Consider the following 55,210-nt stretch of genomic DNA (forward strand, 5'->3'; position numbering starts at 1 on the left):
AACGCGATCCTCGCGCTCAACCAGGGCGCCAAGATGGGCGGCTTCGCGCACGACACCGGCGAGGGCTCGATCTCGCAGCACCACCGGGTGCACGGCGGCGACCTGATCTGGGAAATCGGCTCGGGCTACTTCGGCTGCCGCAACGACGACGGCACCTTCAACGCCGAGCGCTTCACCGCCAACGCGCGCGACCCGCAGGTGAAGATGATCGAGATCAAGCTGAGCCAGGGCGCCAAGCCCGGCCACGGCGGCGTACTGCCCGCCCCCAAGGTCACGCCCGAAATCGCCGCCGCGCGCGGCGTGCCGGTGGGCGTGGACTGCATCTCGCCCTCCTCGCACAGCGCGTTCTCCACGCCAACCGAGATGATGCATTTCGTCGCGAAGCTGCGCGAGCTCTCGGGCGGCAAGCCGACGGGCTTCAAGTTTTGCCTCGGCCATCCGTGGGAATGGTTCGGCATCGTCAAGGCGATGCAGGCCACGGGCATCACGCCCGACTTCATCGTGGTGGACGGCGCCGAGGGCGGCACGGGCGCGGCGCCGGTGGAGTTCAGCGACCACGTGGGCGCGCCCTTGCAAGAGGGCCTCTTGCTCGTGCACAACACGCTCATCGGCGTGAACCTGCGCCACCGCATCAAGATCGGCTGCGCGGCCAAGGTGATCACCGCCTTCGACGTGGCCCGCATGATGGCGCTGGGCGCCGACTGGTGCAACGCGGCGCGCGGCTTCATGATGGCGCTGGGCTGCATTCAGGCGCAGAGCTGCCACACCGGCCATTGCCCCACGGGCGTGACCACGCAGGACCCGCTGCGCCAGCAGGCGCTGGTGGTGCCGACCAAGGCCGACCGGGTGCGCAACTTCCACCGCAGCACGCTGCATGCGCTGCAGGAGCTGGTGCAGGCCGCGGGGCTGGACCATCCGCAGCAGATCACCGCTCACCACATCGTGCGCCGCATCTCCGACACCGAGGTGCGCCTCCTGAGCAACCTGGTGATGCAGGTGCAGCCGGGTGCGCTGCTCGGGCCGCTGGACGCGCAGCACAATGTCTTCCGTACCTACTGGCCGCTGGCCAGTGCCGAGAGTTTCCAGCCTGTGACGCAGGGGCCTTATGGCCTCGTTCCGGGCTTTGCAATGGCCGCATGAATCCACTGAGACGAGGCGCTTCGACGCGCCTGCACAGCGCGAAAGGCGCGGCTTCGGCGCCGGCGCCGCTCGACGCGCTGCACACGCCCCCATCGCCCGGCGACTACGCCGAGTTCCTTCGCCTCACGCTTCCGAAGCAGGAGAAGAACGTGGCCAGCCACCGCCTGGGCAGCGAGCGCGTGTGGCTCAAGAAGGCCGGACCGCGCCACGGCAAGTGGGGCTACCGCGTGATGGCGGCGGTCGCGCGCATGGCGCGGCTGGACATCATCAAGCCGGTGCCCAACCCCGGCGGCGAAGCCGCCATCGCCACTGAAGCGCGGCGCCTGAAGCAGCTCGCGGCCGCGGGCCTGCGCGTGCCGACGGTGCTGGCGCAGCAGCCCGATGGCCTCCTGATTTCCGACCTCGGCGAAAGCGGCCGTGCCACCGTCGTGCTGCAAGAGCGCCTGGACCAGGCCGCTGCGGCAGGCCCCGCCGCGCTGCTCGCCGTGTGGCGCGAAGGTCTCGCCGCCATCGCGGCCGTGCACGTGCGCGGCCAGCACCTGAGCCAGGCCTTCGACCGCAACCTCGTGCAGTGCCCCGACGGCGTGATCGGCTACATCGATTTCGAGGACGACCCCGCCGAGGTCATGACGCTGGCCGAATGCCAGGCGCGCGACTGGCTCAGCTACCTGCACTCCACGGCCATGATGCTCGAGGCCGCCGCGCCGCAGGCCGCCGGCCAGCACTGGCACGCGGCGCTCGCCACGGTGAACGAAGAGGTGCGCGAGCGCATCGCGAATGCGGCGCGGCGCATGAAGTGGGCGCGCAAGCTGCCCGCCAGCCGCCGCTGGGGCCGCGACACGCAGCGCGTGCGCGCGGTGGCGCGGCTGCTCGGGCGCTGGCACGACGCGAGCGCCTGACCCTTCTTTCTCTTCTTCAGTTCAGGGCTTGACCGTCCAGCGCAGTGCGCCCAGCAGGTTGCTGTGGTCGTCGGTCCACGTCTTGACGCCCGCGTCATCGATGGCCTCGCCGCGCTCGCGCACGGCGGCATCCTGCAGGAAGCGCGCGTCGTTCGTCAGCAGCACGTACTCCGAGGAGTGTTCCAGCGTGGCATTGCCGGGCGCGGGCTCGAAGTGCACGCGCAGCGCCTGCATGCCCGCGTCCTCGGCCAGGCGCTTGACCACCGGCGCGAGCAGCAGGTGCCGGTTGCTGATGTGAAAGGCGATCACGCCCGTGGGCAGCAGGTGCTGGCGGTACAGCGCCAGCGCCTCGCGCGTCATCAGGTGCATCGGGATCGCATCGCCCGAGAAGGCATCGACCACGATCGCGTCGAAGCGCTGCGAGCCGTGCGCATCGAGCTCCTGCTGCATCAGGAGGCGCGCATCGCCCTGCGCCACCTCGACGGTCGCCGGCGAATCGGCGAGATAAGTGAAATGCGAGCGCGCGGCCTCTGTCACGCGCGGGTTGATTTCGTAGAAGCGGTAGGTGTCGCCGCTGCGCCCGAAGGCCGCGAGCGTGCCCACGCCCAGGCCGATCACGCCCACGCGCTGCGTCTGGCTGCGGTTCGTGAGCAGCGCCAATCCGGCGCCCGACTTCGGCCCGTAGTAGGTGCTCGGCAGGCGCCGCTGCACCGCGCCCTGCAGCTGTTCGCCGTGCGAGATCACGCCGTGCATCAGCCGGCGCGACGCGGTGAGGCCACCCGGAATGCCGAACTGCTCCACGCGCAGCGCGCCGTAGAAGTTGCGCACGCGCAGCACTGTGCGGTTGTCGGCCTCGAGCACGCTCGCGATCGAGAGCCAGGCCACCGCCCCCGCGGCCAGCGCACCCGCCAGGCCCGCGCCCGCGGCCCATGAACGCGCGCGCCATGCGCCGTAGCCCGCCGCGAAGCAGGTGAGCGCCGCGACCGATGCGTGAAAGACGTTGTTGGACACCGAGACCGCGTCCATCCGCAGGAACGCCGCGAACCCCACCACGACGGCGAGCGCGAAGGCGAACCACACCCACTGCTGGCGCCCGCGCACGAGCCACAGCATGATCAGCCCCGGCGCGGCCAGGCTCGCGGGCAGCTCCCAGTAGCCGTTGAAGAAATGCGGCGCGACCACGCCCGCGAAGATGCCGCCCACCGCGCCGCCCAATGCCAGCAGCAGGTAGAAGCGCGTGAGCCGCGCGGGTCCGGGCCGCGCGCGTGCGAGCTCGCCGTTGGCGAACATGCAGATCGCGAAGAGCCCCGCGCAGTACAGGCCGATGGCCGCGGCGATCGGGAGCGACCGCTGCGGCGTGTTCAGGTACCAGCCCATCACCGGCGTGAGCACCACCACCGCGGGCCAGAAGAGCCGGCGCCGGTACCAGAAGTCGCTGTCGAAACACAGCACGAAGCTCAAGAGGTACAGCGCGAGCGGCACGATCCACAGCATCGGCACCGAGGCGATGTCCTGCGTGATGAAGGCCGACACCGCCAGCAGCGCGACCGTGCCGAGCGCGGCCAGCACCAGCCACAGCAGTTGCTCGGACCACGACAGGGGCGCTGGCGACGCAGCGCTTGCGACCGCTTCCGCAGCAGTCTGCGTGGGTCGCGCCTTGCCGACGGCCACCACCGACACGATCGCCAGTACCGCGAACAGCCCGAAGCCCACCGACCACGCCACGGCCTGCGCGCGCAGCGCGAACACCGGCTCCAGCACGAAGGGATACACGACAAGCGCCGCCAACGCCGCGAGGTTCGACAGCGCGAACAGCCGGTAGACCTTCGCCTGCCGCGGCGCATCGCCCGCATGCAGCCGCGCGACCCAGCTCTGCACCAGCGGCCCGGTGGTGCACACCGCCAGGTAGGGCAGCCCGATGGTGGCTGCCAGCACCGCGAGCACACCGGCCGAGGGGTCGCCCTGCCCCGTCGGCTTCCACGCCGCATCGGGAATCACCGGCAGCATCGCGCAGGCCGCGAGCAAGAGGAGCGCATGCACGACGGCCTGCATGCGCAGCGGGCGGCGCGAGAGCCAGTCGGCGTAGAAATAGCCCAGGAGCAGCACCACCTGGAAGAACACCAGGCACAGCGTCCACACCGCGGCCGAGCCGCCGAACCACGGCAGGATCTGCCGCGCGATCAGCGGCTGGACCAGGAACAGCAGGAAAGCCGAGACGAAGATGGTCGAGGCGCAGAGCGCCAGCGCGCCGGCGCCGCGCGGCGCTTCCGATGCGCCCACATCGTGCGCAACATGCGCAACAGGCATTGCGTCCGCGGCCTCGCGCATCAGGGCGCTGTGCCCGGGTTCGGCACCTTGTCCAGCTGCCCCTTGACCGAGGCGTCCCAGATGGCCGGGCAGAAGGAGTTGCCGTCGCCCACCTTGTCGGCCAGCGCATCGACGCCGCGCGCCAAAAGCTGCGAGGCCCACTCGGTGCTGTTGTTGCGCACGAAAGCAAAGATGTTGGTCATGGCGTCCTGCGGCTTCTCCAGCACGTTGATGCCCGTATTGTTGCTCCACGCCGGGTCCCACTGCAGGTCGATGCTGCGGTCGCTCTTGGGTCCGAACGAATAGAACGGGTGCCAGTACATCGGCGACTCCATGCCCACCACGCCGTCGGCGGCGAGCGGAATCTTGCCGTTGGCGATGTAGTAGGCATCGAGCTGGTTGAGACGGAAATCGGTGCCCGGCGCGGTGGCGCCATCGACCGACATGAGCTTGAACCACGCCTCGCCCACGAACTGGTAGCCCTTGAGCGCGGTGAGGATGATCTTGTTGGCCACCGGAATCCCCAGGCGATAGCCGTAGTGCACGCGCAAGTGCAGCACGCTCGACTCGCCCAGCGTCTTGTTCGACACATTGCCGCGCAGTTCCGCGTCGGGCGGCAGCGGATCGCCGATGCCGACCGTGGTGCTCATGGCCTTGGCCTTGAAGTCGTAGGGCAGGGGCTTGCGGTAACGCATGGTGTCGTTGGGGATCTGCATGATCCAGCGGTTCTCGCCGAAGTTCTCGATGAACGCCCAGTCGATGAAGGTGGTCTGCGTGGGGTTCAGGTACTCGATGCAGGCCGACTCGATCAGGTCGGTGTTGGTGTCGATCCAGCCCTTGAACATGCCGCCCACGCTGGCGTCGCGCACGTTGAGCGGCATCATCCCCTTGACCAGCCCCTGCCACACGCTGCCGCGCGTGAGCGCATTGGTGGTGAGCTCCAGCGCCGCGCTGTTGAGCGTGGACAGGCCCGGCGTGGTCGAGTTGCCGATGCGAAAGATGAAGGGCAACGGCATGCCGTTGTTCAGCGACCCCGCGCGCGCCGCTTCGTGCGCGGCGTACTCCAGCGTGAGGCGCGCGCGGTAGATGAGCCCGAACTGCACCACGCACATCACGAACAGGATCAGCACCGGCAGCGCGATCATGGTCTCGGTCATGGAGACGCCGCGCTGGCCGCGCTGGCCGCGGTGGCTGCGACGGGGCCATGCGAGGCGGCGCTTCTGGTTTTGCTCAAGAGTGGAATGCATTGCTGTTCTCCTCTGTGTGTGGTTACCAGCCCGACAACTTCAACCCCGGACGCAGCGCGAGCCGCCTCGCTTGGCCCGCGGCCAGTTCGAGCACGTTGGCCGCGCCCAGGCACATGGCCATGCGCATCGGGCGCAGGCTCTCGACCACGCGCGCGATGCCGCCGTGCCGATCGAGAAAGACGACATCGATCGGGTAGCGCATGCCCACCGTGTGCACCGAGCTGCAGCGCATGATCAGGAGGCCCTCGCTCGCGGCCAGGCGCGGCCGGCCGAGCAGCCCGCGCGTGCGGTCCCAGCCGCGTTCGGCCACGCGCACGGGACCGAAGGGCTGGGCCTGGGGAGAGCGGAGGGAGACGATGCGCATCGGCGATTCAATGTGTCGAGTGGGTGGGGATCAGTGGTTCTGGGTTTCGAGGAACTGCATCACCAGCGGGAAGAAAATGATGATGAAGGTCACCGGGAAGATGAAGATCACCAGCGGCCCGATCATCTTCACGGGCGCCTCCATCGCGAGCTTCTCGGCCATCTGGAAGCGCTCGGTGCGGCGCTGGTCCGAAATGGCCGAGAGCGTGTCGGCCAGGCTCGCGCCCAGCGACTCGGCCTGCGTGAGGTTCGACACCAGGCTCTTGATGTGCTTGTTGTCCAGCCGGTCGGCCAGCGCATTGAGCGCGTCCATGCGGCTCGCGCCGGTGCGCATCTCGCGCATCATCCGGTCGAATTCCTGGCCGAGCGCGCCGCCGGGGCCCTTCTGCACCGCCTGCGCGATCGCGCCCGTCAGGCTCAGGCCCGCCTGGCAGCACAGCGTGATCATGTCCAGGTAGCCGGGCAGCGTGCGCAGGATGTCCTTCTCGCGGCGCTTGCGGCGGTCGCGCATCCACATCACCGGGTAGAGCCACCCCGTCACGCACGATGCCAGCGTGACCCAGATCTTGGTGCCCGCCATCGCATCGAGCAGGCCCGCGGTCCAGAGGCCGAGCGCGGCCACCACGAGCATCGAGACGCACTGCACCGCGATGAACTCCTCGGCCTTGAGCACGAACTCCAGGCCCGCGAGCTGCAGCTGGCGCTTTCGCTTGACCAGCATCGAGGTGGGCGCGATCTCCGAGACATGGAACTGCAGGATGTTCACCACCGGCCACACCAGCCGCAGCATGCGCGGCAGCGGGTCCATGTGGGTGCGCTCCGAAGGCCGGGCCTTGCGGATCAGCGAGATCATGTAGAGCAGCAGGATCACGCCCGTGGTCGCGCACAGGAAGATGATGGCCAGGAGGATCAGCGAGCGCATGGCAATCCCGGATCTTCAGATGTCGATCGCCACGATCTTGCGGATCATCGCGTAGCCCAGCATCAGCATGATGGCGATCACCGTCAGCACGACCCAGCCGATCGTCGTGGAGAAGAGGAGCCCCATCGTCGGTTGCATCAGGTACAGCACGCCCATCAGCAGCAGCGGAAAGAGCGTCATCACCAGCCCCTGGATGCGGCCTTGCGCGGTGAGCGCCTTGATGCGCCCTTCGAGAATGGCCTTCCGGCGCAGCGTCTCGGCCAGCACCTGCAGCGGCTCCGAGAGATTGCCGCCCACTTCCTTGGAGACGCGCAGCGCCACCACCACCAGCACGAAGTCGGGAATGCCCAGGCGCTGCGACATCTTCTGGATCGCATCGTCGAAGCTCACGCCCAGGCGCTGCTCCTTGAGCACCAGACCGAACTCCTGGCCGAGCGGCCCCACCTGGTCGCGCACCAGCACCTGGATGGCCACCGAAAGCGCGCTGCCCGCGCGCAGCGCACTGGCAATGAAGAGCAGCGCATCGGGCAGTTCCGATTCGATCTGCTGGCGGCGCTTCTTGCGCTGCCATGCGAACCAGCGCGCGGGCAAGAGGTAGAGCACCACCGCCGCCACCACGCCGCCGATCAGGTTGCCCGAGATGAGCCAGCCGATCGCACCGCACAGCGCCACCAGAAAGGCGTGCCCCGAGGCGAACGCGACCGCGTGCTGCGCCTGGAACTCCGACAGGTTCAGCGTGCGGCGGCCGCTCGCCTGCAGCTTGGACATCATCTTGCCCACCAGCTCCGGCGAGCGCTGCAGGAGCAGGTAGCCGCACAGCGTGATGAAGCCCATGCCGCAGAGCACGGAGGCCAGGAGGATCATTCCCTTCATGGCACGGTCTCCCCGAAGAGGTATTCCAGGTCCAGCTTCAGGCCGTGCTCCTGCAGGCGCGTGAAGAACTCGGGCACGGTGCCCGCCGCGGTGAAATGGCCGACGGTCTTGAACGTCTCGTCCACGCCGGTCTTGCGGAAGGCATACACGTCCTGCATCTGGATCGTGCCGTCGGCGAAGCCCGTGATCTCGGTGATCTGCGTGACCTTGCGGCTGCCGCACGGAAAGCGCGTGAGCTGCACGATCAGGTCCACGGCCGAGGCGATCTGCTCGCGGATCGCCGCCACCGGGATGTTCATGCCCGCCATGGTCACCAGCACCTCCAGCCGCGACATCGCATCGCGCGGCGAGTTGCTGTGCAGCGTGGTGAGCGAGCCGTCGTGGCCGGTGTTCATGGCCTGCAGCATGTCCAGCGCCTCGCCGCCGCGGCACTCGCCCACCACGATGCGGTCGGGCCGCATCCGCAGCGAGTTGCGCACCAGGTCGCGGATCGCGATGGCGCCCTTGCCTTCGATGTTGGCCGGCCGCGATTCGAGCGACACCAGGTTGGGCTGGCCGAGCGAAAGCTCGGCCGCGTCCTCGATGGTCACGATGCGCTCGTTGGACGGAATGAAGTTCGACACCATGTTCAGGAGCGTCGTCTTGCCGGTGCCCGTGCCGCCCGAGACGATGATGTTGAGCTTTTCCTCCACCGCGATGCGCATGAAGTCCACCATCTGCGCGGTGATGGAGCCGGTGCGGATCATCCCCTCGTGGCCCATGCGGTTCTTCGGAAATTTCCGGATCGTGACGCTGGGCCCGCGCAGCGCGAGCGGCGGAATGATCGCGTTCACGCGCGAGCCGTCTTTCAGGCGCGCATCCACCATCGGCGAGCTCTCGTCGATGCGCCGGCCCAGCGGCGTCACGATGCGCTCGATGGCGCCGAGCACCGCGATGTTGCTGGTGAAGGCGACGTTGGTGCGCTCCAGCCGCCCCGCGCGCTCGATCCAGATCTCGTCGAAGCGGTTGACCATCACTTCGGTCACGCTCTCGTCTTTCAGCAGCACCTCCAGCGGGCCCAGGCCGATGGCTTCGTCCAGCAGCTGCTGGCTCAGCAGCGCCCGGTCCAGCTCGGGCGGCATGTCGCGCGTGTCGCGGATGATCTCGGCGATCAGCGCGCGGATGTTCGAGCGCAGCTCCTCGTCCTTCATCTGCGCGGTGTCGATGCGGCGGTTGTCCAGTTGCTGGAGCAGCGTGCGGTGCAGCGAGCGGCGCCATTGCAGGAGCGGGTCCTCGATGGCGAGCGCCGCCTCGGCGTACTGCGCGGCTTCGGCCGCCTCCTGCGGATCGACGCCCGCGGGCTGGAGCGCCATATCGATCGACACCACCAGCGTGTGGCCGCCGATGATGATTTCCTCGCCGCCCTTCATCGGGCCGAAGCGCGTCACGCGGTTGCCGTCGACCCAGGTGCCGAAGAGGCTGCCCAGGTCCTGCACGAACACCTCCTCGTCGTGCAGAACGAACTGGGCGTGCAGCTTGGCGACGTTCCAGCCCGAGAGCACGATGTGGTTGCCGGCATCCTTGCCGACCTGGAGTTCCGCGACGTCGATCGGGATCTCGCGCACGACCTGCTGCGGGGAATTGACGAAGACCTTGTGCATGGTGGCGCTATCTCAAGGGGCGACAGGCTGGCCGGGCGTGCCGGCGGGAATGCCGCCGATGTCCGCGGCGGCGGGCGGCGGACGCGAACCGTACGGGTCCGACTTGTCCTCGGTCAGCGTGCCGAAGTTGCTTCCCACGTCCTGCTCGAGCTGGCGCGAGCGCTCGATGCGCGAGCGGCTGTCCGCCGGGACGACCACGCGCGGCGTGATGAACACCACCACTTCCTGTTCCTTGTCGGTGTCGTTGTCCGCACGGAAGGCGCGCCCGATGATCGGCGCCTTGCGCAGGCCCGGCACGCCGTCGCTGGAGCGCGTCGATTCGCGGCTCAAGAGACCCGACAGCACGATGGTCTCGCCGGCCTTCACGTTGAACTCGGTGTCGGTGCGCCGGATGAGAAGACCTGGAATGCCCTGCACCGCGACGCTGCGGTCGATGCTGCTCACCTCGGTGAGGATGCTGCCCGACACGTTGCCCTCGCCGTCGGCGATGGGCTTGATGTTCAGCCGCACGCCGTAGGGCTTGAACTCCACCGAGCCCGCGCCCTGCGTGCTGAGCGCGGGCAACGGGATCTCGCCGCCGGCCAGGAACTTGGCCTCGCCGCCGCTGCGGGTCGAGAGGTTGGGCGAAGCGAGCAAAAAGGCATTGCCGCGCTGCACCAGCAGGTTGATGCGCGAGGTGAGGCTCAGGCCGATGCCGAAGTACGCCTCGGGCATGCGCCGGTTCTGGCCCAGCAACGCCGTGCCCTGCGGCGTGGAGGTGTTGAAGGCCGAGCCATCGGGCAGGATGCGGTAGCTGCCGCTGGAGGCGATGTCCGAGAACAGGCCGAAGTTGAAGCCGTCGCCCGAGCTCTGCCAGCGCACGCCCAGGTCATCGAGCGCGGTCTTGCTGAATTCGACGATGCGCACCTGGATGTCCACCATGCGGTCCACGCGGATGCGGTCGGCCGTGGCCAGCGACACCACCGCGGGCGCATACAACTGGGCCACGGTGTTCAGGCGCTCCACCGCGGCCGGGTCCAGGCTGTTGCCGTCCATGATGATGCGCTCGCCGATGCGGCGGATGTTCACGCCCGAGATGCCGCGCGTGATCTCGCGCAGCTCGTCGGCGATGCGGTCCAGGTCCACCACGTTCACGCGCACCTTGAGCTTGCGCACGGTGCCGTTCTTGTCCCAGACATGCAGCGTGCTGTCGCCCGCGTCCTGCGCGGTGATGAGCATGTTCGCGCCGTCCAGCACGCGCGCCTCCAGCACCTTGCCGTTGCCTATGGCCACGCGCGAGACGCCCGGCATCTTGACCAGCACCATCTGCCCGACATAGAGCGTGAGCGCCTCCGGCAGGCGCTGCATCACGGTGGCGCGCGCGGCGATGCGCTGCAGTTCGGCCTCGGTGATGGCGGCCGGCGGCGGCGGCGCGGGCGGGCGGATGCCCGGCGAAGTTTCGGCGGGGCGAGATGTCGCCGGTCCGCCCGGCGACGCGAACGCCGGGGCAGGCGCGGGTGCCACGGTGCCCAGCGGCACGGGCGATGCCGCCGGCGCGCCGGGGTACGGACCCTGCGCCTCGGCCTGGAAAACAAGACACAGCGCCGTCGCTGCCAAGGTGCATCGCTTGAGGTTCATCGAACTTTTCTGGAGATCAGTAAAACGGGTGCGCCCCGCGGGGCAACGTTCGGGGCGGCAGGACTTCAGCGCGGCAACGCGCCGCCGGTGGGCAGCGCGGCACCCAGGCCGGGCGCAGGCGGCGCGCCGCGGCTGCCGGTGCCGCCGACGATGTATTCGACGCTCGGGCCCGAGGGTCCGCTGGCCACGGCCATCGCATGCGAGCGCTGCGGCCTGAAGCCAGCCACGATGGCGTCCAGGTCGACCGCGTCGACGCCGCTGGTCATGGTGGCGCGGTCCTCGGGGTTCCGCAGCGTGGCGATGATCTTGCCAAGGCGCTGCGCCAGGATGAGCTTCTGCGCGTCCTGCGGCTGGATCGCCACGGTCACCGTGGAGTAGCGCTGCTGCGCGTAGGGGTCGGTGTCGGCCGACACGTCGGAGCGCTTTCGCATCGCGGCGAACTGCTCCGAGGTGATCTGGCCGGTGGCGCGCACCTCCACGTCCTGCAGCAGCGGAATCACCACCGAGGGATCGTTGGCCGCGGATTTCTCGACCACGTACATGAAGTCGATGCGGTCGCCCGCGCGCAGCATGCCCGAGATGGAGCTGATCTCGTCCACCGGAATGGTGATGGCGCGCACGCCCTGCTCGATCTCCTGCGCGAACACCTTGCGCGGCGCCGAGAAGAACGACGCGAGCAGCGGCTTGCCGGCGGCCACCGGCACCGAGAGCTGGCGGCCCGAGAACTGCGCGAAGGTCTCGGGCGTGAGCGCGTCGTTGTGCACGTACTCGTTGGGCACCGAGCGCTTGGCCACCATGTTCGGCAGCACGGTGGTGCCGTCGGCCAGCGGCTGGCGCGCCACGACCACGTCGCGGCGCTGGCTGTCGGCGTCTTTCTCCAGGCTCGCGGCGATTTCGCGCTCGCTGGCCCGAAGGTAGTACCAGCCCAGGCCCGCGGCCAGGAGACCCAGCATCAGGGCACCGATCAGGGGGGACAGCCGTTTGACGCTTTGCTTGAACTTGAGGAGTCCCGGAGATGATTTCATGCCTGGCTACAAAGGATAGGAAAGGGTGTACGAGTAGGTCGACCAGGCGTCGCGGAAGGCCTTGATGAGCAGCCCGATCACCGAGCGGTCGGCGCCCGGGAAGGTGGCGAACAGCATCACGGCCAGGATGCCGGCGACGATCACGTATTCGGCGATGACCTGGCCGCGCTGGGCGCGGCGGGAAGAAGAACGGTGAGAACGATGGCGGCGTGCACGCATGTCGGTCGCGCTCATTCCGGCGTGGTCTGGCTGGCCACGATGAAGTAGCCGTCGTCGCGCTTGGAGATGGTCACCACCATCTCCTCGCTGTTGCGGCGGAACACCAGCGCCGAGCGCGTGCCGCCATCGACGGTGCGGTCCTGCTGCAGCGTCCAGCCCAGGCGGATCATCTGTTCGCGCAGGTAGAGCGCGTTGGTCTCCACGCTCACGTTGTTGGTGATGACGATGGTGCGGTTGCGCTGGCCCTCGTCGTAGGAGAGCGTGTCCGAGACCACCTGCGAGCCGGCCGGGCGCGGGAAGCCCTTGCCGATGCGCTCGGCGCGCTCGCGCAGCGCCTGCTCGCTCTGGACCTCGTCGTACATCACCGCCGCCACCAGCCGGCCCGCCGTGCCTTCGGGCCGCGCGCGCAGTTGCACGGTGACCTGGTACAGGCCGAAGCGCGCACCGAGCACGCGCATCGGGCCGACATTGCTCACGCCGTAGCCTGCCTTGTCGGCCAGCCACTTTTCGTAGAAGCGCGAGACGACCTCCAGTGGGTCCTTGGACTCGATGCCGCGGATCTGCATGGGGATGGTGTTCTGCTCGATGTACTCGGCGATCCAGAAGGTCTTGGCGCTCGCGGGGGACGGAATCGCGGGCCAGTCGCGCTGCGGCGGCGCCGCTGCGGCCGCACCGCACAGGCACAGCCACGCGGCGGCGAGCATCCATCGCAGAAACGGCGCGGGCAGGCTCATCAGGGCAGCGTGTTGACCACGGGGGTCGGCGGGAAGGCGCGGTAGTAGCGGAAGTGGTCCTTCACGCTGCCGCCGTTCGCCTCGCCGTCGCCGCCGGTCTCGCCGGTCGCCTCGGGCGGGATGCGCTCGAAGCGGTCCAGCGGCGTCTTCTCCAGCGCATCGCCCGGCGTGAAGCCCATGGTGAGGTTGTTCATGTCGAAGGCCGGAAAGATCTGCTTGATCTGGTAGGCCGTCTGGTGCATGCCGCCGCGCAGCTGCTGGTAGAAGGCGCCGTCCAGCAGCTTCATCGGCACCAGGCCCTGGATCTTGGATTCCTCGCGGTTCGTGCCGCCGGCGTTCCAGGCCTCGGTGAGCATGGTGACCTGCTCACTCATGTCCAGCGCGGGAACGTCCTTGAACTTGGTGTAGGTCTGGCTCACCTTCACCTCGTGGCGCAGGTACCCGCTGCTCACCATCTGGAACTTGCCCAGCGGCCCGGTGATGGCGTTGGCGCCGAGCGCAGCCTGCGCCACCCGGATGCCGTCGAACACCACGTCGCTCGCATTGAGCAGCGACGGCATGGGCGCGGCCGTGCTCGATGCGGTGACCGCCGTGGTGCGCTGGTCGATGGCCGGCAGCATCGGCTCGAACTCGGCGATGTCCGCGGCGTGGATGGAGATGCCGGGCGCCGAGCGGTCGCGAAAGATGTGGCGGCGCAGGTCGCGCGTGACCTCCGCATCGGTCTTCTTGATGGCACCCGAGGCGCCCTTGGCTTCCGCGGCGGTGATGCCTTGTTCTTCCGGCATCCACACGGTGCGCTGCCAGGCCACCAGCTTGGCGGCGGCCACGGTCTGCATGCGCTTGGTGCCGTATTCGGCGATGGCCGGAATCGCGGCCAGCGTGACGGCCGCGAAGGTCACGACGAGCAGGGTCTCGACCATCGCGTGGCCGGTGGAAGCGGCGGCAGCGCTCGCGCGCGCCAGGCCTCCGGACGGGCGTCGATGCGGGCGGGTCATGCGCGGGCTTTCTTCATCAGTTGCCGTTGTCTTCGTCGGCCGAGCCGCCGACGGCCGTGCCGCCCATGGCGATGGCGCGCGCCCACAGCGAGGGCTCCACGTTGTGCACGTGCCAGTAGGGGCTGAAGAGGCTGCGGTGCTCGATGTAGCCGCCGGCGAAGCCCACGTTGTACTTGCCGATCGTCGATGGGTCGGCCACCGCGTTGTCGCGGCGCGCCCAGCGGTCCTGCGGCCGGCGAAAGTACACCTGCGAGGTCGACAGCGCCTTGATCTCGCGGCCCTGGAAGTTGTCGCGCAGGCCCGCCTTGCCGTCGGCCGCGGAGTTGCCGAAGCCGGCGACCTCGCCCGTGCGCACCTTGTCGCCGCCCTTTTGCACCACGAGCGTGAAGGCCGGGCCCTTGTCGGTGTTCTTGCCCCACTTGAGCGGGTTGGCGCCCTTGAAGCCGTTCTCCGCGAGCCAGTTGTCCGACTCGTTGGCCACCATCGGTGGGTGGTCCTTGATCTCGGTGAAGCGGGGCATCGCCCAGCTCTTGGTGACCAGGCCGATGTCGGTGCGCGGGCTGTAGTGCAGCTTGGCGTTGAACACCAGCACCGCCAGCGGGGCCACCAGGATCTCGCCGTTGCTGTCGCGCGCGGCCCGCTCGAAGGATTCGCGCTCCATGTACGCGGTGTCGCCGATCTCGCCGTTCAGGCCGCCGTAGGTGCGCCCCTCGCGGGCGTAGCTGCGCAGCGTCAGGCGCTGGCCTTCCCAGCTCTTCATGTAGTTGGGCCCGCCCGCTGCAGCGGCGCCCGCGCCCAGGCCGAAGCGGCCGCGCAGGATGTCGTCCCAGCCGCCGATGAGATCGGTGTAGAGCACCCCGATGGGCAGCTTGATCTCGATCGAATCGGCCGACTGCCAGCGGATGCGCCCGGTCTCGTCGCCCACGGGAGCTTCGGTGGCGACCAGCTCGGTGCCGCCCTTCCATTCGAGCAGGCCGCCCATCATGTCGCCGGTGATGTCGCTGAAGCCCGGCGGCGAGGTCGGGCTGCTGGAGATCATGCCCTGCAGGGCGCCGGACATGCCCGAGGCGACCCAGCCCAGAACGTTGGGCAGGAAGCGGCGGTTCTTGGTCCAGTCGTCGCGCGTGGCCTGCGCAGCGTGCGCGAAGCGCAGCACCTCGTTGAACTCGTCGTCATCGAACGAGAGGCTGCCCGACTGGTGGTAGGTCCTGAGATACGTGCCCACGTCGGCCACGAACTTGATGACGAAGATCGCGGTCTCGGCCGCCGGCACCGAGGCGTCGGGGTCGTTCGAATTGACCACGTCCTTCACCAGCTGCGGCAACTGCGCCGTGGTGCCCACGAGCATCGCGACCTGGCTGGCCGAGATGCCCTGGTTGAACGCGCGAAGGATGTCGGCGCCGATCTGCAGCGGCTTGGCCGAGGGTTCCACGAAACCGGCGATGCGGTCGGCCGTGCGCTGCAGGCGGTTCGCCTTGGCGATGTTGCCCAGGTACTGGAAGAAGTAGATCCAGCCCACGACGGGAATGCGGCTTCTCTCCAGGTTGCGGATGCCCTTCATGGCCTCGGCCACGACCAGGCCCTCCTGGATGTTGGCCGCGCTCGTGATGAGCATGGCCATGGAGGTCTGCGCGCTCGCCAGCGTCGCGATGCTGGCCTCGTTGGCCGCCATCGCGCGGTTGGTGTAGGCCATGTAGTTGAGCGCGCGCGCCGTGAGCACGTTCGCGCTGTAGGTCGCCGCGTCGGCCGTGTTCTGCAGCTTCATCTTCTCGCGCGCTGCGGTGGCCGTGTTGTAGACCACCAGCACGCTCAGGAAGATGATCGGCAGCATCGCCACCAGGTACACGATCGCCTGGCCCGACTGGCGCCGGCGCGCGGACGCGCCGGCAGGGGCCAGGGGGAGCGAGGCGGCGGCTGGGGGCATCGCGCGATGTCGGTCAGGCCGTCAAAACATCAAGGCGTCAAGACGTCGGGAAGCGCCTTACTTCGTGGCGTCCGCGCCGCCCTTGGTGTACGTGCTCATGTTCATGTTGACCTGGGCGTTGGTCGATGCCTTGCCGGCCGCGGTCTGCGCGTTCGTGACTTCGGTGGCGCCCGACTGGCCGCCCACTTCCTTGGCCATGCCGGCCACCTGGTTGCGCATGGTCTGGCCGAAGAAGCTGAACACGGCGATCGCGGCGATGGCGATCAGGCCCAGGATCACGAGGTACTCGGTCATGCCTTGGCCGCGGATCTTGATCTTCGAGGCAATTTGGCTGCTCAACTGGGTCAGACGATGGATTTGCATGGGAGAAGTTCCTGAAAGGTGGCTGAAAGAACAGGCGGATCGTAGGGACGGTTGCGTCGCGTGTTCGATACAGTTTTTGCGAATCCCGATACAAATTAACATTCGTCAAACAGTCACAAATCAGCCGAATTCTTTAGTTCTCCAAACTGCCCGCGCCTTCGAAACGCAGTTGGCTCTGCCTGCGGAATTCGGTCGGCGTCACGCCCTTGATCTCGAGAAACCGGCGGTTGAAATTCGAGACGTTGTTGAAGCCGACCTCGTAACAAATCGAGGTGACGTAGCGCTCGCTCTGCATCAGCAGCAGGCACGCCTTGTTCACCCGCACCTCGTTCACGTAGCCGAGAAAACTGTGGCCCGTGGCGCGCCGGAAGAGCCGGCTGAAGCGCCCCGCGTTCATGCCGAGCTCGGCGGCAATGTCGGCCGCGCTGTGGTCCTTGGCGGGGTCGTTGGCGATGCGCGTGACCACGTCGTCGATGGCCTCGATGCCGTGGTCGCCGTCGGTCTGCATGCCTGAGAGGAGCCGGTAGTCGGTGCACACCGCCAGGTCGGCCAGGAAGTCGCAGAAGAGGCTGAAGCGCTTCAAGCCCCGCGCGCCTTTCACGCGGTGCCAGTGCGCCTCGGCGCTGGCGGCCATGCCGAAGAACTCGATGCCGTAGCGCGCGCGCTCCAGCATGCGCACCGCCTCCTGCAGTTCGGGAATGCGCTCGGCCGCCTCGAAGATCGGATCGTGCAGGAACTGGATCACCAGGTCGCGCTGCGGCACGCCTTCGGGCGGCAGGTCCAGCGAGATCCAGTTGTGCGGCAGCTTCGGGCCGCACAGCACGAGGTGCCCCGGCTCGAACGCGCCGATCCAGTCGCCCACGAAGGCCTGGCCCGAGGTGGCGACGATCAGGTGCAGCTCGTACTCCTCGTGGCAATGCCAGCGCGCCAGCGGCGTGGGAAAGCCGTGCTCCAGGCAGCGCACCAGTCCCACCTCGGTCGATGGCTCGTAGCCCAGGTCGGGCGAACGGGCGCGCTCGACCTCGAGTTCGGGGAGCAACTGGCGCGGCGATCGTTGGCTGGAGCTCGTCATGACTTTCTGTTGGACTGACAGGAAACAACACGCCCGCCATCTTGGGGCGCACGGGCGACACGGCAACGAATTGGCGATCTTCGGGGGCGAACATGTCCGCGGGCGCACTGGCAGGCAGCGGCAAGCGCAGGGATCGGGTTCGCGCCGCGGACGATATGGTTTGGCCCTTGCAATTGCCAGACCCTATGCGAACTACGAAGATTCGTATGCGCGCACGGCAAGCGCCAAATTAGCGCCGCCGGTGCTGTCTAGACAGCGGGTTTTTACGGTGGCGCGCCAGCGCGGCATGCGCTTGCAACAGGGGCAATGGGTCACCTGTCTAGACGACCTGCCCGACGCTGCATTTCATCGCTTCAAGCCGCGGCCAGCACCGTCATCACCGCCACGCCCTGCAATGCCAAACGTTTGCGCATGGTCAGCACCGCCTGGTCCTTGCTGATGAGCAGCGCGCGCTGCGCCACCGCCAGGTCGATGAAGACCTGGTCGTCCGGGTCCTTGCACACGCAGGGCGCGCGCGGCGGCATGTCGGCCACGAGATGCGCGCGGGCGTCGAAAGCCGCCAGCACGCTGGCTGCGTCCATCTGCCGCTGGGCCAGCCGGCGCACGATCAGCGGATAGCCGAGCACCCGCGCGAGCTCGGTGCGCATGGGCGCGGTGGCGATCCAGCGCAGCGTGCCGGCCGCGAGCGCCGCGGCCAGCGGCACGCAGTCGGGGTTGTCGAACACGAACAGGTCGAGCGCGATGTTGGTGTCGATGACGACGAGGCCGGATTCTGGAAGGGTCATGGCGGCGTGGAGATGACCGCCGATGTTGCACCATGTGCGACCCCGGTCAGCCGCAGGTCGGGCGCAACGCCCCACAATGCTGCGGCGCGCACCACGCCCTCCTCGCCCTCCTTCATGAAACGACTGCCGCTGCTCTGCCTCGCCCCGCTCGCCCTGCTTGCCTGCGTGGTCGCGCGCGCCGAATGGCTGACGCTGAGCGGCACGCCCGGCGATGCGGCCAGCAGCTACGTGCAGGTCGACCCGACCCGCATCGAAGTCGACGGCGCGCGCCGCGGCGTGACCCTGCGCATGAGCCTGGCGGAAGACGTCATCGGCAAGGACGGTTTCAAGCTGCGCTCGTTCGAGGCCCGGGCCAGCGTCGACTGCGAGGCGCGCACCGCGCGCTACGTGAGCGCCACCTACTTCAGCCTGCCGAACTTCGTCGGCGAGCCCGTGGCCGTGAAGCATTTCGAGGACGACGACGTCCGCCCCCTGACGCTGCCCGGCGCGCCGCCCGAGCTGGCCGCGCGCACGGTCAACGCCGCCTGCAGCGTCGGCAACGTCGGCAGCAGCAAATAGTCAGAACCCGCGCAGGTCGTCCACCGGCAGCGCGAGGGCCGCGCCGGTGATGCGCTCCAGCGTGCGCCCGATGACGCCGATGTCGTTGTCGAAGCCGCCGTGCCCCGCCGTCTCCAGCACCGGCTTGCCGTTGGCGTCGAGCGCGACCTGGATGCGGTCGTCCTTCACCCGCTGGGTGCGCCGGTCCAGCTTCGCGGCCTTGGCCGAGTTGCGCCAGACCGAGAGCGCCTCGCCGGTGTCGGACGAACCGTCCCACCCCGAATAAGCCTCGTCGTTCACCCGGTCCAGGCCCAGGATCGGCGTGTGCAGGTCGGCCTCCAGCGCGTTCGAGACGAGGTACAGCAGCGACTTGCGGTAGACCTTGCCGACGTTGTCGTCGGACTCGATCTTTTCGGAGAGCACGTCCAGGTGCAGCCGTTCCATCACCGCCGCGTTGCTCGCGTAGTGGCGGTTCGCGAAGGCGACGGTGCAGGCCGGCGCGTAGAGGTTCACCGAGGCGAGCCGCTCGCCGAGGCCGCCGTCGCGCCCGGCGCGCTTGCGTGCACTCAACGCGCTCAGCAGGTGGCCGATGGCGATGGAGCCGGCCGAATGGCCGACCAGGTGCAGCTCGAACTGGTCGCTCCAGTTGGAGGCCAGCGCCTGGAGCGCATCGAGCAGCAGGTCGCCGCCGCGGCGGTCGGCGAACGCGAGCTCGGCGTTCTCCTTCATCTCGCTCCAGATCGGGCGCGCGAGCGGGCGGCCGATGCCTTTCTCGATCAGGAGATCGGTCTTGTCGGTGATGCGCTCGCCCACGCCGCCGCCTGCGGGCAGCGACGGCAGCTTGCCCGCGATGATTCCGCCGATCGATTCGAAGAGCCCCGTCTTCCACACCAGGAACAGCGGATAGCAGCCGTTGCCCACGAAGTAGCGCCCCATGGCGCAGGCGCGCTCAATGGCTTTGTCTTCGTTGTTGAGGCCGCCGTGCACGTAGAGCACCAGGCGCTTGCGCGGCGAGGGCTGGCGGCGGAACCAGTCGTCGGGCAGCACGCAGGCCTGCTGCTGGAGCTTGCGCGGCTGCTCGTCCTCGGTGAGGTAGCGGCTCACGCGGCCGTCGTTGCCCAGCACCACGCTGTGCTGGTAGGCCAGGCCCGTGTCCCACCACTTGTTGCGGTCCGCGGCCGATGCGCTGCCGCGCGCCTCGGTGGCGGCGGCGCCGTTCACCGCGAGCCGGCCGGCCACCACGCCCGGCACACCGAGCGAGACCACCCAGGCGTCCATCGCATGCGCGAGCCAGTCGAGGTAGCCGATCACCGCGAAGCCGCCCGCGCCCCAGCGATTGCCCCACGAGTTCTGCAGGATGAAGCCCTGCGCGTTGAAGCCGATCAGCGCGAAGGCATGGCCGCCTTCTTCGGAGCGCCGGCCGTCGAACGGAATGAGCGGAAGGTCGGCATGCGTCTTCGGTGTCCTGGAGAGCTTCACCGCGTTCCAGCCCGCGTGCGTGAAAGACGAGACGAACACCGCGCGGTGCTGCGCGATCGCGGCCTGCATGTCGGTGATCGACGAGGTCTCGATGCGGTAGTACACGCCCAGGGTGACGTTCGCCGCGCGCGCGGCGAAGCCGTAGGTCGCGGCGCTCGACTTCTCGCTCGAATAGGGCCAGTCCGGCTCCAGGCACACGCCGTTGTTGAACCAGCCCTTGAGCGCGCCGCGGCAGCTCGAGCCTTCGTAGTTCTCGCCCTCGTACTCGTCATGCCGGCGCGCCAGCGTGTAGAGCATGCGCGGGCTCACCGACTCCATCTTCGCGGGCGTGTGCGCCTTCACCCAGCGCAGGTAGTTGACGACGCAGCTCAGGCCGAAGCCGGTGCACGCGCCCTCCTGGCCCTGGTCGAGGATGAGCCCGGCCTTGTCGTAGGCGGGCAGGTACTTGCGCATTTCCTCCACCGGCGGGTACTCGTCGGGCAGGCTGATCGCGGCGGGCTGGTAGAGGCGATCGCGCAGATCCGCGGCGTCCTTGCGGGTGCGCAGGTCGGTGGTGCGGCGCGCGGGGGCCTTCGGCTTGGCCGCCGCTGCGGCGCCTGCGTGCGCTACCGCGGGCACATCGCTCCACACCGTCTTCGCGCGCTCGAACACGTCGCGAAAACGATCCAGGCCGTGCGCGCCGCCGTTGACCAGCCGGCGCGCTTCGCGCAGGCCGTCGCGCCCGCCCACGCCGTCGTTGCGGATCGCGTCGCGAAACTTCACCGCCTTGTCGGCCAGGAACAGCGCGAGCAGCACCGCCGCGATCTCCGGCGCATTCGCGCGATCGGGCGTCGCCTCGAGCGGCAGGCCCACGCGCTGGCCGTAGCGCTGGTAGTTGTCCTTGCCCGTCAGCTGCACGAAGCCCCGGCCGCGGTAACGCTCGCCATCGCCGGACTGGCCGTTGCCCAGGTCCGTGCGCATGTCGTAGAGGCTGAAGGGCGCGCCGCCGGGTGGCGTGTTGAACTTGGAGATGCCTTCGGAAATGGGCACGAAGCCCTCGGTCTCGGCGCGGATGGTGCCCAGGGCGCCGAGGATCATCGGCCGGTCGGTGAGCTTCGCGACGCCGAGCGCGGCCTCGATGTAGGGCAGGTAGCGCGCGATGTTCGCGGCCTTGGTGGCGGGGAACAATTTGCTCACGTGCCCCACGTCGAGCACCAGTTCGAACGCGCGTTTGTCCAGCGCGATGAGCCCGAGCAGCACCTGGCAGCGCGGCCCGATGACGCCGTCGCCGATGAGCCCGACGCCCGCCTGCCATCGGCGGATGGCGGCGTCGAAGTCGTCGTCGATCGGTGTGCCGGATCGGGCGAGCGACGCGAACAGGTCCGCGTCGCTGCCGAGTGCTTTTGCGAGGGCCTTGCGCAGGCGTTCGACGTCTTCGCCGACGCTGCCTTTGCTCATCAGGATGTCCATGCCGCTTCCCCTTCATGCTGGCCGTGACGGGCCGCGGGACGCATGGTGAAACTCGCGAGGGGGCGCGTCTATTTGTCTAAATGACTAGGCCAAGTGTTGCGCTGGGCTGATTCATTCGGGGCGTGTGCACAGGCCACCGGGTACTCCCCTCCGCGAATGTCCCCCGGGCTTCGCCCTCCTCCTTGATTTCGCTGCGGGGAGCACCCGATGCCCTGCGCACTTGGGCACGCTGCTGGTGATCGGCGATCAACGACCGCTCTGAAAGCGCTCCCGCTGATGGTGGGCTCTGTTTCGCGAAATCAAGGAGGAGGCGAAGCCGGGGGACATTCGCGAAACAGAGCCCACCGTCGGCGGGAGTGCCGCCCTGAAGGGGCCTATTTCCGCGCAGACCCCGCGACCATGTCGAAGCGGAACAGCCGGCACTCAATAGGACCGTTCCACATCGGCACGCGGCGCGATTCCTTCAGCCGCATCTGCTTGGGCAGCTTCAGGTCCGGCGTCAGGACCCAGGCCGTCCACCCGGCATAGTTCTTCTTCCAGTGGGTGGCCAATTGAGGGAAGAAATCGCTGCCATCGCCCTCTTCGGTCTGCGCGGATTCGCGCGCGCCCGCACGCGCCACGCCACCGACTTCGATCCGTTCGCCATAGGGCGGATTGAGCATGATCACCCCGCCCTCGGCCGGCGGCATGCGCTGCAGCGCGTCACCGCCGCGGAACTCGATGGCCTCGGCCACGCCGGCGCGCTCCGCGTTGCGCTCGGCGAAGTCGACCATGCGGTGCGACACGTCCGAGCCGAAGATCGCGACGCTGCCCGGCTTCACGGCCGATTGCGCTTCCTTCTTGATCGCGTCCCACACGTGCGCCTGGAACGGCAAGAGCTTCTCGAAACCGAAGCGCCTGAGCGAACCGGCCGCGATGCCGCGCGCGATCTGCGCCGCCTCGATGGCGATGGTGCCGCTGCCGCAGCAGGGGTCGTACAGCGGCTCATCGGCCACCGCGCCCGTCTCGGGGTTCCACCAGCCGCTGGCCGCCAGCATGGCGGCGGCCAGGGTTTCCTTCAGCGGGGCGTCGCCCTTGTCCTGGCGCCAGCCGCGCTTGAAGAGCGGCTCGCCCGAGGTGTCGATGTAGAGCGTGCAGCTGTCGGTGGTCAGGTGGGCGAACACGCGGGTGTCGGGCCACTGGGTCTCGATGCTGGGGCGCACGCCGTTGGCCTTGGCGCGGAAGCGGTCGGCAATGGCGTCCTTGATGCGCAGGGTGGCGAAATTCAGGCTCTGCAGCGGGCTGTGCTGGGCGGTGGTCTCGATCTTGAAGGTCTGCTTGGGCGTGAACCAGATCTCCCAGGCCACGCCGCTCGCAATCGCGTACAGGTCGTTCTCGTTGCGGTAGGGCGCATGGGCCAGCTCGACCAGCACGCGCTGCGCGAGCCGGCTGTGCAGGTTCAGCTTCAGGGCGTCGCGCCAGTCGGCGCGCACTCTCACGCCGCCGCGCAGCGTGAGCAGGTCTTGCCCGACGCGGCCGGTGAGGGCGTGCACCTCCTGGGCGAGGAATTCCTCGACGCCGGCGGCGCAAGGCAGGAAAAAGGAAAGATCGTTCACGGAAAGTTGGCCATCGGGAAGCCCGACTAGGGGCCTGCATTGTCGCCGCGTCACAGAGCTTCTCTATATAGTCGATTTGCCGATGAATCCCACCCCCGCACCCATGGTCGCCCCGCCCGCCGATGCCAGCAGCGACCGCTTTGCGATCCAGTGCGAGGTGCTGCGGCTCTCGATCCGGCCCATCGGGCCGGTGCTGCTGGTGCAGTACCTGCTCAATTGCGGCGTGGCGGCGCTCTTTGCCTGGCAGTACTCGCTCACGCGCGCGCTGGTGTGGATCGCGCTCATCACCGGGGTGACGGTGATGCGCGGCTTCTTCCCCCAGCGCCTGCCCGACCCCTTCACGCCCCCGAGCCTGCGCCGCGCCCAGCGCGTGCACGCGCTGCGCACCGCCATCTGGGAGCTGGCGCACGGGCTGGCCGGCGTGCTGCTCTTCAACCCCGAGCGGCCCGACCAGCAACTGCTGCTCGGCCTGATGCTGATGGGCATGACGCTGTCGTCGGCGTTCTCGGTGTCGTTCTATACGCCGGCCACGCAGCTGGCGATCACGCTCTTGCTCGCGCCGGTGATCGTCACCGGCCTCACGCTGGGCGCGCCGACGATGATGGCCGTCTCGGTGATCGGCATCGGCCTCACGGCCATGATGTGGAAGCTGGTGGCCGAGCGCTCGCGCCAGCTGGAGGAAAACATCGGCCTGCGCCTGAACGAGCGCACGCTGCGCGAGCAGGCGCTCGCGGGCCTGCGCGCCTCCGAGCAGGCGCAGGCCGAGCGGCTGCGCTTTTTCTCGGCCGCCAACCACGACCTGCGCCAGCCGGTGATGGCCATCGGCCTGCAGGCCGAGGTGCTGCGCCAGCAGCTGGACACCGGCGCGGACGCCGGCGCCGTGCAACACACGGTGGTGTCGCTCGCGCGGGCGCAGCAGGCGCTCGAAGGGCTCACCAACCAGCTGCTCGAAATCGGCCGCATCGAGGCGGCCGTCGATCCGCTGCGGCCGGTGGCAGTGGCGCTGGCGCCGCTGCTGCAGGACCTGGCGCGCCAGGCCGGCGATGGCCGCGTGACGGTGCGCTGCCCGGCCGGGGCCGTCGCGTGGAGCGATGCGGTGTCGCTGCGCCGCGTGCTGGCCAACCTGGTCGACAACGCCGTCAAGTTCACGCCGCGCGGCCGCGTGCTGCTGGCGGTGCGGGCGCGGCACCGGGGCGCCGAGCGGGCCTGGCGCGTCGAGGTGCGCGACAGCGGCATCGGCATCGCGGCGGATTCGCAAGAGCGCGTGTTCAACGACTTCGAGCAGATCGGCAATGCCGAGCGCAACCTGCAGCACGGGCATGGCCTGGGCCTGGCGATCGTGCGGCGGCTGGCGGCGCAGCTGGGCATCGAGGTGTCGCTGCGCTCGGCGCCGGGCCGGGGGTCGGTGTTCGGCTTCGAGCTGCCCGCGGCGCTGGGCTTCGGGGCGGCGGCCACGCAGATCGCCCCCGCGCCGTTGACCGCCCCCGGCGCCGCGCTCGCGCTGCGCCCGGGCCTCGCGGTGCTGGTGGTGGAAGACAACGCGGTGGTGGCCGACAGCCTGTTCGCGCTGCTGCGGCAATGGGAGGCGCAGCCGCGCGTCTATGCGAGCGCCGCCGAGGCGCTGGCGCTGGCCGACCTGCAGGCGATCGACGTGGCGCTGTGCGACATCCGCCTGCCGGGGGCGCTCGACGGCGTCGCGCTCGCGGAGCGGCTGCAAAAGCAGAACCCGGCGCTCACCATCGCGCTGATCTCGGCCGACATCAACGAGGCCACGCAACGGCTTGCCGCCGAGCGCGGCTGGCATGCGCTGCGCAAGCCCGTGCAGCCGGACGAATTGCGCGGCGTGCTGCTGCGGGCCCAGCGGCCTGCCTGACCTCCGGGATATGCTCCGCGCACAGGCCCTCCCCTGCACCCGATGTCCGCCGACACCCCTCTTCACCCCCAAGCCGCCAGCCTGCGCTATGGCACCGTGGCCATCGTGCTGCACTGGCTGCTCGCGGCCATGATCGTCGGCTCGCTGGGCGTGGGGCTCTACATGACCGGCCTGCCCTTCTCGCCGCAGCGCATCAGGCTCTACAACTGGCACAAGTGGGCCGGGGTCACGATTCTTCTGCTGTCGGCGCTGCGGCTGCTGTGGCGGCTCTCGCACCGTCCGCCCGCGATGCCGTCGCAGGTGCTGGCCGCCATGCCGCGCTGGCAGCGCGCGGGCCGCCGCGCGAGCCATGCGCTGATGTACCTGCTGTTCTTCGCGGTGCCGCTCGCCGGCTGGGCCTACACCTCGGCGCTGGGCATTCCGGTCGTGTGGTTCGGCGTGCTGCCGCTGCCCGACTTCATGCCGCTCGACAAGGACCTCGCCGAGGCCCTGCTCAAGCCGCTGCACAAGGCGAGCGCCTTCACGCTGGCCGCGGTGGCGCTGCTGCACACCGCGGCGGCGCTCAAGCACCACTGGATCGACCGCGACGGTCTTTTGAAACGCATGTGGCCCGCATCCGACCGTCCACGCCACTGAAGGAAATCCGCCCGATGACGCGCCTCTTTTTCCCGAGCCTCGCGGCACTGGCCTTCGCGGCGGCCATGCCCGCCGCGGCCGATCCCTCCGCGAAGCTGGTCGCCGACAAGAGCCAGATCGCCTTCGTGAGCAAGCAGATGGGCGTGCCGATGGAAGGCGCCTTCAAGAAGTTCGACGCGCAGATCGCCTTCGACCCGAAGAAGCCCGAAGGCGGCAGCATCGCGCTGCAGATAGCCATCGCCGGCGCCGGTTTCGGCGTGGCGATGAGCGATGCCGAGTTGCCCAAGGCGCCGTGGTTCGACGCCGAGAAATTTCCCCAAGCCACGTTCCAGTCGAGCGCCATCAAGGCGCTGGGCGAGGGCAGGTTCGAGATGGCGGGCAAGCTCACCATCAAGGGCACGTCGAAATACGTGACGGTGCCCTTCGCCATCGCGCCGGCCGGCGGCAACTATTCGGTGGCCACCGGCAGCTTCACGCTCCAGCGCCTGGACTACAAGGTGGGCGACGGCGAGTGGACCGACACCTCGGTGGTCGGCAACGACGTGCAGGTGCGCTTCAAGCTCACGCTCGCGGGCCTCGGGCCGCTCTGAGATTTCACCCTTTCGATTGCACACCCCGCTCTCACATTCCATGTCCCTCATTCCATGTCCCACATTCCCACCGCCATGAAGAAGCTCCTCCTCGCCTCGGCGCTGTCGGCCACGGCGCTGCCGTTCGCCGTCGTCGCGCAGGAATACACGGCCCCCGCCGTGGCCGCCAAGCCCGCGGGCGGCCCCGTGAAGAACGGCAACTACGTGATCGACCCCACGCACACCTTCGTGATGTACGAGATGGGCCACTACGGCACCACCACCAACCGCGGCCGCTTCAGCACCAAGGACGGCTCGGTGCAGATCGACGGCACGGGCGCCAGCGGCAAGGTCGACATCACGATGGACATCGGCACCATCAACACTGGCGTGGACCTGCTCAACCGCCACGTGCAGAGCAAGGATTTCTTCAACGTCGCCGAGTTTCCGACCGGCCGCTTCGTGGCCGACCGCATCGACTTCAGCGGCGACAAGGTGGTCGACGTGCCGGGCACCCTCACGCTGATGGGCCAGACCAGGCCGGTGACGCTGAAGGCCGTGCGCTTCAACTGCTACCTGAATCCGCTGATCAACCGCCAGGTGTGCGGCGGCGACTTCGAGACCACCGTGCAGCGCAGCGATTGGGGCATCAACTGGGGGCTGAACTTCGGCTTCGAGAACAAGGTGAAGCTCTTGGTGCAGGTCGAAGCGGTGAACGTGCAGCAATGACGACGCAAGGACGCACGCGATGATGGACACCACCCTCTCCCTGCTCGGCATCGCCGGCGCGATGACCGTGGGCGCGATGAGCCCCGGCCCGAGCTTCGTCATGGTCGCGCGCACGGCCGTGGCGTCGCGCAGCGACGGGCTCGCGGCGGCGCTGGGCATGGGCGCGGGCGGCCTCGTGTTCGCGATCGCGGCGCTCGCGGGGCTGCAGGCGGCGTTTCTCGCGGTGCCGGGGCTCTACCTCGCGATCAAGGGGTTCGGCGGCGCTTACCTGATCTACCTGGGATTTCGCATCTGGCGCGGCGCGCGGCAGCCGCTCGCGATGACGCAGGACGCCGATGCCTCGTCGAGCCGGCCGCAGGGCCGCGGCGGGCGCACCTTCCTGCTCGGGCTGGCCACGCAGGTCAGCAATCCGAAGACGGCCGTGGTGTACGCGAGCATCTTCGCGGCGTTCCTGCCGCGCGAGGTGCCGCTGGTGCTGGCGCTCGCGGTCCCGGTGGTGATCTTCTGCATCGAGACGGGGTGGTACGCGATCGTCGCGCTCGCGCTGTCGTCGGCGGCGCCGCGTTCGGCGTACCTGCGCTACAAGGCCTGGATCGACCGAGCGGCCGGCGGCGTGATGGGATTGCTGGGCCTGCGGCTCGTGTGGTCGGCCGTGCGCGAAAGCTGAGGCCCCACCCGTTCGGGCCGAGCCTGTCGAAGCCTCGCGCGGCGCTTCGACTAGCTCAGCGTGAACGGCACTTTTGCAAGCAAGCCGCCAGGGATCACAGCAGGCTCTCCGGCGTCAGCGGTGCCAGCAACTCGAGCATCGTGCGGTCCCAGAAGCCGGAGTCGGGCTCCTCGTTCAGCACGGTGGTCTTGCCGCCCTCTTCGCTGATCCACTCGATGTGCGCCTGCCCGCTGCCTTCGACGAAGCGCAGCCGGTAGGCGCCCTGCTGCTTGAGCACATCGATGAGCTTGAGCGCTTGCTGCGCCATCTCGGGGCTGCGGATGAACAGGCCGATCTCGGTGTTGTGCGTCTCCGAGCGCGGGTCGAAATTCATCGAGCCGACGAAGAGGATGCTGCGGTCGATGACGGCAGACTTCGCATGCAGCCGCCCCACCGAAGTGCCGAACAACCCGAGCCGCACGCTGCGCCGCGTGCGCGTGGTGCTCAGCTCGTAGAGGTCGACGTCGAGCTTGAGCATCTCGGGCCGGTAGCGGCGGTAGGCGGTGTGCACCAGCGGCTCGTCGGTGGCCGCGAGCGAATTGGTGACCACGCTGATCTTCACGTTGCGCCGTCGTATCTCCTTCATCACCTCGAGCCCCGCGGCGCCCGGGATGAGGTAGGGCGAGACGATGGTCACCTCGCTGCGCGCGCGGCGCATCTGCTCGACCACGTTGTAGCGCACGCTGTCGACGTCCAGCAGCGGCACGCCGCCGTACGACGCGGTCTTGCCGATCACGCGGTCGGGCGAATCGGCATACGCCTCGGCCAGCGTCCAGATCAGGTCGAGCTTGCCGGCGTTCAGGTCCTCGGCCATCGGGCTGTAGCCCAAGAGGTCGTTGGGCGCGGGCCTGGGCGGCGGGGGCGTGGTGTCGGGGCCGGTGGCGGCGTCGAAGCGCCTTTGCAGTTCCTCGCGCGAGAGGTCGCTCGCGACGACCGCCTCGACCGGCCGCACGTAGATGCTGTTCCAGTACTGGTCGAACAGCACGCCCAGGCGCGGGACGAGCGCGCCGGCCACGAAGGTGTCCAGGTCGAGGAAGTTCTCGCCCGCCGTGCGCGTGAAGTACTGGTTGCCGATGTTGCGCCCGCCCGCCACCGCCATCGCGCCGTCGGCGATGAAGAGCTTGTTGTGCATGCGGCGGTTGACGCGGCTGAAGTCGAACAGCGACGCGGCAAAGCGCTTGAGCAGGCTGCCGCGCCCGGCCGGAAACGGATTGAACAGGCGCAGCTCCACGTTCGGCGTGGCGGCCAGGCCGCGCAGGAGTTCGTCTTCGCCCGACGTGTACAGGTCGTCCATCAGGAGGCGCACGCGCACGCCGCGCCGGGCCGCATCGCGCAGGGTGCGCAGGAGGTAGCGGCCGGTCTCGTCGTTCTCGATCTGGTAATACTGCACGTCCAGCGTGCGCTGGGCGCGGCGCGCGAGCTGGATGCGGGTGTCGAAGGCGAAGTCGCCGCCGGGCATCAGGCGAAAGCCGCTCAGGTCCGCATCGGGCTGCGAGGCCAGCGCGATGCGGCCGAGCGCGGTATCGGTCGAGGCAGCAATGGCCTTGGTGGGCGCGCGCGGCGCCTCGTCGGGCAAGGTGGCGCAGCCGGTGAACAGCAACGCGGTTGCGATGGCGAAGACCCAATGCCCACAACGCGACCAACGCGACAGCAGGCGACGGGTCATCGGCGGCTTTCTACAGGGCCTTGCGCAGGTTGGCCGGCGCGATGCGCAGCGCCTCGCGGTACTTGGCCACGGTGCGGCGCGCGCACTCGATGCCCTGCTCCTTGAGCATCTCGGAGATCTGGCTGTCCGACAGCGGCTTCTTGATGCTCTCGGAGCTCACGAACTGCTTGATGAGCGCGCGCACCGCGGTGCTCGACGCATTGCCGCCGGTCTCGGTGCCCAGCGCCGAGCCGAAGAAGTACTTGAGCTCGACCGTGCCGAACGGCGTGGACATGTACTTGGCGGTGGTCACGCGCGAGATCGTCGATTCGTGCAGGCCCAGCTCGTCGGCGATCTCGCGCAGCACCAGCGGGCGCATCGCGAGCTCGCCGTGCACGAAGTAGCTCTTCTGGCGCTCCACGATGGCATTGCTCACGCGCAGGATGGTGTCGAAGCGCTGCTGGATGTTCTTGATGAACCAGCGCGCCTCCTGCAGCCGCTGCGACAGCGCCTGGCTGCCCTCGCCCTTGTGCGACTTGAGCGCGCCCGCGTAGATGTCGTGCACGCGCAGGCGCGGCATCACCTCGGGGTTGAGCATGACGCGGAACTTGATGTTGGTGCCGCGGCCGGTCTTGGTGACGATCACGTCGGGAATGACGATGTTGCGCTCGACGTCGACGAAGCGGCGGCCCGGCTTGGGCTCCAGGCGCGCGATGATCTGCAGCGCCGAGCGCACCAGCTCTTCGTTGGTGCGCGTGAGCGTGGCCAGGCGCTTGAAGTCGCGCCGCGCGAGCAGCTCCATCGGCTGCTTGCAGATCGCGATGGCGGTCTTGCGAACGAGCTCTTCGTCCTCGGTCTCGTCTTCGCTCGCGAGCGCGCGCAGCTGGATGCCCAGGCACTCGCCCAGGTCGCGCGCGCCGACGCCCACAGGCTCCAGGCTCTGCAGCAGGCCGAGCGCCACCTGGAAGTGGTGCACGAGTTCGTCGAACTGGTCGTTGTCGTCGCCCGCCAGGCCCGAGGCCAGCGCGGGGAGCGAGTCTTCCAGGTAGCCGTCGTCGTTGAGCGATTCGATCAAGAAGCGCAGCGCGGCCCAGTCGTTCTCGTTCAGGCGCAAGCTCAGCGCCTGGCGGTGCAGGAACGATTGCAGCGACTCCTGGCTGCGCGCGAGTTCGGTGGCGTCGGCGCGTTCGTCGTCGCCCAGGTTGTTCTGGCGCGCGGGGGCGTCGCTGCCCCACTCGCTGTCGTCGGGCGCCATGTCGACGGTGCCGTCGCCTTCCCAGTCGGGCTCGCGCTCGGCGATTTCGGCGGCGGGGCCGTCGGTGTCGGGGGTCGAGGTGGTTTCGCTGGAAGTGGTCGCGCTGCTGGGTGGGGCCGAGGCGAAATCGCTCTCGCCGTTTTCACCCACGTCGTCGCGCGGGGGCGGCGTGTCGACGGCGTCGAGCCCGAATTCCTCGCGCGCCGCTTCTTCCGCGGTGCGTTCGAGGAACGGGTTCTCGTCCAGCATCTGCTCGACCTCCTGGCTCAGTTCGAGCGTGGAGAGCTGCAGCAGGCGGATCGACTGCTGCAGCTGTGGCGTGAGCGCCAGATGCTGCGAGACGCGAAGGGACAGCCCTTGCTTCATGAAGACCCGACCCTCCCTTACATGCGGAAGTGTTCGCCCAGGTACACCCTGCGTACCTCGGCGTTGTCGACGATCTCCGAGGGTGTGCCTTGTGCCAGCACGTGCCCGTCGCTGATGATGAAAGCGTGATCGCAGATGCCCAGCGTTTCGCGCACGTTGTGGTCGGTGATGAGCACGCCGATGCCACGTTCCTTCAGGAAACTGATGATCCGCTGGATCTCGATCACCGCGATCGGGTCGATGCCGGCGAAGGGCTCGTCCAGCAGGATGAAGCGCGGCTGCGTCGCCAGCGCGCGCGCGATCTCCACGCGGCGGCGCTCGCCGCCCGAGAGCGCGAGCGCGGGCGAATCGCGCAGGTGATCCACGCGCAGGTCGGTCAGCAGTTCGGACAGGCGCTCTTCGATGTGCTTTTTCGAAAGCGCCACCACCTTGCCGCTCTCGTCGGGCTCGCGCTGCAGCTCGAGCACGGCGCGCACGTTTTCCTCGACCGTGAGCTTGCGGAAGATCGACGCTTCCTGTGGCAAGTAGCTCAGGCCCATGCGGGCGCGGCGGTGGATCGGCATGTGGGCGATCGGCTCGCCGTCGATGGTGATCTCGCCCGCATCGGCGCGCACCAGCCCGACGATCATGTAGAACGACGTGGTCTTGCCGGCGCCGTTGGGGCCGAGCAGCCCGACGACTTCGCCCTTCTGCACGTCCAGCGAGACGTCCTTCACGACGGTGCGGCTGCCATAGCTTTTCTTCAGGCCGCGCGCGACCAGGCGGCTGCCCGGGACGTTGTTGGCTTCCTGGATTCCGGCGTGTTCGATCACTTGCGCCCTTCTCCCTCTCCACCGAGCGTAGTGGTCGAGCGCAGGCCGGTGCCGGGCGCGGGGGTGGGAGCCGGTGCCGCGGGCTTCGCGCCGGCCGGGGCCGAGGCGCCGGGCTTGGGCGCGGTGGCGGCCTTCGGGGTGAGGATGGTCTTGACGCGGCCGCTGGGGGTCGATGCGTTCACGGCGGTGTTCGGCGGCACGGTGGAGCCGTTGACGGTGTAGGTGTCGTTGCTCTGGTCGTAGACGATCAGCGCGCCCTGGCTCTCGTCGTTCGGCGTGGCGCCCAGCAGGCGGCGCATGGTGGCGTTGCGGATGAACTTGACGTTGTCGGCGCGGCTGTCGTACTCGATGACTTCGGATTCGCCTTCGATCCACTCGTCGGGCGCGTTGCGCTTCTGCTTGTAGTAGGCCCGCTTGCCGGGTGCCGCCGTGACCACGCCGTACTGGTAGCCCTCGGCGTCCTGGCGCACATCCAGGCGCGCGCCGCGGATGATGATCGTGCCCTTGGTGACCAGCACGTTGCCGGTGAACACGCTGGTCTGCTTCAGGTCGTCGTACCGCATCGCATCGGACTCGATGTTCATCGGCTTGGTGCGGTCGGCGGTCTCGGCCAGGGCGCCCGAGGCGAGGCCGGCCAGCAACAGCGCGCCGATGGCCAGGCGGCCGATGCGACGAATGAGGGGGGTGTGGTGTGGGTAGGAGGGCAATGTCATAGAGGCACGAAACTTGCTCTGAACCATTGTATGCGGCGGATTAACACTGGTTACCAGCGCCGATGAAAAAGGCCCGCCAAAGCGGGCCAGGTGTCCCTCTCGGGAGACACCGCGCAACCGGCGCCGCCGGACCGCAAGTGTCGCCCCCTTGCAAGGGGGCAGGCGCAGCGGACACGAAGCGCCGCGCAGCCTGGGGGGTCAGCCCTTCTTCGCTTCGCCGACCAGGAAGTTGACGACCTGCAGCACGTTGCTCATGTTGCCGGCGGTCTCGCCGTCCACGTACCAACGTCCGGCCACGGCCATCGCCGGCACGCCGGCCACCTTGTAGGCATCGGTCATCTGCGAGGCGCGCTTGGCCTTGCTGGCCACGCCGAACGAGGTGAAGACTTCCTTGAACTTGGCGCCATCGATGCCGTTGGCCGCGACCCAGGCAATGATGTTGGCGTCGCCGTTGACGTTCTGGCGCTGCTTGTGGATCGCGTTGAAGACCTTCGGCTGGAATTCGTCGACCTTGCCCAGCGCCTCGAGCGCGTAGTACAGGCGCTGCTTGGCTTCGACGTCGTTGCCCACGAAAGGCACCGGGATGCGGCGGAAGGCGACTTCCTTGGGTGCCGTCTTGGCCCAGGCTTCGAGGGCGGGCTCGAAGTCGTTGCAGTGGGGGCAGTTGTACGAGAAGAACTCGACCACCTCGACCTTGCCGGCCGGCGCATCGACCGGCACGCGCTTGTCGAGCACGAGGTACTCGGAGCCGGCCTTGGGCGTGCGCGCCTGGGCGTGGGCCGGATTGGCGGCCAGCGAAAGCAGCCCGAGCGAAGTGGCGGCCAGCGAAAAGTCACGACGTTTCATTGAAAGGGTTCTCCTGTTGGTACGGCAGACTGAGCCGGCGCGCGGCGAGGAGTTCCTCGCAAGCTGGACACACGGCGCGCCCGGGGCGCTGAATGGTGGCGGTGAATGGCGGCGACAAGCGCCGCGCGGCGAAGCTTAAAGGCTATTTGTGGCAGCCGCAGCCCGGTCAGCGCTGCACGCGGACCAGGGCCGATTCCAGACCGCCGCCGTCCAGCCGCTCCTTGAGCCGGTCGGCGTCGTCCTTCTTGTTGAACGGACCGGCGCGCACGCGGTAGACCGTGCGGCCGGCTTGCTCCCGCTCGGTGACCCGGGCCTCGACGCCCATCAGCGACAGCTTGGCGCGCTGCGCCTCGGCATCGTCGGTGGTGCGGAAGGCGCCGGCCTGCACGAAGTACATGAACGGATCGGCACCGCCGGAAGACGCCGCCGCGGCGCTGTTGCTGCTGCTCGGCGCGGCGGACGCCACTGTCGTGCTGCCCGAACCGGTGCCCGCGCGGGCCCGGGCGAGATCGCCCAGCGGATCGTTCGACGCCGGCAGCGCGTTGGCTTCGGCCGGCACGGGCGCCGCGCGCGTCGGCCTGGGCGCGACCACCACGGGCACCGGCGCGGCGGCCGGGGGCGGCGTGCCGGGTGCGACGGCGGTGGTGCTGGTGGCGGGTTCGCCGGTGATCGGGTTGACCGGGCCGGTGGCGGCCGGCGGCGTCGGCCTGGCGGCGCCGGCCTTGCCGGCCAGCGGTGCGTTAGGGTCCCAATCGCGGTTCTTGCGGGCTTCGGCTTCGTCCTGCTCGGCGCCGCCCTTCTGCGTCTTGGTCACGAACGGGATCGGCACCTTGGTCACGTAGACCGCGATGCCCAGCGCGACGCCCAGGCCGAGCACCAGCCCGATGATCAGGCCGATGACGATGTTGCCGCGTTGTCTGGTTGTCTTCTTCATGGGAGTGAGGTTCACATCTTGCTCGGCGCACTGACGCCGAGAATCGCGAGGCCATTGTGCAGCACCTGCGCGGTCGCGGCGACAAGCGCCAGGCGGGCCAGCTTGACCTTTTCGTCGTCCACCAGGATGCGTTCGGCGTCGTAGTAGCTGTGGTAGCTGGCGGCCAGTTCGCGCAGGTAGAAAGTGACGTCGTGCGGGGCGAAATCCTTCGACGCCGCGGTGAGCATGGCCGGGTACTTGGCCAGCAGCAGCATCAGCGCCTGCGCGGCCGGGCTCTCGAGTGGCGACAGGTCCACGTCCTTGAGCGTGGCGGCGTCGCCACCCCAGCCGGCCAGCACCGAGCAGATGCGCGCATGCGCGTACTGCACGTAATAAACCGGGTTGTCGTTGTTCTTCGTCACCGCGAGATCGACGTCGAAGGTGTATTCGGTGTCGGGCTTGCGGCTCAGGAGGAAGAAGCGCACGGCGTCCGTGCTAGTCCACTCGATCAGGTCGCGCAGCGTGACGTAGCTGCCGGCGCGCTTGCTGATCTTGACCTCTTCGCCGCCCTTCATCACGCGCACCATGGTGTGCAGCACGTAGTCGGGGTAGCCCTCGGGGATGCCTTCGCCCGCGGCCTGCAGACCGGCGCGCACGCGCGCGATCGTGCCGTGGTGGTCGGTGCCCTGGATGTTCACGACCTTGTGGAAACCGCGCTCCCACTTGGCGATGTGATAAGCGACGTCGGGCACGAAGTACGTGTACGTGCCGTCCTTCTTCTTCATCACGCGGTCCTTGTCGTCGCCGTAGTCGGTCGACTTGAGCCAGAGCGCGCCCTCTTCCTCGTAGGTCTTGCCGGCTGCCACGAGCTTGCCCACCGCGGCCTCGACGCGTCCGCTGGTGTAGAGGCTGGACTCCAGGTAATAGTTGTCAAAGCGCACGCGGAAGGCCTGCAGGTCCAGGTCCTGCTCGCGGCGCAGGTACGCCACGGCGAATTCGCGGATGGAATCGATGTCGTCGATGTCGCCGCTCGCGGTGTATTCGCGGTCGTCCGACTTGACGGTCTTCTTCGCCTTGAAGTCCTCGGCGATATCCGCGATGTAGTCGCCGTTGTAGGCCGGGGCCTTTTCGCCGCTCGGCCACTCGGGGTCGCCGGGCTTGAAGCCGCGGGCGCGCAGCTGGGTGCTGTTGGCCAGCGTCTGGATCTGCACGCCGGCGTCGTTGTAATAGAACTCGCGCCAGACGCTCTCGCCCTGCGAGGCGCGCAGGTTGCAGATGGCATCGCCCAGCGCCGCCTGGCGGCCGTGGCCCACGTGCAGCGGGCCGGTCGGGTTGGCCGAGACGAACTCGACCAGCACCTTCTCGCCGGTGGCCGGCTGCTGGCCGAAAGTGCTACCCGCGGACAGCACCTCGCGCACGATCTGCTGCTTGGCGGCGGTCTTCAGGCGGATGTTCAGGAAGCCGGGCCCGGCGATCTCGATGGCCTCGACCCATTGGCCGAAAGCGGGGGTGGCGAGCAGCGCAGCGCTCAGTTGCTCGGCCAGTTCGCGGGGCTTGCGCGCGAGCGGTTTGGCCAGCTGCATGGCTGCCGTGCTGGCGAAATCGCCATGCGCGGCCACCTTGGGCGATTCGAACGCGGCTTTGGCGCCGGCACCGGGGGAGAGGGATTCGAGCGTGTTCGCGAGCGCCGCGAGCAGCTCCTGTTTGACCAATAGCATCTGCGAATTTTACCGGGGGCAAACCCCGACGCAGTTGACGATGGTCATCCGATCGTTGCCGCCGCCCGTTACGATGGGCAGCCCCGGGGCGGGGCACCTGTCACAACTCCACCTTGCAAGGACATATCACCATGAAGAAGTTCCTTTCCCTGATCGCCCTGGGCGCCTGCCTTTCCTTCGGCGCCGCGCAGGCACAAGACAAGGCCCCGGCGCCCGTCACAGCCCCCGCTGCCGCCGCTCCCGCTGCCGCAGCGCCCGCCGCCGGCGCCACCTGCGACGCCAAGGCCATCGACAAGAACGGCAAGCCCCTGGCCGGCGCCGCCAAGGCCAGCTCCATCAAGAAGTGCGAGAAAGACACCAAGGCCGCCGCTGCCCCCGCATGCGCCGCCAAGGCCATCGACAAGAACGGCAAGCCGCTGGCCGGCGCCGCCAAGAACAGCTTCATCAAGAAGTGCGAAAAAGACGCCAAGGCCTGAAGCCCGCGCCACTCTGAAAGCAAAGCCCGCCCCGCGCGGGCTTTTTTCATGGCCGGCCGGGCCGCTACTTCAGCACGCCCAGCAGGTTGTTGAAGTCGTCGGTCCAGGGCCGGGCGCCGGCCACCGGCGCAATGGGCGATGCCGCGGCGCCCACCGGCTCGCGCGCCAGCGTTTGTGCCTCGCGCGCGACCAGCACCCAGTCGGTGTCGCGCAGCCAGGCGACGTCGGCGGTGTCGTCGTGCACCAGCACCGCGTGCAGCCCTTTGCGCTCGGCGATCTTCGCGACCACGGGCGCCAGCGCGAGGAAGCGGTTGGTCACGTGGAAAGCGACGATGCCGCCGGGCCGCAGGTGACGCAGGTACACCGCCATCGCCTCCGCGGTGATCAGGTGGATCGGCACCGAGTCGCCCGAGAACGCATCGACCGCCAGCACGTCGAAGCCCTGCGCGGGCTCGCGCTCCAGCGCCAGGCGCGCGTCGCCCAGCACCCGCTCGATGCGGGCCGGGCTGTCGCGCAAAAAGCTGAATTCGCTCTCGGCCAGCGCGAACACCTGCGGATTGATCTCGTAGACGCGGTAGACGTCGCCCGCCCGGCCGTAGCCCGCGAGCGTGCCCGCGCCCAGCCCGATCAGCCCGACGCGGCGCGGCCCCGCGGGCGCGGCGGCGATCGCGCGGCCGACGCCCGAAGTGCGGCCGTAGTACGAGGTCGGCTCGCTGCGGCGCGCCGCCAGCAGGAACTGCTCGCCGTGCTTGACCGAGCCGTGGAACATCTGCCGCACATCGTCGGCCGGGTCGTCGCGCCGGTGATCGATGGTGACCAGCGTGCCGAAGAAATTGCGCTGCATGACGCGCGCGCCGGCCGAATCGCCCTGCACCTGCAGCACCAGGAACCACGCGCAGCAGCCCGCGACCGCCACGCAGGCCGCCTGCAACCAGCGCCGGCGGCGCAGCACCGCGGCCGCCACCAGCGCCGTGAGAACCAGGCCGATGCCCAGCTCGTAATAGGCGGGCAGCACGTGCGGTGCGACCAGCCCCACCGCGACGCCGCCCAGCGCGCCGCCCAGCGACAGCATCAGGTAGAAGCGCGTGAGGTACCGCGGCCCCGGCCGCAGCCGCGCCATCTCGCCGTGCAGGAACATGCACAGGGCGAAGAGGCCCGCCGCGTAGATCGGCAGCGCCGTCTTCACGTGGGTGCCGACGGCGTCCTGCAGCCCGAAGGCGCACAGCAGCAGCATCGCGGCCGCGAGCGGCAGGAACACGCCGCGCCGGTACCAGCGGTCGCTCTCGAAGCACAGCACGAAGGTCAGCAGGTACAGCGTGAGCGGCAGCACCCAGAGGAAGGGAACGGCCGCCACGTTCTGGGTGATGTGGTTGGTCACCGCCAACAGCAGCCAGGAGCCCAGCGCGGGCAGCGCGAGCCACAGCAGGTAGTCGGCGGCGCGCGGCGGTTGCTCGGCAGGGGCTGCCGCCGCATCGCCGGCTGCTTGCGGCAGCGCCGCGTCGGCCCAGCGTCGCGCCACGTACAGCGTGGTGCCGCTGCACAGCGCGACGAACGCCCCGTAGCCCCACGACCATCCGTGCGCCTGCTGCAGCAGCGAACTGCGCGGCTCGATCAGCACCGGATAGCTCAGGAGCGACAGCAGCGACGCCAGGTTCGACAGCGAAAAATACCGGTACACCTGCGCGCCCCACGGCGTGCGCGCCACCCACGACTGCACCAGCGGCCCGGTGGTCGAGAGCAAGAAATACGGCAGGCCGATGGTGCCCAGCAGCAGGCCCAATATCCACAGCGTCGGATCTTCTGCGCCGGTCGGCTTCCAGCGCGCGCTGGTCACGATCGGCAGGAAGGCCGCGCTCGCGAGCAGCAACGCGACATGCAGCGCCGCCTGGGCGCGCACCCGCAGGTGGCGCGTGATCCAGTCCGAATACGCGTAGCCCGCGAGCAGCACGACCTGGAAGAACACCATGCAGATCGACCACACCGCGGCCGAGCCGCCGAACCACGGCAGGATCTGCTTGGCGATGAGCGGCTGGACCAGGAACAGCAGGAATGCGCTGCTGAAGATCGTGCCGGCAAACAGGAACTGGATGCCGGCGGGTCCCATGCCGGCTTACTTGCCGAAGCCGCGGGCGAGGAACACCGCGACCAGCGGAATCAGTGCGATCAGGTGGGCCTGCACCATCACCAGCTTGCGCGTCTTCCTGATGTCGTCCTCCGCCGGCAGCTTGCCGGTGGAACGCAGCGTCTTGCGCCAGCGAAAGTAGGTGAGCGTCGGAAAGATCGACAGCACGCCCACGATGATGAAGAGCCCCAGCTTCACGTGCAGGAGCGGGTTGGTCCAGTACCAGGCCGTGCCCTTCACGCCCCACCAGGTGCGCGCGATGCCGGTGACGAGCACCGCGATGGCGGCGATGCCGTAGACCATGTCGACCTTGGCGAGCCGCTCGACCACGGCGGCGTTGAGCCACTGCACGCGGCACAAGGCGGCCTCACTGGAAATGAACACGACCATGGTGAGGATGGCCAGCAAGTGCACGTAGGCGAGGATGGCTTCGAGGGTCATCGATGGCTTTCTTCCGAAACGGGTTGCAAATGCAAACTGATTGTGACGCCGCTAACGCCGCTTCAGGCCGCTTCAGGCCGTTCGTCCCCAGAATTCCGGTTGTCCGTACTGGTCCTTGAGGAAATCAAGCCACAGTCGCACCCGCAGCGGCAGGTGCTTGGCGCCCGCGAACACCGCGTAGATGCCGTTGGGCGGCGCGGCGAATTCGTCGAGCACCGGCACCAAGAGGCCCGCATCGATCTCGGCCTCCACCTCCCAGGTGCTGCGCCAGGCGATGCCGTGGCCGGCCAGGCACCAGTCGTGCAGCACCTGGCCGTCGGAGCAGTCGAGCGGGCCGCTCGGGCGCAGGTGGATCAGCTCTTCCACGCCCGCCTCGCTGGTGACCCGAAAGGCCCAGCCGCGCGTCTGCGAGGCATCGCTCGAAAGCGTGAGGCAGGCGAAGCGCGACAGGTCGCCGGGGTGCTTGGGCGTGCCGTGGCGGCGCAGGAAATCGGGCGTCGCCACGCAGCGGCGGCGGTTGTCGGCCAGGCGCACGCTCACGAGCGAGGAGTCGGGCAGGTCGCCCACGCGCACCGCGCAATCGAAGCTCTCGCCGGTCACGTCGACCACGCGGTCGCTGAGGTTCAGCGAAATGGTCACTTCCGGGTGCATCGCATGAAAGCGCGGCACCAGCGGCGCGACGTGGCGGCGTCCGAAGCCGGCCGGCGCCGTCACGCGCAGGTGCCCGCTCGCCTTGACGCCGCCGGCGCTCACGCTGGCCTCGGCATTCGCGAATTCGGTGAGCAGCCGCTGGCAGTCTTCGAGGAACGCGCTGCCCTCGTGCGTGAGCGTGATGCGCCGCGTGGTGCGCACCAGGAGCTTCACGCCCAGCCGCTCCTCCAGCGCATCGAGCCGCCGCCCCATGATCGCGGGCGCCACGCCCTCGGCCTTGGCCGCGGCCGTGAGGCTGCCACGCGTGGCGACCGAGACGAAGGATTCGAGTTGCTTCAGGCGGTCCATGGGGCGGGAACTATATCGCCCGCCGCAGGAAACGTTCTCTTCTTATTCGGGCCTCACGCCCGCGTCGCGCACCGCCGCGCCCCAGCGCTCGTGCTCCGCCTTGATGTACTGCGCCGCCCGCTCCGGGCTGCCGCCCACCGGCACGCTGCCCTCGGCCTGCAGCTGCGCGATGGTCGCGGGCTTGGCGAGCGCCTTGTCGATGGCGGCGTTGAGCTTCTTCACGATGTCGGCGGGCGTGCCGGCCGGCATGACGACGGCCTTCCAGTCCACCGCCTCGAAGCCCTTGTAGCTCTCGCCCACGGTCGGCACGTCGGGCATCACCGGCAGGCGCTGCGCCGAGGTGACCGCCAGCGCGCGCAGCTTGCCGCCCTTGACCATCGCGAGCGCGCCCTGCGGCGTGGCGAACATGTAGTCGGTCTGGCCGCCCAAGAGGTCGGTGATGGCGGGCGCGGCGCCCTTGTACGGCACGTTGAGCACCTTGAAGCCCGCGCGCTTGGCGAGCACCTCGCCGGCCATGTGGCCGAGCGTGCCGGTGCCGGCCAGCGCCTGCTTGATCTCGCCGGGCCTGGCCTCGGCGGCGGCCACCACGTCGGCCAGCGTCTTGAAGGGCGCATCGGTGCGCACCACCAGCACGACCGGCTGCGCCGCGACGATCGACACGGCCACAACGTCCTTCAATGCGTCGTAGGGCATCTTCGGAAAGAGCGTCGGGTTGATCGCGAGGTTCGCCGTCTGGCCGAGGCCGATGGTGTAGCCGTCGGGCTTGGCCTTGGCCACCACGTCGATGCCGATGTTGCCGTTGCCGCCCGCGCGGTTGTCCACGATGAAGGTCCACTTCGTGTCGTCGGTCACCTTCTGCGCGATCAGGCGCGCGACGATGTCGGTGGCGCCGCCGGGCGTGTAGGGCACGACGAGACGCACGGGCTTGTCGGGCCAGGCGGCGGTGTCCGCCGCAAGCGCCGGAAGAACGGAAAGGCATGCAGCGGCTGCGGCGCAGGCCAGCAAGGCGCGCCGTGGGGTGAGAAACATGGGATCAGTCTCCGAGGGTGATGTGGTGTGACTTGAGGGCCGCGATCTCTTCGTCGCTGTAGCCCACTTCCTTGAGCAGCTCATGGCTGTGCTCGCCGATGTGCGGCGGCTGCAGCCGGATGCCGGGGCGCTGGCCGCCCAGCGTGAACGGCGCGAGCGGCACCTTGGCCATGTGGCCGTCGTTCATGCGCACGGGCGCGAGACCGCCGGTGGCGTTCAGGTGCGGATCGTCGAACAGCTCCTGCGGCTTGGTGATGGGCGCGAAGGGCAGCTCGTTCTGCTCGAACACCGCGGCGAGCTCGGCCGCGCTGCGCCCGGCCAGGTGCGAGCGCAGGATCGGCATCATCCATTCGCGCGCGCGCACGCGGTCGTTGTTGGTCTTCAGGCGCGGATCGGCCAGCATGTCTTCCAGGCCGAAGGCCTTGCAGAAGATGGCCCACTGTTTGTCGCTGACGGCCGCCAGAAAGATCTGCTCGCCGTCCTTCACCGTGAAGACGTCGTACACCGCCCAGGCCGAGATGCGGCTGGGCATCGGGTCGGCGGCCTTGCCGGTGGCGGCGAACTGCATCATGTGCTGCGCGACGAGGAACACGTTGTTCTCGAAGAGCGCCGCCTGCACCTCGCAGCCCTTGCCCGTCGCATCGCGCTGGCGCAGCGCGGCCATCGCGCCGATGGCGCCGAACATGCCGCCCATGATGTCGTTCACGCTGGTGCCCGCGCGCAGCGGGTCGCCCGAGCGGCCGGTCATGTAGGCAAGGCCGCCCATCATCTGCACCACTTCGTCCAGGGCCGTGCGGTGGTCGTAGGGGCCGGGCAGGAATCCCTTGTGGCTCACGTAGATGAGGCGCGGGTTGAGCTTGGAAAGCGTCTCGTAGTCGAGCCCCAGCTTCTTCATCGTGCCGGGCTTGAAGTTCTCGCTCACGATGTCGGCGGTGGCGATCAGGCGCAGCGCGGCTTCGACGCCTTCGGGTTGCTTCAGGTCGAGCGCGATGCTCTTCTTGTTGCGGTTGAAGGTCGGAAAGAAACCCGAGCCCGAGCCGAGCAGGCGGCGCGTGTTGTCGCCCTCGATGGGCTCGACCTTGATGACCTCGGCGCCGAGGTCGGCCAGGAGCAGGCCGCAGGTCGGGCCCATGACCATGTGGGTGAATTCGACGACGCGGATGCCCGAATAGGGCAAAGGGTGCGGAGGATTGGCTTCAGACATGTGCGTTGTGTTCCTGGACAAAGCCCCTGGGCAGGCCGGCCTCGGGCGTCATGCCGTAGACCGGTTCGCCGGGCAGGCCCGCCATGAGCGGCGCGCGCGCCGCGATGAGTTTCTCGATGTCGATGCCGGTGCGAACGCCCATGGCCTCGAACATGAAGACGAGGTCTTCGGTCACCGCATTGCCCGAGGCGCCGGGCGCGTAGGGGCAGCCGCCCAGGCCGCCGAGCGAGGCGTCGAAGGTGCGCACGCCCTCGTCCCACGCGGCCAGGCAGTTCGCGATGCCCAGGCCGCGCGTGTTGTGCATGTGGGCCGCGCCGGCGTGCGTGCCGATTTCTGCGCGCAGGCGCTTGAAGAGCCGGCGCACCTGCGCCGGATTGGCGTAGCCCACGGTGTCGGAGAGCCCCGCTTCTTCGGCGCCGGCTTCGATGCATTGCGCGGCGAGACGGATCACGTCGTCTTCCGGCACCGGCCCCTGCAGCGTGCAGCCGAAGGCGGTGGAGATGCCGGCTTCGAGCTTCACCCGCGGCGCGATCGCGCGGCGCAGGTCGGCGATGGCGCGCACCTCCTCGACCATTTCCGTTGGCGTCTTGCGCACGTTGGCCAGCGAATGCGCCACGCTCGCCGACACCGGCATCGTGAGCTTGTGCACGCCCGCCGCGAGCGCGGCCTCGGCGCCCTTGCGGTTGGGCACCAGCGCCATCACGACGAGGCCGGGCAACGTGATCGCATGGCGCACCACGTCGGCGGCGTCGGCCATCTGGGGCAGCAGCTTGGCGGGCACGAACGAGGCGACCTCGATCTCGCGCACGCCGGCGGCGTAGAGCGCGTCGATCCAGCGCAGCTTGTCGGCCGTGCGCATGGTGGCCTTGACCGATTGCAGGCCGTCGCGCGGGCCGACCTCGCTGATGAGGACGTCGGGGGGTGTCATCGACTTCGTCTCCTTGGAGCGATCCGGGGTAAATCGTGGTGATCGCTTGACAGTTCTATTAGACAGAACTAGATTCCGTTTAACAGAATTAAACCGCCGATCGACTTTCCCTGTCAAGCGACGCCCATGCCCCGCAAAGCCCAGACCGAATCGGTTTCCGACCTCAACGCCGCTCCCGGCGGCGCCGCCGCGGTCGATCGCGCGCTGAGCCTGCTGTCGGCGTTCCAGGCGGGCGACGAGGCGCTGTCGCTCGCGCAGTTCGCCGAGCGCACGCAGCTCTACAAGAGCACGGTGCTGCGGCTCCTGGCATCGCTCGAACACGCGCGGTTGATCCGGCGGCACGACGACGGCCGCTACGCGCTCGGCATGGAGATCGCGCGGCTGCACGGGCTCTACGCCGCGTCGCAGTCGCTCGACCGCATCGTGCTGCCGGTGCTGCGCGCGCTGGTCGCCGCCACTGGCGAAAGCGCGGCGTACCACGTGCGGCAGGACCAGGGCGAGAGCTGGGTGCGGCTGTGCCAGTTCCGCGTCGACTCATCACATGTGGTGCGCGACCACGTGCGCGCGGGCGACCTTCTGCCCAACGACCGCGGCGCCGGCGCGCGCGTGCTGATCGCGTTCGGCCCCGAGGCCGAGCGGCCGCGTGGCGCGAAGGAACGCAAGCTCTACGACGCGATCCGCGCGCAAGGCTTCTGCGCGCTGGTGGGCGACCGCACGGCAGAGCTCGCGGGCATCTCGGCGCCGGTGTTCCATGCGGACGGCCGCCTCGCCGCGGCAGTCACGCTCACGATGCCGACGCACCGCTACGACGAGGGCTACATCGAGCCCGTGCGCGCCGCGGCCAAGGAGCTCAGCGGGCAGGTGTGAAGTTCAGGACTCCGCCTTGAAGCCCGAATTCTTGATCGGCATTTCCCAGCGCTTCAGGTGCGCCGCCTGGATGGCCGCCAGCTCAGCCGGCCCCGCGTGCGCCGGCACGAGCCCCAGCGCATAGATCCGGTCCTGCACATCGGGCATGCGCAGCGCGTCGGCCACGGCCTTGTCGATGCGCGCCACCACCTCGGGCGACATGCCCGGCGGGCCGTAGAGCCCGAAGAACGCATCGGCCGTCACGTTGATGCCCGCCTCCTTCAGCGTCGGCACCTCGGGCAGCGCGCGGCTGCGCTGCTCGCCCGTCACCGCGAGGATGCGCACCTTGCCGGCGCGGTGGTGCTCGATGGTTTCGGAGGCGGTGTCGACCATCAGCGGCACCTGCCCGCCGATGAGGTCCTGCGCAGCTGGCGCACCGCCGCGGTAGGCCACGTGCGTCATCGGCACGCCCGCCGCCTGCGCCAGCAGCTGGCCCGCGAAGTGCGGCACTGTGCCCGCGCCCGAGGTCGCGTAGTTGGCCTTGGCGGGGTTGGCCTTCATCCACGCCAGCACCGTCTTCAGGTCGCCGGGCGGCGCGCCCGGGCCGGCGGTCACCGCGAAGTCGAAGGTGCTGCCGAGCGCGATCGGCGTGAAGTCCTTCGCTGGGTCGTAGCCGAGGTTCGCATAGAGCCACGGGTGGATCACCATCGCGCCGCTCGGCGAGAAGACCAGCACGCTGCCGTCCGGCGGCGAGCGCTTGAGTTCGGCCAGCGCGAGGCGCCCCGCCGCGCCGGGCTTGTTGTCGATGATGACGTTCTGCCCGAGCGAGACGCGCATCTTGTCGGCCAGGAGGCGCGCCACCACGTCCGCCGAGCCGCCCGGCGGAAACCCGATCAGGATGCGCGTGGTGCGCTCCTGCGCGAAGGCCGATGGCGCAAGCGCCGTGGCGGCAATGACGGCAGCGGCTTGCGCTGCGAACTGGCGGCGTTTCATGCTTCTGTCTCCTCGGGGGTCGTGGTGGAAATGGGGGCGGGCGCGATCGCCGCTCAGCGCAGCGCGGCGAGCAGTGCCTTGTTTTGCTCGGGCAGGCCGACGCTCACGCGCAGCCACTGCGGCAGGCCGTAGGGGCCGAGCAGCGAGACCTCGATGCCGGCGGCCAGGAGGCGCGCGTGCACGGCCTGCGCATCGCCCACCTGCACCATCAGGAAGTTGCCCGACGAGGGGATGTGCGTAAGGCCCAGCTCGGTGAAGCCGGCGGCGAGCTGGTCGCGTCCGGCGGTGTTGAGGTCGTAAGTGCGCGCGAGGAATTCCGCATCACCCAGCGCGGCCACCGCAGCCGCCTGGGCGGGCGTCGTCACGTTGAAGCGCGGGCGCTGCGCGTTCATGCGCGCCGTGAGCGGCGGCTGCGACACGCCGTAGCCGATGCGCATGCCCGCCAGGCCAAAGGCCTTGGAGAAGGTGCGCGCCACGATGAGGTTCGGCAGGCGCCGCACCCATTCGATGCTGTCGTAGCGCTGCGCGGGCGAGAGGTACTCGGTGTAGGCCTCGTCGAGCAACACCGTCACGTGCGTGGGCACCGATTGCAGGAAGGCCAGCAGCGGCGCAGCATCGATGAAGGTGCCCGTGGGGTTGTTCGGGTTGGCGACGAACACGAGCTTCGTGTCGTCGGCGATGGCGGCGCGCATCGCATCGAGGTCGTGGCCGAAATCTTGCGAGGGCACGACGGTGGCGCGCGCATGGGCGTGCGCCGTGGCCTGCGCATAGACGATGAAGCCGTACTGCGAATAGACGACGTTCTCGCCCGGCTTCAGGCTCACCTGCGCGGCGAGCTCGAGGATTTCGCTCGATCCGCTGCCCAACGTGAGCCACTCGGGCGACACGTCGAGCCGGGCGGCCAGTGCATGCTTGAGCGCGGTGCCGTTGCTGTCGGGGTAGTTGCCCGCGCCCTGGAGGGCGGCAGCGGCGGCGCGGCGGGCCGACTCGGGCATGCCGAGCGGGTTTTCGTTGGAAGCCAGGAGGATCATTTCGGCGGACGGCGGATTATTTAAGAAGTTAAATATATCCCGCGGCCGCGGCACCTCTATCAGTGCCTACCCTTTGAGCGAAAAGCAGCGTTGCAGCGCCATTACCTTCATTTTTGTCATTGATAAATCCCGCTTTCGGCTCTTACTCGTTCGTAAAGTATCGAATAAAGTTGACCTACGTCATTGCGACACCCACGTCTTTCGATTCCGCATTCCGCCGCATTCCGCCGTATTCCGCCGTATTCCGCCGTATTCCGATTTTCCAGGAGAGAAAAATGACTGCCCGCACCCCCGCCCACGGACTCCAGGTCGCGACCGAACTCCACCGCTTCATCGAAGAAAAAGTCCTGCCCGCCACCGGCGTGGCCAGCGATGTCTTCTGGAAGGGTTTCGACGCCATCGTGAGCGACCTCGCGCCCAAGAACATCGCGCTGCTTGCCGAACGCGACCGCCTGCAGAGCGAGCTCGACGCCTGGCACAAGAAGAACCCCGGCCCGATCGCCGACATGCCCGCGTACCGAGCCTTCCTGGAAAAGATCGGCTACCTGCTGCCGGCCCCCAAGGGCGCCAAGGCCACCACCGAGAACGTCGATTCCGAACTCGCGCTGCAGGCCGGCCCGCAGCTGGTGGTGCCGATCCTGAACGCGCGCTATGCGCTCAACGCGGCCAACGCGCGCTGGGGTTCGCTCTACGACGCGCTCTATGGCACCGATGCCATTCCTGAATCCGAAGGCGCCGAAAAGGGCAAGGGCTACAACCCGGCGCGCGGCGCCAAGGTCATCGAGTTCGCGCGCAACGTGCTCGACCAGGCCGCGCCGCTGGAAAACGGCTCGCACAAGATGGCCACCGGCTACAGCGTGAAGGACGGCAAGCTGGTCGTCGCGCTGCAGAGCAGCAGCACGGGCCTGGCCGACGCCGCGCAGTTCATCGGCTATCAAGGCGATGCCGCGGCGCCGTCTTCGGTGCTGCTCAAGCACAACGGCATTCACCTGGACATTCGCATCGACCGCAGCACCGCCATCGGCAAGAGCGATGCGGCCGGCGTGAGCGACCTGGTGCTCGAAGCCGCGCTCTCGACCATCCTGGACCTGGAAGACTCGGTGGCCGTGGTCGACGCGGCCGACAAGGTGGTCGCGTATGCGAACTGGCTGGGCATCGTCGAAGGCACGCTGACGGAAGAAGTCGCCAAGGGCGGCAAGACCTTCACGCGCGGCCTGAACGCCGATCGCGAATACACCGGCGCCGACGGCAAGCCGGTGAAGCTGCACGGCCGCTCGCTCATGTTCCTGCGCAACGTGGGCCACCTGATGACCAATCCGGCCATCCTGTACGCGGGCAGCAAGGAAATTCCGGAAGGCATCCTGGATGCCGTGGTGACCACCACCATCGCCACCATCGACTTGAAGCGCAAGGGCAACTCGCGCACCGGCAGCATCTACATCGTGAAGCCCAAGATGCACGGCCCGGCCGAAGTGGCCTTCGCGAGCGAACTCTTCGGCCGCGTCGAGCAGCTCTTGGGCCTGCCCGCCAACACGGTGAAGCTGGGCATCATGGACGAGGAGCGCCGCACCAGCGTGAACCTGAAGGCCTGCATCGCCGAAGCCGCCGCGCGCGTGGCCTTCATCAACACCGGGTTCCTGGACCGCACCGGCGACGAGATGCACACCGCCATGCAGGGCGGCCCGATGATCCGCAAGGGCGACATGAAGTCCAGCGCGTGGATCGGCGCTTATGAAAAGAACAACGTGCTGGTCGGCCTCTCGTGCGGCCTGCGCGGCAAGGCGCAGATCGGTAAGGGCATGTGGGCCATGCCCGACCTCATGGCCGCGATGCTCGAGCAGAAGATCGGCCATCCCAAGGCCGGCGCGAACACCGCCTGGGTGCCCTCGCCCACCGCCGCCACGCTGCACGCGCTGCATTACCACCAGGTGAGCGTGACTGCGGTGCAGCAGGAGCTGGAGAAGATCGACGCCGACGCGGAACGCGACAACATCCTCAACGCGCTGCTGCAGGTGCCGATCGCGCCCGAAGCCAAGTGGACGGCCGAGGAGCGCCAGCAGGAAATCGACAACAACGTGCAGGGCATCCTGGGCTACGTGGTGCGCTGGATCGACCAGGGCGTGGGCTGCTCCAAGGTGCCCGACATCCACAACGTGGGCCTCATGGAAGACCGCGCGACGCTGCGCATCTCGAGCCAGCACATCGCCAACTGGCTGCTGCACGGCGTGGTGACCAAGGCGCAGGTCGACGAGACCTTCCAGCGCATGGCCAAGGTGGTCGATGAGCAGAACGCGGGCGACGCGCTCTACCAGCCGATGGCCGGCAACTTCGCGACCTCGGCCGCGTACAAGGCGGCGCAGGACCTGGTCTTCAAGGGCATCGAGCAGCCGAGCGGCTACACCGAGCCGCTGCTGCATGCATGGCGTTTGAAGGTCAAGGGCGAAGCCTGATCTGCATCTGTCCGGCACTCTGCCGGGCATGAACGAACGGCGCCCGAGGGCGCCGTTCTGCATGAGGGGCGGCATGCCATTAGCATTCGTGCCGCTCTCTCTTCTTTCGGATCTTCCCCTCTCGATGAACACGAACGCGGCACCGCCGCCCTCGCCTCGGCCTTCGCGCTGGTCGACCTCCGCGGCCGCCATGCTTGTGGCCCTCGCCTCGGCCTTCGCGCTGAGCCAGGCCTTCCGCACCGTCGGCGCCATGATGGCCACGCCGCTCAGCACCCACTTCGGCCTCTCGCCCCAGCAACTGGGCACGTGGGCCGGCACCTTTCACTTCATGTTCGGGATCCTGCAGCTCGCCATGGGCGTGTCGATCGACATGTTCGGCGTGCGGCGCACGGTGCTCACCGCATTTCCGCTGGCCATCGCGGGCGCGGCGCTCTGCGCTGTGGCGTCGAGCTTTCACATGCTGCTGCTCGGGCAGGCGCTGATCGGCGTCGGCTGCGCACCCGCTTTCCTCGCGTGCACGGTGTTCATCGCGCGGCATTTCGATGCCTCGCGCTTCACCGCGATGTCGGGACTGGTGATGAGCCTGGCGGGCCTGGGCATCGTGTTCACCGGCACGCCGCTCGCATTGCTGATCGAGGCCGCGTCATGGCGCGCGGGCTACACGGTGCTGGCCGCGTTCGCGGTGCTGTCGTGGATCATCATCTTCTGGCGCGTGCGCGAACCGGCGCGCGCGGCGGACCCTGCGCCGCAGTCCGCGCCGGCGGAGCGGCAGTCGCTGCGCAAGGCGGTGCGCGAACTGCTGCCGCTGTTCGCGATGCCGCACACGCTGGGCCTCTTGTGCTTTGCGTGCGTGTCGTATGCGGCCTTCATCACGTTGCGCGGCCTCTGGCTCGGGCCGGTGCTGCACGAGCGGCATGGCCTCTCGCTCGTCGCGAGCGGCAACGTGGCGTTGGTGATGACGGTCACCGGCATGATCAGCCCCGCGCTGTTCGGCCGCCTGGACCCGGGCCCCACGCGGCGCACGCGCTGGATGATGGGCTGCGCCTCGGCCGGCGCGCTGATGTTCGCGGCGATGGCGTTCACGCATTCGCGCGCGGTCGACATCGGCCTGCCGATCGTCTACGGGCTCATCTCCGGCTACAGCGTGCTGCAGTACGCGTACACCAAGAACGGCTACCCCGCCGCGATGACGGGGCGTGCGATGGCGCTGATGAACATGGCGATGTTCCTTGGCGTGTCGCTGATGCAATGGACGACCGGCGTGGCGGCGTCGTGGGGCGTGGCGCATGGGGTCGAGCCGTTCCGTGCGGTGTTTCTCACGGTGGCGGGAATGTTGGCTGCGGGGACGCTTGCGTTCGCCCTGCTGCCTCGTGCGCAGATGCAGGCACAGGCCGGCGCCTGATCGCAGGACCAGGAGCGGCGCTCCCGCTTCTATCATCCTGCCGATGGACCCTCGCATTCACGACGCGCTCACGCGCTGCCTCCACGCGATCAAACTCGACAACGCCTTCGGCTACTACCCGAGCGCCGAGCAGAAGGCACAGCTCGATGCGTTGGCCATAGGGATCCAACCGCTGATCGAGGCGCTCGCCGCCGAGCCCTACGCAGGCAAGGGGCTGGGTTGCGGGTATCTCGGACATCGCGGCTATCGCACGCCGTGGGCCGCCATGATGTATCGGCTGCGGGACAGCCGCAGCAGCCACAGCCTGAGCTGGAAGGATCGCCTCGAAGTCCTGTTCGACACGGCCGGCCTCGACGCGACGGAGATGCTGGCCTGGACGCTGCAGGTGGAAGACGACATCCTGCGCGACCATCTGCTGCTGCACATCGCGGCCGATCTCGCGATCGAAGGCGATATGGCGCGCGTCGAAGAGGAGATCACGCCGCGCCTGCGCCCCGACATGGCGCACCGCGCCGACCGCGTGCTGTTGATGGAATACGCGCGTCGCGGCGATGTCGACGCTTTTCTGCGCAAGCACAAGAAGGCCAGCCAGCGCCAGGAGCGCCACACGCTGCTCGATGCGCGCGCGTTGCTGGTCGAGCAGATGGCCACGCAGCAAGGCCTCGATGCGGCGCTGCGCTTCAGCGAAGAGACCCAGGGTTTCGGCGACAGCTATCGCGCGACGGCCATGCGCACCTATGCGGCCACGGTGGATGTGGCGACGATGCGCGCGTGGATCGCGGCGCATGCGACGCTGTTTGCAACGGCACCTGGGCTGAAAGAAGAACTGCTGGTCACTGCCTATGCCAAGGGGCCGCGACCCGATTCCATCGACGGCGACGACCCGTTCGACGAACTGTTCGCCAGGGTCGATGCGATCGACAAGTCGCTGCGCCACGGGGACGCTCGCCTGCGCGATTGGCTGTTGCTCGACCTGGGCATTGCTGTGGGACCGGGCGCGCGCCGGCTGCAGTGCCGCAAGAAGATCGGCAACGCGTCGATCAAGCGCGAGCTCGACAGCCCGTAGCGGTGGTGCGCCGCCTCAGGCGGCATCGCCAAGACGCGCGCGCACTTCGCGGCGGCTCAGTTGGCGCTTGGCTGCGGCGTAGACATCGTTGCGCCCGTACAAGCCGCAGTGGGTGGGCATGCCGGGCGCGGGGCGCTGCGCGGCGCCGCTGCGGGTGACGAGGCAACGGCGCAGCACGTCGTAGCGCCTCTCCTCCGGCTGCGTCGCGCCAGCCCTTTCAGGAAACTGCGCGAGCTTGATCTCGAACCAGCAGCTGTCGACGCAGTGCCATTGCGTGGTCTCGTCGATCACGTGATAGACCGCGTACGGCACGTCGCCGCGCTGCGCGGCCCACGTCTTGCGGTCGGCGCGTCGTGCAGCTTTCGCCTCAGCCAGTCGCCGGTTGGGCAGCAGGATGCCGGTGACCGGATGCACGAACAGCTCGACATTCGGCGCCTCGCGCAACGGCACGCTGCGGTGCGTGCCCCAGCGATGCGGCGGCACGCAGACCTCGCCGTCGCGCAGTTCGGCACGGCGCTCCACGAAGTCGTCGATGTGCTGGAAGATGTGCGCCTGTACCGTGCTGCGGCGGTCGATGCCGCTGTTGAGTTCGGCATACACCTTGTCCCACGGCCGGTGCACCTGCTTGTGCAGCCAGCGCTTGAGCGGTGCGAGGTTCTCGTTGAGCCACTTCGGGTGGTCGTAGCCGCGCTTCATGCCAAGGTGCGAACCGCGCTCGCGGCTGTTGCGAAAACCACGCCCGTCGCCTTGCACGCGCCAGCCGCGGCGCGGGCGTTCGACGATGACCTTGTCCATGTCTTCACGCATCGTCGCCTCCTCGCCCCACGCTGCGCGCGGCCTTCTGCAACGCGACCTTCTGCGCGCGCCGCTCCGCGCGGTGGGTGCGCAGGTGGCGCCCGGCACCCTGGCTCGATTCGCGGCGCGCCATCGCGGCCACCACGGGATTGCGAGGTGCCGTGGACGGCACCGAAAAGTAGAACCGGCCCAGACGCTTGTCGTCGTCGCGAGCCTTTCGTTGAGCACTCATGTGCGCACACTCCAGAAACAAAAAGGCCCCGGCGAATGGCTGCGCGGGGCCTTTGTCGACAAGGCCTCGGCGGGTGCATGGATGCACATCCGGCCGGGGCGGTCGGTGTGCGGGTCAGGTGTTCAGGAAACGGTTCATTGAATTGGTTTGTCGCCCGGGAGGTCGGTAGTCGCCAGGCGCGGTGGAAAGAAACTGTTGCTGAAAAACGAAGGGCGGATTCTGTCGAGCCGCTGCGCGATGCGCAAGCGCCACTTGCAACGCTGTGGCGCAAAGCCGACGCGCCGATGCGCGGTGAATCCAGTTGCGCGGGCCTGCCGTATTGGTTTCAAGCGCATCGCGCCTCCGAGCTGTTGGCGGTTCCACAGAAAACCTCGACAACCATTTCTTTCCAGGAGACTTCCATGAAAAAACTCGTGATCGCACTCGGCGTTTCGGTCCTGCTCGGCGCTTGCGCGGGCGGCATGGGCATGAGCGGCAGCGGCAGCTCCGGCATGTCGTCCAACCCGATGGTCGGCGGCGCCGCGATGTACCCGACGAAGGACATCGTCGACAACGCCGTGAATTCGAAGGACCACACGACGCTGGTCGCCGCCGTCAAGGCCGCGGACCTGGTCGGCACGCTCAAGAGCCCCGGCCCGTTCACCGTGTTCGCGCCGACCAACGCGGCCTTCGCGGCCCTGCCCGCAGGCACCGTCGACACGCTGCTCAAGCCCGAGAACAAGCCCACGCTGGTCAAGGTGCTGACCTATCACGTGGTGCCCGGCAAGATGGACGGCCCCGCGCTCATGAGCGCGATCAACGCGGGCGGCGGCAAGGCCGTGCTCAAGACCGCCAGCGGCGGCACGCTCACCGCGACGATGAGCGGCAGCAACGTGATGGTGACCGATGCCAAGGGCGGCACCGCGATGGTGACGATCGCCAACGTGTACCAGTCGAACGGCGTGATCCACGTCGTGAACAAGGTGCTGCTGCCGGGCTGATCGCCCTCGATGCAGCGGACTTGCGTCAGGTCCGCTGCGCCGCCTCGGCTTCGTCGCGCAGCCATTGCGCGAAGTCCTGCGCGTCGCGATTGCTCGCGGCGCGCCTGGACATCTCGATGAAGTAGCCGCGGTGCGATGCGGCGCCCTCGCCGAGCGGCGCCACGAGCCGGCCGTCGCGCACGAGTTCGCGCAGCAACGGCAAGCGCCCGATCACCACGCCCTGCCCCGCCACCGCGGCGGCCACCGCATCGGCGTATTGCGTGAAGCGCAGCGTGCTCTTCATGCGCAGGTCTTGCAGCCCCATCACCTTGAGCCACGGCTCCCAATCGGCGGTCGGGGCTTCGCTGTGGTCCGGGTATTCGACGGTGAGCAGCGTGAGCCTGGAAAAGTCCGAGAGCTCCCGCAGCGACGCGACCAGCTGCGGCGAGCACAGCGGGATCACCGACTCCTCGAACAGCGCCGGCCCCACACCGCGGCCGATGGGCGCGAAGCGCACCGCGAGATCGAGGCGGCTCACGTCCAGGTCGAGCACATCGAGCGTGGCCGACACGCGCACGTCCACCTGCGGGTGCGTGCCGGTGAAGCGAGCCAGTTTCGGAATGAGCCAGAGCGATGCGAAGCCCGGCGTGGTGGTGATCGCCACCTGCCGCGGCGCGGCGCTCGCGCGCACGCGGGCCGTGGCATCGCGCAGCCGCTCCAGGCTGTCGGTGACCGCGCGCTGCAACACGCCGCCGGCCTCGGTGAGCGCCAGCGCGCGATGGCGGCGCTCGAACAGCAGCACGCCCAGGCTGGCTTCGAGTTGCTGGATCTGCCGGCTTACGGCCGACTGCGTGAGGTGCAACTCGCCGGCCGCGAGCGTGAAGCTGAGCTGGCGCGCGGCGGCCTCGAAACTGCGCAGCAATTCCAGCGGCGGGAGTTCGCCGCTCGGGGTTCTGGAGGCTTTCGCATTCTCTGGATGCATGCAACGAGTTCCGAATGACCGCGTGTAAGGAAGGGGACGACTCACTATATTCATTCGTATCCCGAATGCAATGGAGCTTGCCATGAGCACCCAACCGAATACCCGCCCGCCCGCTCCCTCGCGCTTTCACGTCAGCCTGCCGACGCGCACCGTCTTCGCCGTGCCCGACGGCGCGGGCGTGGGCATCGAGTGCCGCAGCGGCACCGTCTGGGTCACGCTGGACCGCGATCCGCGCGACATCGTGCTCGAGGCCGGCGAACGCTTCGACGGCACCGAGCACCGGCGCATCCTGGTGTCGGCGCTGACGGCGTCGTGCATCACCGTATCGGACGCGCAGCCCGCCGCGATGCCGCTCGCGAAGCCGGCGCGCGCGTGGTCGCCCTGGCGACTTCGGCCCCACGGGTTGTCCCCGGCTTGACCGGCGTGCCATCGGCGTCGACCCTCGATGCCATGGACTCCCAATCACCGATCCTCTATGAGCTCGCCGACGGCATCGCGACGCTCACGTTGAACCTGCCGGCCAAGCTGAACCCCATCGCGCACGGGCTGCAGGTCGAACTGCGCGACGCGCTGGAGCGCATCCGCGACGACCGCGCGGTGCGCGCCGTGATCCTGACGGGCGCGGGCAAGGCCTTCTGCGTGGGCGCCGACCTGAGCGCGATGGCGCCCGGTGAAGAAGGCAAGTCGCTCGGCACGCAGACGGCCGAATGGATGCAGTCGCTGAGCAATCCGCTGATCGAGACGCTGCGCACGCTGCCGGTGCCGGTGGTCGCCGCGGTGAACGGCGCGGCAGCCGGCGCGGGCGTTGGGCTGGCGCTCGCGGCGGACGTGACCATCGCGGCGCGCAGCGCGTACTTCTATCTTCCGTTCCTTCCGAAGCTGGGCATCGTGCCGGACCTGGGTTGCACCTGGGCCATTCCGCGGCGCGCCGGCAAGGCGCGCGCGATGGGCATGGCGCTGCTCGACGAACGCCTTAGCGCGGGCCGCGCGGTGCAGTGGGGCCTGATCTGGGCCTGTGCCGACGACGAGCAATTGATGGACGATGCGCGCGCGATCGCGCAGCGCCTCGCACGCCTGCCAGCGCATGCGGTGATCGAGGCGCGCGAAGCCTTCGAGGCTTCCGAGCGCCACACGCTGAAGGAACAGTTGCACTACGAAAGCGAACGCCAGCGCGAGCTGATCGACCGCCCGACCTTCCGCGAAGGCGTGAGCGCGTTCCTCGAGAAGCGGCCGCCCACGTTCGAGAGCCGCTGACATCCTGACACCCTGAAAACTGCCGGCACTGGCGC

Annotated in this window: 50 protein-coding genes and 1 pseudogene (1 of these 51 cut by a window edge); 16 read left to right on the forward strand and 35 right to left on the reverse strand. The window is 68.6% G+C overall.

Features of this window, described 5'->3' with window-relative positions; genetic code table 11:
• Both ACZYRS_RS30430 and ACZYRS_RS30435 read left to right on the forward strand, forming a co-directional pair.
• Nucleotides 1-1,140, forward strand: partial view of an FMN-binding glutamate synthase family protein gene (locus ACZYRS_RS30430; protein WP_198788313.1) — the 3' portion only. It extends 558 nt beyond the left edge of the window; the window shows 1,140 of its 1,698 coding nt (coding positions 559-1,698); its start codon lies beyond the left edge, outside the window; it ends in the stop codon at nt 1,138-1,140.
• Entirely contained in the window at nt 1,137-2,039 is a 903-nt protein-coding gene (locus ACZYRS_RS30435; RefSeq protein WP_463422188.1) for a BUD32 family EKC/KEOPS complex subunit, read from the forward strand. Before ACZYRS_RS30430 ends, ACZYRS_RS30435 begins: the two co-directional genes overlap by 4 nt.
• A gap of 21 nt (nt 2,040-2,060) precedes the next feature.
• Here the strand turns inward: ACZYRS_RS30435 and ACZYRS_RS30440 are convergent, their stop codons facing one another.
• The 15 genes from ACZYRS_RS30440 to ACZYRS_RS30510 all read right to left on the reverse strand — a co-directional run bounded on the left by ACZYRS_RS30440 (nt 2,061) and on the right by ACZYRS_RS30510 (nt 18,125).
• A complete protein-coding gene (locus ACZYRS_RS30440; RefSeq protein ID WP_463422189.1) occupies nt 2,061-4,346 on the reverse strand; it encodes a spermidine synthase in 2,286 nt (761 codons plus the stop codon).
• 20 nt (nt 4,347-4,366) lie between these two features.
• Entirely contained in the window at nt 4,367-5,593 is a 1,227-nt protein-coding gene (locus ACZYRS_RS30445) for a TadE/TadG family type IV pilus assembly protein (protein WP_463422190.1), read from the reverse strand.
• A gap of 22 nt (nt 5,594-5,615) precedes the next feature.
• Nucleotides 5,616-5,957 (reverse strand): DUF192 domain-containing protein, encoded by a 342-nt coding sequence (locus ACZYRS_RS30450; protein WP_042577057.1) that lies wholly within the window; start codon nt 5,955-5,957, stop codon nt 5,616-5,618.
• Between the two features lie 30 nt (nt 5,958-5,987).
• Nucleotides 5,988-6,878 carry a type II secretion system F family protein gene (locus ACZYRS_RS30455; protein ID WP_198788318.1) on the reverse strand — a complete coding sequence of 297 codons (891 nt, stop codon included), beginning with the start codon at nt 6,876-6,878 and terminating at the stop codon, nt 5,988-5,990.
• 15 nt (nt 6,879-6,893) lie between these two features.
• Nucleotides 6,894-7,751, reverse strand: coding sequence for a type II secretion system F family protein (locus tag ACZYRS_RS30460; RefSeq protein ID WP_093436872.1), 858 nt, complete (start codon nt 7,749-7,751; stop codon nt 6,894-6,896).
• Nucleotides 7,748-9,391: an ATPase, T2SS/T4P/T4SS family gene (locus tag ACZYRS_RS30465; RefSeq protein WP_463422191.1), complete on the reverse strand. Its 1,644-nt coding sequence runs from the start codon at nt 9,389-9,391 to the stop codon at nt 7,748-7,750. Before ACZYRS_RS30465 ends, ACZYRS_RS30460 begins: the two co-directional genes overlap by 4 nt.
• Nucleotides 9,392-9,403: 12 nt before the next feature.
• Nucleotides 9,404-11,008, reverse strand: coding sequence for a type II and III secretion system protein family protein (locus tag ACZYRS_RS30470; protein ID WP_463422192.1), 1,605 nt, complete (start codon nt 11,006-11,008; stop codon nt 9,404-9,406).
• 65 nt (nt 11,009-11,073) lie between these two features.
• Nucleotides 11,074-12,033, reverse strand: a complete 960-nt coding sequence (gene cpaB / locus ACZYRS_RS30475) for a Flp pilus assembly protein CpaB (RefSeq protein ID WP_463422193.1) — start codon at nt 12,031-12,033, stop codon at nt 11,074-11,076.
• 6 nt (nt 12,034-12,039) lie between these two features.
• Complete coding sequence (locus tag ACZYRS_RS30480) at nt 12,040-12,267, reverse strand: hypothetical protein (RefSeq protein WP_233102010.1); 228 nt, start codon at nt 12,265-12,267, stop codon at nt 12,040-12,042.
• On the reverse strand, nt 12,264-12,986 hold the full coding sequence (locus tag ACZYRS_RS30485; RefSeq protein WP_463422194.1) for a hypothetical protein: 723 nt from the start codon (nt 12,984-12,986) through the stop codon (nt 12,264-12,266). Before ACZYRS_RS30485 ends, ACZYRS_RS30480 begins: the two co-directional genes overlap by 4 nt.
• Nucleotides 12,986-13,981, reverse strand: a complete 996-nt coding sequence (locus ACZYRS_RS30490; protein ID WP_463422195.1) for a hypothetical protein — start codon at nt 13,979-13,981, stop codon at nt 12,986-12,988. The genes ACZYRS_RS30485 and ACZYRS_RS30490 overlap by 1 nt, the downstream gene beginning before the upstream one ends.
• A 16-nt stretch (nt 13,982-13,997) precedes the next feature.
• Nucleotides 13,998-15,905 (reverse strand): Tad domain-containing protein, encoded by a 1,908-nt coding sequence (locus ACZYRS_RS30495; RefSeq protein ID WP_463422196.1) that lies wholly within the window; start codon nt 15,903-15,905, stop codon nt 13,998-14,000.
• A 57-nt stretch (nt 15,906-15,962) separates the two neighbouring features.
• Nucleotides 15,963-16,268: a pilus assembly protein gene (locus ACZYRS_RS30500; protein ID WP_198788325.1), complete on the reverse strand. Its 306-nt coding sequence runs from the start codon at nt 16,266-16,268 to the stop codon at nt 15,963-15,965.
• A 133-nt stretch (nt 16,269-16,401) separates the two neighbouring features.
• Nucleotides 16,402-17,340 (reverse strand): AraC family transcriptional regulator, encoded by a 939-nt coding sequence (locus ACZYRS_RS30505; protein WP_198788326.1) that lies wholly within the window; start codon nt 17,338-17,340, stop codon nt 16,402-16,404.
• A gap of 353 nt (nt 17,341-17,693) precedes the next feature.
• On the reverse strand, nt 17,694-18,125 hold the full coding sequence (locus ACZYRS_RS30510) for a putative toxin-antitoxin system toxin component, PIN family (protein WP_198788327.1): 432 nt from the start codon (nt 18,123-18,125) through the stop codon (nt 17,694-17,696).
• Between the two features lie 114 nt (nt 18,126-18,239).
• Here ACZYRS_RS30510 and ACZYRS_RS30515 point away from each other — a divergent pair, with 114 nt between their 5' ends.
• A complete protein-coding gene (locus ACZYRS_RS30515) occupies nt 18,240-18,683 on the forward strand; it encodes a surface-adhesin E family protein (RefSeq protein WP_463422197.1) in 444 nt (147 codons plus the stop codon).
• Here ACZYRS_RS30515 and ACZYRS_RS30520 read toward each other — a convergent pair whose 3' ends face one another.
• Nucleotides 18,684-21,578: a C1 family peptidase gene (locus tag ACZYRS_RS30520; protein ID WP_463422198.1), complete on the reverse strand. Its 2,895-nt coding sequence runs from the start codon at nt 21,576-21,578 to the stop codon at nt 18,684-18,686.
• 386 nt (nt 21,579-21,964) lie between these two features.
• The gene (locus tag ACZYRS_RS30525) at nt 21,965-23,185 is read right to left on the reverse strand and encodes a THUMP domain-containing class I SAM-dependent RNA methyltransferase (RefSeq protein WP_198787171.1); all 1,221 of its coding nucleotides are present in this window, start codon (nt 23,183-23,185) and stop codon (nt 21,965-21,967) included.
• Nucleotides 23,186-23,288: 103 nt separating this feature from the next.
• Here ACZYRS_RS30525 and ACZYRS_RS30530 point away from each other — a divergent pair, with 103 nt between their 5' ends.
• From ACZYRS_RS30530 to ACZYRS_RS30550, 5 genes are all read left to right on the forward strand, one after another.
• Nucleotides 23,289-25,058, forward strand: a complete 1,770-nt coding sequence (locus tag ACZYRS_RS30530) for an ATP-binding response regulator (protein WP_463422199.1) — start codon at nt 23,289-23,291, stop codon at nt 25,056-25,058.
• 42 nt (nt 25,059-25,100) lie between these two features.
• Nucleotides 25,101-25,694, forward strand: coding sequence for a cytochrome b (locus ACZYRS_RS30535; protein ID WP_463422200.1), 594 nt, complete (start codon nt 25,101-25,103; stop codon nt 25,692-25,694).
• A 14-nt stretch (nt 25,695-25,708) separates the two neighbouring features.
• On the forward strand, nt 25,709-26,284 hold the full coding sequence (locus ACZYRS_RS30540; protein WP_463422201.1) for a YceI family protein: 576 nt from the start codon (nt 25,709-25,711) through the stop codon (nt 26,282-26,284).
• A 75-nt stretch (nt 26,285-26,359) separates the two neighbouring features.
• Entirely contained in the window at nt 26,360-26,992 is a 633-nt protein-coding gene (locus ACZYRS_RS30545; RefSeq protein ID WP_463422202.1) for a YceI family protein, read from the forward strand.
• Nucleotides 26,993-27,011: 19 nt separating this feature from the next.
• Entirely contained in the window at nt 27,012-27,659 is a 648-nt protein-coding gene (locus tag ACZYRS_RS30550; protein WP_463422203.1) for a LysE family translocator, read from the forward strand.
• Nucleotides 27,660-27,753: 94 nt separating this feature from the next.
• Here ACZYRS_RS30550 and ACZYRS_RS30555 read toward each other — a convergent pair whose 3' ends face one another.
• The 7 genes from ACZYRS_RS30555 to argS all read right to left on the reverse strand — a co-directional run bounded on the left by ACZYRS_RS30555 (nt 27,754) and on the right by argS (nt 35,966).
• Nucleotides 27,754-29,364: a phospholipase D family protein gene (locus ACZYRS_RS30555; protein ID WP_463422204.1), complete on the reverse strand. Its 1,611-nt coding sequence runs from the start codon at nt 29,362-29,364 to the stop codon at nt 27,754-27,756.
• Nucleotides 29,365-29,374: 10 nt separating this feature from the next.
• On the reverse strand, nt 29,375-30,964 hold the full coding sequence (gene rpoN / locus ACZYRS_RS30560) for an RNA polymerase factor sigma-54 (protein WP_198787164.1): 1,590 nt from the start codon (nt 30,962-30,964) through the stop codon (nt 29,375-29,377).
• Between the two features lie 17 nt (nt 30,965-30,981).
• Nucleotides 30,982-31,776, reverse strand: a complete 795-nt coding sequence (gene lptB / locus ACZYRS_RS30565) for an LPS export ABC transporter ATP-binding protein (RefSeq protein ID WP_463422205.1) — start codon at nt 31,774-31,776, stop codon at nt 30,982-30,984.
• The gene (gene lptA / locus ACZYRS_RS30570) at nt 31,773-32,489 is read right to left on the reverse strand and encodes a lipopolysaccharide transport periplasmic protein LptA (RefSeq protein WP_463422206.1); all 717 of its coding nucleotides are present in this window, start codon (nt 32,487-32,489) and stop codon (nt 31,773-31,775) included. Before lptA ends, lptB begins: the two co-directional genes overlap by 4 nt.
• Nucleotides 32,490-32,687: 198 nt before the next feature.
• A complete protein-coding gene (locus ACZYRS_RS30575) occupies nt 32,688-33,335 on the reverse strand; it encodes a thiol:disulfide interchange protein DsbA/DsbL (protein ID WP_198787161.1) in 648 nt (215 codons plus the stop codon).
• Nucleotides 33,336-33,501: 166 nt separating this feature from the next.
• Entirely contained in the window at nt 33,502-34,269 is a 768-nt protein-coding gene (locus ACZYRS_RS30580; RefSeq protein WP_463422207.1) for an SPOR domain-containing protein, read from the reverse strand.
• An 11-nt stretch (nt 34,270-34,280) separates the two neighbouring features.
• A complete protein-coding gene (argS, locus tag ACZYRS_RS30585; protein WP_463422208.1) occupies nt 34,281-35,966 on the reverse strand; it encodes an arginine--tRNA ligase in 1,686 nt (561 codons plus the stop codon).
• Between the two features lie 131 nt (nt 35,967-36,097).
• Between argS and ACZYRS_RS30590 the strand changes: the two genes are divergently transcribed.
• On the forward strand, nt 36,098-36,442 hold the full coding sequence (locus ACZYRS_RS30590; protein ID WP_463422209.1) for a hypothetical protein: 345 nt from the start codon (nt 36,098-36,100) through the stop codon (nt 36,440-36,442).
• A 64-nt stretch (nt 36,443-36,506) separates the two neighbouring features.
• Here the strand turns inward: ACZYRS_RS30590 and ACZYRS_RS30595 are convergent, their stop codons facing one another.
• From ACZYRS_RS30595 to ACZYRS_RS30620, 6 genes are all read right to left on the reverse strand, one after another.
• The gene (locus tag ACZYRS_RS30595) at nt 36,507-38,546 is read right to left on the reverse strand and encodes a spermidine synthase (protein WP_463422210.1); all 2,040 of its coding nucleotides are present in this window, start codon (nt 38,544-38,546) and stop codon (nt 36,507-36,509) included.
• 6 nt (nt 38,547-38,552) lie between these two features.
• A complete protein-coding gene (locus ACZYRS_RS30600; protein WP_463422211.1) occupies nt 38,553-39,005 on the reverse strand; it encodes a DUF2214 family protein in 453 nt (150 codons plus the stop codon).
• Nucleotides 39,006-39,077: 72 nt separating this feature from the next.
• A complete protein-coding gene (locus ACZYRS_RS30605) occupies nt 39,078-40,004 on the reverse strand; it encodes a LysR family transcriptional regulator (protein ID WP_198787155.1) in 927 nt (308 codons plus the stop codon).
• 42 nt (nt 40,005-40,046) lie between these two features.
• Nucleotides 40,047-41,033: a Bug family tripartite tricarboxylate transporter substrate binding protein gene (locus ACZYRS_RS30610; RefSeq protein ID WP_463422212.1), complete on the reverse strand. Its 987-nt coding sequence runs from the start codon at nt 41,031-41,033 to the stop codon at nt 40,047-40,049.
• Nucleotides 41,034-41,037: 4 nt separating this feature from the next.
• On the reverse strand, nt 41,038-42,237 hold the full coding sequence (locus ACZYRS_RS30615) for a CaiB/BaiF CoA transferase family protein (protein ID WP_463422213.1): 1,200 nt from the start codon (nt 42,235-42,237) through the stop codon (nt 41,038-41,040).
• Nucleotides 42,230-43,165 carry a hydroxymethylglutaryl-CoA lyase gene (locus tag ACZYRS_RS30620; RefSeq protein ID WP_463422214.1) on the reverse strand — a complete coding sequence of 312 codons (936 nt, stop codon included), beginning with the start codon at nt 43,163-43,165 and terminating at the stop codon, nt 42,230-42,232. Before ACZYRS_RS30620 ends, ACZYRS_RS30615 begins: the two co-directional genes overlap by 8 nt.
• Before the next feature lie 126 nt (nt 43,166-43,291).
• Here ACZYRS_RS30620 and ACZYRS_RS30625 point away from each other — a divergent pair, with 126 nt between their 5' ends.
• On the forward strand, nt 43,292-44,032 hold the full coding sequence (locus ACZYRS_RS30625) for an IclR family transcriptional regulator (RefSeq protein ID WP_463422215.1): 741 nt from the start codon (nt 43,292-43,294) through the stop codon (nt 44,030-44,032).
• Nucleotides 44,033-44,035: 3 nt separating this feature from the next.
• Here ACZYRS_RS30625 and ACZYRS_RS30630 read toward each other — a convergent pair whose 3' ends face one another.
• Both ACZYRS_RS30630 and hisC read right to left on the reverse strand, forming a co-directional pair.
• Nucleotides 44,036-45,004: a Bug family tripartite tricarboxylate transporter substrate binding protein gene (locus ACZYRS_RS30630; protein ID WP_463422216.1), complete on the reverse strand. Its 969-nt coding sequence runs from the start codon at nt 45,002-45,004 to the stop codon at nt 44,036-44,038.
• Nucleotides 45,005-45,057: 53 nt separating this feature from the next.
• Nucleotides 45,058-46,041 (reverse strand): annotated as a pseudogene (gene hisC / locus ACZYRS_RS30635) (histidinol-phosphate transaminase); the annotation flags it as partial.
• Between the two features lie 269 nt (nt 46,042-46,310).
• On the opposite strand from hisC, the gene ACZYRS_RS30640 reads away from it, so the two are divergent.
• From ACZYRS_RS30640 to ACZYRS_RS30650, 3 genes are all read left to right on the forward strand, one after another.
• Nucleotides 46,311-48,485 (forward strand): malate synthase G, encoded by a 2,175-nt coding sequence (locus ACZYRS_RS30640; RefSeq protein WP_463422217.1) that lies wholly within the window; start codon nt 46,311-46,313, stop codon nt 48,483-48,485.
• Between the two features lie 124 nt (nt 48,486-48,609).
• Complete coding sequence (locus tag ACZYRS_RS30645; protein WP_463422218.1) at nt 48,610-49,887, forward strand: MFS transporter; 1,278 nt, start codon at nt 48,610-48,612, stop codon at nt 49,885-49,887.
• 43 nt (nt 49,888-49,930) lie between these two features.
• Nucleotides 49,931-50,953, forward strand: a complete 1,023-nt coding sequence (locus tag ACZYRS_RS30650) for a hypothetical protein (protein WP_463422219.1) — start codon at nt 49,931-49,933, stop codon at nt 50,951-50,953.
• 15 nt (nt 50,954-50,968) lie between these two features.
• Here the strand turns inward: ACZYRS_RS30650 and ACZYRS_RS30655 are convergent, their stop codons facing one another.
• Nucleotides 50,969-51,760, reverse strand: a complete 792-nt coding sequence (locus ACZYRS_RS30655) for a hypothetical protein (RefSeq protein ID WP_463422220.1) — start codon at nt 51,758-51,760, stop codon at nt 50,969-50,971.
• Nucleotides 51,753-51,980, reverse strand: a complete 228-nt coding sequence (locus ACZYRS_RS30660; RefSeq protein WP_198787144.1) for a hypothetical protein — start codon at nt 51,978-51,980, stop codon at nt 51,753-51,755. Before ACZYRS_RS30660 ends, ACZYRS_RS30655 begins: the two co-directional genes overlap by 8 nt.
• A 401-nt stretch (nt 51,981-52,381) precedes the next feature.
• Here ACZYRS_RS30660 and ACZYRS_RS30665 point away from each other — a divergent pair, with 401 nt between their 5' ends.
• Nucleotides 52,382-52,960, forward strand: a complete 579-nt coding sequence (locus tag ACZYRS_RS30665) for a fasciclin domain-containing protein (RefSeq protein WP_198787143.1) — start codon at nt 52,382-52,384, stop codon at nt 52,958-52,960.
• A 25-nt stretch (nt 52,961-52,985) separates the two neighbouring features.
• Here ACZYRS_RS30665 and ACZYRS_RS30670 read toward each other — a convergent pair whose 3' ends face one another.
• Nucleotides 52,986-53,921, reverse strand: coding sequence for a LysR substrate-binding domain-containing protein (locus ACZYRS_RS30670; RefSeq protein ID WP_463422221.1), 936 nt, complete (start codon nt 53,919-53,921; stop codon nt 52,986-52,988).
• An 82-nt stretch (nt 53,922-54,003) separates the two neighbouring features.
• On the opposite strand from ACZYRS_RS30670, the gene ACZYRS_RS30675 reads away from it, so the two are divergent.
• Both ACZYRS_RS30675 and ACZYRS_RS30680 read left to right on the forward strand, forming a co-directional pair.
• Nucleotides 54,004-54,339, forward strand: coding sequence for a DUF2917 domain-containing protein (locus ACZYRS_RS30675; protein WP_463422222.1), 336 nt, complete (start codon nt 54,004-54,006; stop codon nt 54,337-54,339).
• 32 nt (nt 54,340-54,371) lie between these two features.
• A complete protein-coding gene (locus ACZYRS_RS30680; RefSeq protein ID WP_463422223.1) occupies nt 54,372-55,175 on the forward strand; it encodes an enoyl-CoA hydratase-related protein in 804 nt (267 codons plus the stop codon).
• Nucleotides 55,176-55,210: the final 35 nt, after the last annotated feature.

This window comes from Variovorax sp. AC194, from assembly GCF_979257995.1.

What these genes read in the sequence shown, in the direction of transcription:
- ACZYRS_RS30490 (WP_463422195.1), bottom strand. Translation starts at nt 13,981, where the DNA reads ATGACCCGCCCGCATCGACGCCCGTCCGGAGGCCTGGCGCGCGCGAGC.
- ACZYRS_RS30675 (WP_463422222.1), top strand. Translation starts at nt 54,004, where the DNA reads ATGAGCACCCAACCGAATACCCGCCCGCCCGCTCCCTCGCGCTTTCAC.
- ACZYRS_RS30520 (WP_463422198.1), bottom strand. Translation starts at nt 21,578, where the DNA reads ATGAGCAAAGGCAGCGTCGGCGAAGACGTCGAACGCCTGCGCAAGGCC.
- ACZYRS_RS30485 (WP_463422194.1), bottom strand. Translation starts at nt 12,986, where the DNA reads ATGAGCCTGCCCGCGCCGTTTCTGCGATGGATGCTCGCCGCCGCGTGG.
- ACZYRS_RS30575 (WP_198787161.1), bottom strand. Translation starts at nt 33,335, where the DNA reads ATGAAACGTCGTGACTTTTCGCTGGCCGCCACTTCGCTCGGGCTGCTT.
- argS (WP_463422208.1), bottom strand. Translation starts at nt 35,966, where the DNA reads ATGCTATTGGTCAAACAGGAGCTGCTCGCGGCGCTCGCGAACACGCTC.
- ACZYRS_RS30630 (WP_463422216.1), bottom strand. Translation starts at nt 45,004, where the DNA reads ATGAAACGCCGCCAGTTCGCAGCGCAAGCCGCTGCCGTCATTGCCGCC.
- ACZYRS_RS30615 (WP_463422213.1), bottom strand. Translation starts at nt 42,237, where the DNA reads ATGTCTGAAGCCAATCCTCCGCACCCTTTGCCCTATTCGGGCATCCGC.
- ACZYRS_RS30460 (WP_093436872.1), bottom strand. Translation starts at nt 7,751, where the DNA reads ATGAAGGGAATGATCCTCCTGGCCTCCGTGCTCTGCGGCATGGGCTTC.
- ACZYRS_RS30655 (WP_463422220.1), bottom strand. Translation starts at nt 51,760, where the DNA reads ATGCGTGAAGACATGGACAAGGTCATCGTCGAACGCCCGCGCCGCGGC.
- ACZYRS_RS30470 (WP_463422192.1), bottom strand. Translation starts at nt 11,008, where the DNA reads ATGAACCTCAAGCGATGCACCTTGGCAGCGACGGCGCTGTGTCTTGTT.
- ACZYRS_RS30500 (WP_198788325.1), bottom strand. Translation starts at nt 16,268, where the DNA reads ATGCAAATCCATCGTCTGACCCAGTTGAGCAGCCAAATTGCCTCGAAG.
- ACZYRS_RS30455 (WP_198788318.1), bottom strand. Translation starts at nt 6,878, where the DNA reads ATGCGCTCGCTGATCCTCCTGGCCATCATCTTCCTGTGCGCGACCACG.
- ACZYRS_RS30610 (WP_463422212.1), bottom strand. Translation starts at nt 41,033, where the DNA reads ATGTTTCTCACCCCACGGCGCGCCTTGCTGGCCTGCGCCGCAGCCGCT.
- ACZYRS_RS30590 (WP_463422209.1), top strand. Translation starts at nt 36,098, where the DNA reads ATGAAGAAGTTCCTTTCCCTGATCGCCCTGGGCGCCTGCCTTTCCTTC.
- ACZYRS_RS30535 (WP_463422200.1), top strand. Translation starts at nt 25,101, where the DNA reads ATGTCCGCCGACACCCCTCTTCACCCCCAAGCCGCCAGCCTGCGCTAT.
- lptA (WP_463422206.1), bottom strand. Translation starts at nt 32,489, where the DNA reads ATGACATTGCCCTCCTACCCACACCACACCCCCCTCATTCGTCGCATC.
- ACZYRS_RS30545 (WP_463422202.1), top strand. Translation starts at nt 26,360, where the DNA reads ATGAAGAAGCTCCTCCTCGCCTCGGCGCTGTCGGCCACGGCGCTGCCG.
- ACZYRS_RS30465 (WP_463422191.1), bottom strand. Translation starts at nt 9,391, where the DNA reads ATGCACAAGGTCTTCGTCAATTCCCCGCAGCAGGTCGTGCGCGAGATC.
- ACZYRS_RS30515 (WP_463422197.1), top strand. Translation starts at nt 18,240, where the DNA reads ATGAAACGACTGCCGCTGCTCTGCCTCGCCCCGCTCGCCCTGCTTGCC.
- ACZYRS_RS30650 (WP_463422219.1), top strand. Translation starts at nt 49,931, where the DNA reads ATGGACCCTCGCATTCACGACGCGCTCACGCGCTGCCTCCACGCGATC.
- ACZYRS_RS30540 (WP_463422201.1), top strand. Translation starts at nt 25,709, where the DNA reads ATGACGCGCCTCTTTTTCCCGAGCCTCGCGGCACTGGCCTTCGCGGCG.
- ACZYRS_RS30495 (WP_463422196.1), bottom strand. Translation starts at nt 15,905, where the DNA reads ATGCCCCCAGCCGCCGCCTCGCTCCCCCTGGCCCCTGCCGGCGCGTCC.
- ACZYRS_RS30640 (WP_463422217.1), top strand. Translation starts at nt 46,311, where the DNA reads ATGACTGCCCGCACCCCCGCCCACGGACTCCAGGTCGCGACCGAACTC.
- ACZYRS_RS30625 (WP_463422215.1), top strand. Translation starts at nt 43,292, where the DNA reads ATGCCCCGCAAAGCCCAGACCGAATCGGTTTCCGACCTCAACGCCGCT.
- ACZYRS_RS30605 (WP_198787155.1), bottom strand. Translation starts at nt 40,004, where the DNA reads ATGGACCGCCTGAAGCAACTCGAATCCTTCGTCTCGGTCGCCACGCGT.
- ACZYRS_RS30435 (WP_463422188.1), top strand. Translation starts at nt 1,137, where the DNA reads ATGAATCCACTGAGACGAGGCGCTTCGACGCGCCTGCACAGCGCGAAA.
- ACZYRS_RS30440 (WP_463422189.1), bottom strand. Translation starts at nt 4,346, where the DNA reads ATGCCTGTTGCGCATGTTGCGCACGATGTGGGCGCATCGGAAGCGCCG.
- ACZYRS_RS30450 (WP_042577057.1), bottom strand. Translation starts at nt 5,957, where the DNA reads ATGCGCATCGTCTCCCTCCGCTCTCCCCAGGCCCAGCCCTTCGGTCCC.
- ACZYRS_RS30550 (WP_463422203.1), top strand. Translation starts at nt 27,012, where the DNA reads ATGATGGACACCACCCTCTCCCTGCTCGGCATCGCCGGCGCGATGACC.
- ACZYRS_RS30670 (WP_463422221.1), bottom strand. Translation starts at nt 53,921, where the DNA reads ATGCATCCAGAGAATGCGAAAGCCTCCAGAACCCCGAGCGGCGAACTC.
- ACZYRS_RS30530 (WP_463422199.1), top strand. Translation starts at nt 23,289, where the DNA reads ATGGTCGCCCCGCCCGCCGATGCCAGCAGCGACCGCTTTGCGATCCAG.
- ACZYRS_RS30660 (WP_198787144.1), bottom strand. Translation starts at nt 51,980, where the DNA reads ATGAGTGCTCAACGAAAGGCTCGCGACGACGACAAGCGTCTGGGCCGG.
- ACZYRS_RS30600 (WP_463422211.1), bottom strand. Translation starts at nt 39,005, where the DNA reads ATGACCCTCGAAGCCATCCTCGCCTACGTGCACTTGCTGGCCATCCTC.
- ACZYRS_RS30505 (WP_198788326.1), bottom strand. Translation starts at nt 17,340, where the DNA reads ATGACGAGCTCCAGCCAACGATCGCCGCGCCAGTTGCTCCCCGAACTC.
- rpoN (WP_198787164.1), bottom strand. Translation starts at nt 30,964, where the DNA reads ATGAAGCAAGGGCTGTCCCTTCGCGTCTCGCAGCATCTGGCGCTCACG.
- ACZYRS_RS30555 (WP_463422204.1), bottom strand. Translation starts at nt 29,364, where the DNA reads ATGACCCGTCGCCTGCTGTCGCGTTGGTCGCGTTGTGGGCATTGGGTC.
- cpaB (WP_463422193.1), bottom strand. Translation starts at nt 12,033, where the DNA reads ATGAAATCATCTCCGGGACTCCTCAAGTTCAAGCAAAGCGTCAAACGG.
- ACZYRS_RS30665 (WP_198787143.1), top strand. Translation starts at nt 52,382, where the DNA reads ATGAAAAAACTCGTGATCGCACTCGGCGTTTCGGTCCTGCTCGGCGCT.
- ACZYRS_RS30620 (WP_463422214.1), bottom strand. Translation starts at nt 43,165, where the DNA reads ATGACACCCCCCGACGTCCTCATCAGCGAGGTCGGCCCGCGCGACGGC.
- ACZYRS_RS30480 (WP_233102010.1), bottom strand. Translation starts at nt 12,267, where the DNA reads ATGAGCGCGACCGACATGCGTGCACGCCGCCATCGTTCTCACCGTTCT.
- ACZYRS_RS30680 (WP_463422223.1), top strand. Translation starts at nt 54,372, where the DNA reads ATGGACTCCCAATCACCGATCCTCTATGAGCTCGCCGACGGCATCGCG.
- ACZYRS_RS30445 (WP_463422190.1), bottom strand. Translation starts at nt 5,593, where the DNA reads ATGCATTCCACTCTTGAGCAAAACCAGAAGCGCCGCCTCGCATGGCCC.
- ACZYRS_RS30645 (WP_463422218.1), top strand. Translation starts at nt 48,610, where the DNA reads ATGAACACGAACGCGGCACCGCCGCCCTCGCCTCGGCCTTCGCGCTGG.
- ACZYRS_RS30580 (WP_463422207.1), bottom strand. Translation starts at nt 34,269, where the DNA reads ATGAAGAAGACAACCAGACAACGCGGCAACATCGTCATCGGCCTGATC.
- ACZYRS_RS30595 (WP_463422210.1), bottom strand. Translation starts at nt 38,546, where the DNA reads ATGGGACCCGCCGGCATCCAGTTCCTGTTTGCCGGCACGATCTTCAGC.
- ACZYRS_RS30510 (WP_198788327.1), bottom strand. Translation starts at nt 18,125, where the DNA reads ATGACCCTTCCAGAATCCGGCCTCGTCGTCATCGACACCAACATCGCG.